The sequence below is a fragment of the Streptomyces sp. NPDC022552 genome (assembly GCF_055561875.1).
Window position 1 is genome coordinate 59,521 of record NZ_JBVHGJ010000005.1, and the last position, 56,160, is coordinate 115,680.

51 protein-coding genes, 8 tRNA genes and 1 other RNA gene (1 of these 60 only partly in view) are annotated in these 56,160 nt (G+C 71.3%); 33 read left to right on the plus strand and 27 right to left on the minus strand.

The genetic code is table 11. The features are described 5' to 3' along the window. The 3 genes from ACZ3OF_RS15785 to ACZ3OF_RS15795 form a co-directional block, all read right to left on the minus strand. Positions 1-1,944: DEAD/DEAH box helicase (locus ACZ3OF_RS15785; protein ID WP_467305042.1), on the minus strand; the 1,944-nt coding region annotated here is incomplete at its 3' end. 200 nt (positions 1,945-2,144) lie between these two features. Beyond that, positions 2,145-2,735, minus strand: a complete 591-nt coding sequence (locus tag ACZ3OF_RS15790) for a hypothetical protein (protein ID WP_361670604.1) — start codon at positions 2,733-2,735, stop codon at positions 2,145-2,147. Between the two features lie 150 nt (positions 2,736-2,885). After that, a complete protein-coding gene (locus tag ACZ3OF_RS15795) occupies positions 2,886-3,236 on the minus strand; it encodes a metallopeptidase family protein (protein ID WP_352189716.1) in 351 nt (116 codons plus the stop codon). A 104-nt stretch (positions 3,237-3,340) separates the two neighbouring features. Between ACZ3OF_RS15795 and ACZ3OF_RS15800 the strand changes: the two genes are divergently transcribed. The 3 genes from ACZ3OF_RS15800 (at position 3,341) to ACZ3OF_RS15810 (ending at position 3,622) form a co-directional block, all read left to right on the plus strand. Next, a tRNA-Glu gene (locus tag ACZ3OF_RS15800) sits at positions 3,341-3,413 on the plus strand. A gap of 39 nt (positions 3,414-3,452) precedes the next feature. Continuing rightward, positions 3,453-3,526: transfer RNA gene (locus tag ACZ3OF_RS15805), tRNA-Asp, on the plus strand. Positions 3,527-3,548: 22 nt separating this feature from the next. Next, positions 3,549-3,622, plus strand: a tRNA-Phe gene (locus tag ACZ3OF_RS15810). Positions 3,623-3,729: 107 nt separating this feature from the next. On the opposite strand, the gene ACZ3OF_RS15815 is transcribed toward ACZ3OF_RS15810, so the two are convergent. From ACZ3OF_RS15815 to ACZ3OF_RS15825, 3 genes are read right to left on the minus strand one after another with little or no spacing between them, the layout of a single operon-like run. Next, entirely contained in the window at positions 3,730-4,560 is an 831-nt protein-coding gene (locus ACZ3OF_RS15815) for a cytochrome c biogenesis CcdA family protein (RefSeq protein ID WP_467305046.1), read from the minus strand. Then, positions 4,557-5,321 carry a DsbA family protein gene (locus ACZ3OF_RS15820; RefSeq protein ID WP_361670598.1) on the minus strand — a complete coding sequence of 255 codons (765 nt, stop codon included), beginning with the start codon at positions 5,319-5,321 and terminating at the stop codon, positions 4,557-4,559. Before ACZ3OF_RS15820 ends, ACZ3OF_RS15815 begins: the two co-directional genes overlap by 4 nt. Positions 5,322-5,380: 59 nt before the next feature. Further along, complete coding sequence (locus tag ACZ3OF_RS15825; protein WP_361670595.1) at positions 5,381-5,737, minus strand: hypothetical protein; 357 nt, start codon at positions 5,735-5,737, stop codon at positions 5,381-5,383. A gap of 188 nt (positions 5,738-5,925) precedes the next feature. On the opposite strand from ACZ3OF_RS15825, the gene hrpA reads away from it, so the two are divergent. The 3 genes from hrpA (at position 5,926) to ACZ3OF_RS15840 (ending at position 10,396) form a co-directional block, all read left to right on the plus strand. After that, complete coding sequence (gene hrpA, locus ACZ3OF_RS15830) at positions 5,926-9,864, plus strand: ATP-dependent RNA helicase HrpA (RefSeq protein ID WP_467305049.1); 3,939 nt, start codon at positions 5,926-5,928, stop codon at positions 9,862-9,864. A 101-nt stretch (positions 9,865-9,965) separates the two neighbouring features. After that, a tRNA-Asp gene (locus tag ACZ3OF_RS15835) sits at positions 9,966-10,039 on the plus strand. A gap of 138 nt (positions 10,040-10,177) precedes the next feature. Next, positions 10,178-10,396, plus strand: coding sequence for a DUF6274 family protein (locus tag ACZ3OF_RS15840; protein WP_467305051.1), 219 nt, complete (start codon positions 10,178-10,180; stop codon positions 10,394-10,396). 323 nt (positions 10,397-10,719) lie between these two features. Here ACZ3OF_RS15840 and bldC read toward each other — a convergent pair whose 3' ends face one another. Both bldC and ACZ3OF_RS15850 read right to left on the minus strand, forming a co-directional pair. After that, positions 10,720-10,926 (minus strand): developmental transcriptional regulator BldC, encoded by a 207-nt coding sequence (gene bldC / locus ACZ3OF_RS15845; protein WP_003949541.1) that lies wholly within the window; start codon positions 10,924-10,926, stop codon positions 10,720-10,722. A gap of 536 nt (positions 10,927-11,462) precedes the next feature. Beyond that, positions 11,463-12,335, minus strand: coding sequence for a DUF8083 family protein (locus ACZ3OF_RS15850; RefSeq protein ID WP_361670589.1), 873 nt, complete (start codon positions 12,333-12,335; stop codon positions 11,463-11,465). A gap of 158 nt (positions 12,336-12,493) precedes the next feature. On the opposite strand from ACZ3OF_RS15850, the gene ACZ3OF_RS15855 reads away from it, so the two are divergent. After that, entirely contained in the window at positions 12,494-13,588 is a 1,095-nt protein-coding gene (locus ACZ3OF_RS15855; RefSeq protein ID WP_361670586.1) for a Leu/Phe/Val dehydrogenase, read from the plus strand. Positions 13,589-13,909: 321 nt separating this feature from the next. Further along, positions 13,910-14,167, plus strand: coding sequence for a DUF3073 domain-containing protein (locus tag ACZ3OF_RS15860; protein ID WP_352189724.1), 258 nt, complete (start codon positions 13,910-13,912; stop codon positions 14,165-14,167). A 151-nt stretch (positions 14,168-14,318) separates the two neighbouring features. Here ACZ3OF_RS15860 and purM read toward each other — a convergent pair whose 3' ends face one another. Then, entirely contained in the window at positions 14,319-15,386 is a 1,068-nt protein-coding gene (gene purM / locus ACZ3OF_RS15865) for a phosphoribosylformylglycinamidine cyclo-ligase (protein WP_361670583.1), read from the minus strand. 42 nt (positions 15,387-15,428) lie between these two features. Beyond that, positions 15,429-16,955: an amidophosphoribosyltransferase gene (gene purF, locus ACZ3OF_RS15870; protein WP_361435749.1), complete on the minus strand. Its 1,527-nt coding sequence runs from the start codon at positions 16,953-16,955 to the stop codon at positions 15,429-15,431. Positions 16,956-17,298: 343 nt separating this feature from the next. Between purF and ACZ3OF_RS15875 the strand changes: the two genes are divergently transcribed. Both ACZ3OF_RS15875 and ACZ3OF_RS15880 read left to right on the plus strand, forming a co-directional pair. After that, positions 17,299-17,391, plus strand: a complete 93-nt coding sequence (locus ACZ3OF_RS15875) for a putative leader peptide (RefSeq protein ID WP_352189727.1) — start codon at positions 17,299-17,301, stop codon at positions 17,389-17,391. Between the two features lie 174 nt (positions 17,392-17,565). Continuing rightward, positions 17,566-18,963: a sulfatase family protein gene (locus tag ACZ3OF_RS15880; RefSeq protein ID WP_467305056.1), complete on the plus strand. Its 1,398-nt coding sequence runs from the start codon at positions 17,566-17,568 to the stop codon at positions 18,961-18,963. 10 nt (positions 18,964-18,973) lie between these two features. Here ACZ3OF_RS15880 and ACZ3OF_RS15885 read toward each other — a convergent pair whose 3' ends face one another. Continuing rightward, a complete protein-coding gene (locus ACZ3OF_RS15885; RefSeq protein ID WP_361670579.1) occupies positions 18,974-19,804 on the minus strand; it encodes an META domain-containing protein in 831 nt (276 codons plus the stop codon). 50 nt (positions 19,805-19,854) lie between these two features. After that, positions 19,855-20,643 carry a maleylpyruvate isomerase family mycothiol-dependent enzyme gene (locus tag ACZ3OF_RS15890; protein WP_467305059.1) on the minus strand — a complete coding sequence of 263 codons (789 nt, stop codon included), beginning with the start codon at positions 20,641-20,643 and terminating at the stop codon, positions 19,855-19,857. A gap of 78 nt (positions 20,644-20,721) precedes the next feature. On the opposite strand from ACZ3OF_RS15890, the gene ACZ3OF_RS15895 reads away from it, so the two are divergent. Then, complete coding sequence (locus tag ACZ3OF_RS15895) at positions 20,722-21,126, plus strand: nuclear transport factor 2 family protein (RefSeq protein WP_361670573.1); 405 nt, start codon at positions 20,722-20,724, stop codon at positions 21,124-21,126. On the opposite strand, the gene ACZ3OF_RS15900 is transcribed toward ACZ3OF_RS15895, so the two are convergent. From ACZ3OF_RS15900 to purS, 5 genes are all read right to left on the minus strand, one after another. Continuing rightward, a complete protein-coding gene (locus ACZ3OF_RS15900; RefSeq protein ID WP_467305061.1) occupies positions 21,114-21,941 on the minus strand; it encodes a M23 family metallopeptidase in 828 nt (275 codons plus the stop codon). The genes ACZ3OF_RS15895 and ACZ3OF_RS15900 overlap by 13 nt on opposite strands. A 26-nt stretch (positions 21,942-21,967) precedes the next feature. After that, positions 21,968-22,474 carry an ArsR/SmtB family transcription factor gene (locus ACZ3OF_RS15905; protein ID WP_361670568.1) on the minus strand — a complete coding sequence of 169 codons (507 nt, stop codon included), beginning with the start codon at positions 22,472-22,474 and terminating at the stop codon, positions 21,968-21,970. 128 nt (positions 22,475-22,602) lie between these two features. Further along, positions 22,603-24,852 carry a phosphoribosylformylglycinamidine synthase subunit PurL gene (purL, locus tag ACZ3OF_RS15910; RefSeq protein WP_361670566.1) on the minus strand — a complete coding sequence of 750 codons (2,250 nt, stop codon included), beginning with the start codon at positions 24,850-24,852 and terminating at the stop codon, positions 22,603-22,605. Then, on the minus strand, positions 24,852-25,532 hold the full coding sequence (purQ, locus tag ACZ3OF_RS15915) for a phosphoribosylformylglycinamidine synthase subunit PurQ (RefSeq protein ID WP_361435730.1): 681 nt from the start codon (positions 25,530-25,532) through the stop codon (positions 24,852-24,854). Before purQ ends, purL begins: the two co-directional genes overlap by 1 nt. Next, positions 25,529-25,798, minus strand: coding sequence for a phosphoribosylformylglycinamidine synthase subunit PurS (gene purS, locus ACZ3OF_RS15920; RefSeq protein WP_260230829.1), 270 nt, complete (start codon positions 25,796-25,798; stop codon positions 25,529-25,531). Before purS ends, purQ begins: the two co-directional genes overlap by 4 nt. Positions 25,799-26,122: 324 nt before the next feature. On the opposite strand from purS, the gene ACZ3OF_RS15925 reads away from it, so the two are divergent. The 8 genes from ACZ3OF_RS15925 (at position 26,123) to ACZ3OF_RS15960 (ending at position 30,617) form a co-directional block, all read left to right on the plus strand. Further along, complete coding sequence (locus tag ACZ3OF_RS15925) at positions 26,123-26,476, plus strand: histone-like nucleoid-structuring protein Lsr2 (RefSeq protein ID WP_361435727.1); 354 nt, start codon at positions 26,123-26,125, stop codon at positions 26,474-26,476. Between the two features lie 112 nt (positions 26,477-26,588). Then, positions 26,589-26,660 (plus strand) — tRNA-Gly (locus ACZ3OF_RS15930). A gap of 79 nt (positions 26,661-26,739) precedes the next feature. After that, positions 26,740-26,812: transfer RNA gene (locus ACZ3OF_RS15935), tRNA-Gly, on the plus strand. A 139-nt stretch (positions 26,813-26,951) separates the two neighbouring features. Beyond that, a complete protein-coding gene (locus ACZ3OF_RS15940; RefSeq protein WP_467305068.1) occupies positions 26,952-27,899 on the plus strand; it encodes an ABC transporter ATP-binding protein in 948 nt (315 codons plus the stop codon). Further along, positions 27,896-28,660 carry an ABC transporter permease gene (locus ACZ3OF_RS15945; RefSeq protein WP_361670560.1) on the plus strand — a complete coding sequence of 255 codons (765 nt, stop codon included), beginning with the start codon at positions 27,896-27,898 and terminating at the stop codon, positions 28,658-28,660. The genes ACZ3OF_RS15940 and ACZ3OF_RS15945 overlap by 4 nt, the downstream gene beginning before the upstream one ends. A gap of 21 nt (positions 28,661-28,681) precedes the next feature. Further along, positions 28,682-29,914, plus strand: coding sequence for a sensor histidine kinase (locus tag ACZ3OF_RS15950; protein ID WP_361670557.1), 1,233 nt, complete (start codon positions 28,682-28,684; stop codon positions 29,912-29,914). Then, complete coding sequence (locus tag ACZ3OF_RS15955; protein WP_361670554.1) at positions 29,911-30,519, plus strand: response regulator transcription factor; 609 nt, start codon at positions 29,911-29,913, stop codon at positions 30,517-30,519. Before ACZ3OF_RS15950 ends, ACZ3OF_RS15955 begins: the two co-directional genes overlap by 4 nt. 22 nt (positions 30,520-30,541) lie before the next feature. Then, positions 30,542-30,617: transfer RNA gene (locus tag ACZ3OF_RS15960), tRNA-Gly, on the plus strand. A gap of 64 nt (positions 30,618-30,681) precedes the next feature. Here the strand turns inward: ACZ3OF_RS15960 and ACZ3OF_RS15965 are convergent. The 6 genes from ACZ3OF_RS15965 to ffs all read right to left on the minus strand — a co-directional run bounded on the left by ACZ3OF_RS15965 (position 30,682) and on the right by ffs (position 39,189). Continuing rightward, on the minus strand, positions 30,682-31,593 hold the full coding sequence (locus ACZ3OF_RS15965) for a phosphoribosylaminoimidazolesuccinocarboxamide synthase (RefSeq protein WP_361670551.1): 912 nt from the start codon (positions 31,591-31,593) through the stop codon (positions 30,682-30,684). Positions 31,594-31,737: 144 nt separating this feature from the next. Beyond that, on the minus strand, positions 31,738-33,198 hold the full coding sequence (locus ACZ3OF_RS15970; protein ID WP_361670548.1) for a N,N-dimethylformamidase beta subunit family domain-containing protein: 1,461 nt from the start codon (positions 33,196-33,198) through the stop codon (positions 31,738-31,740). A 181-nt stretch (positions 33,199-33,379) separates the two neighbouring features. Next, complete coding sequence (locus tag ACZ3OF_RS15975; protein WP_467305071.1) at positions 33,380-35,341, minus strand: M48 family metalloprotease; 1,962 nt, start codon at positions 35,339-35,341, stop codon at positions 33,380-33,382. 217 nt (positions 35,342-35,558) lie between these two features. Continuing rightward, positions 35,559-36,857 (minus strand): phosphoribosylamine--glycine ligase, encoded by a 1,299-nt coding sequence (gene purD, locus ACZ3OF_RS15980; RefSeq protein WP_467305073.1) that lies wholly within the window; start codon positions 36,855-36,857, stop codon positions 35,559-35,561. Between the two features lie 61 nt (positions 36,858-36,918). Next, positions 36,919-39,054 (minus strand): DNA polymerase III subunit gamma and tau, encoded by a 2,136-nt coding sequence (locus ACZ3OF_RS15985; protein ID WP_467305075.1) that lies wholly within the window; start codon positions 39,052-39,054, stop codon positions 36,919-36,921. Between the two features lie 36 nt (positions 39,055-39,090). After that, an RNA gene (gene ffs / locus ACZ3OF_RS15990) (signal recognition particle sRNA small type) lies at positions 39,091-39,189 on the minus strand. Positions 39,190-39,297: 108 nt separating this feature from the next. Between ffs and ACZ3OF_RS15995 the strand changes: the two genes are divergently transcribed. After that, positions 39,298-39,385: transfer RNA gene (locus ACZ3OF_RS15995), tRNA-Ser, on the plus strand. Positions 39,386-39,881: 496 nt separating this feature from the next. Further along, a complete protein-coding gene (locus ACZ3OF_RS16000; protein WP_467305398.1) occupies positions 39,882-40,508 on the plus strand; it encodes an alpha/beta fold hydrolase in 627 nt (208 codons plus the stop codon). Positions 40,509-40,563: 55 nt separating this feature from the next. Here the strand turns inward: ACZ3OF_RS16000 and ACZ3OF_RS16005 are convergent, their stop codons facing one another. Beyond that, positions 40,564-41,121, minus strand: coding sequence for a hypothetical protein (locus tag ACZ3OF_RS16005; RefSeq protein ID WP_361670538.1), 558 nt, complete (start codon positions 41,119-41,121; stop codon positions 40,564-40,566). 229 nt (positions 41,122-41,350) lie between these two features. Here ACZ3OF_RS16005 and ACZ3OF_RS16010 point away from each other — a divergent pair, with 229 nt between their 5' ends. The 4 genes from ACZ3OF_RS16010 to ACZ3OF_RS16025 all read left to right on the plus strand — a co-directional run bounded on the left by ACZ3OF_RS16010 (position 41,351) and on the right by ACZ3OF_RS16025 (position 45,506). Then, positions 41,351-41,857: a hypothetical protein gene (locus tag ACZ3OF_RS16010; RefSeq protein ID WP_467305077.1), complete on the plus strand. Its 507-nt coding sequence runs from the start codon at positions 41,351-41,353 to the stop codon at positions 41,855-41,857. Positions 41,858-42,175: 318 nt separating this feature from the next. Continuing rightward, entirely contained in the window at positions 42,176-42,502 is a 327-nt protein-coding gene (locus tag ACZ3OF_RS16015; RefSeq protein ID WP_467305079.1) for a hypothetical protein, read from the plus strand. Positions 42,503-42,567: 65 nt separating this feature from the next. Next, the gene (locus tag ACZ3OF_RS16020) at positions 42,568-43,227 is read left to right on the plus strand and encodes an ABC transporter ATP-binding protein (protein ID WP_467305081.1); all 660 of its coding nucleotides are present in this window, start codon (positions 42,568-42,570) and stop codon (positions 43,225-43,227) included. Next, complete coding sequence (locus ACZ3OF_RS16025) at positions 43,224-45,506, plus strand: FtsX-like permease family protein (protein WP_467305082.1); 2,283 nt, start codon at positions 43,224-43,226, stop codon at positions 45,504-45,506. Before ACZ3OF_RS16020 ends, ACZ3OF_RS16025 begins: the two co-directional genes overlap by 4 nt. Before the next feature lie 18 nt (positions 45,507-45,524). Here ACZ3OF_RS16025 and ACZ3OF_RS16030 read toward each other — a convergent pair whose 3' ends face one another. Then, a complete protein-coding gene (locus ACZ3OF_RS16030; protein WP_467305083.1) occupies positions 45,525-46,715 on the minus strand; it encodes an MFS transporter in 1,191 nt (396 codons plus the stop codon). Positions 46,716-46,799: 84 nt separating this feature from the next. Between ACZ3OF_RS16030 and ACZ3OF_RS16035 the strand changes: the two genes are divergently transcribed. The 6 genes from ACZ3OF_RS16035 (at position 46,800) to ACZ3OF_RS16060 (ending at position 53,195) form a co-directional block, all read left to right on the plus strand. Beyond that, positions 46,800-47,807, plus strand: a complete 1,008-nt coding sequence (locus tag ACZ3OF_RS16035; protein ID WP_361670527.1) for an ArsR/SmtB family transcription factor — start codon at positions 46,800-46,802, stop codon at positions 47,805-47,807. Next, positions 47,804-48,712 carry an alpha/beta fold hydrolase gene (locus ACZ3OF_RS16040; protein ID WP_467305086.1) on the plus strand — a complete coding sequence of 303 codons (909 nt, stop codon included), beginning with the start codon at positions 47,804-47,806 and terminating at the stop codon, positions 48,710-48,712. The genes ACZ3OF_RS16035 and ACZ3OF_RS16040 overlap by 4 nt, the downstream gene beginning before the upstream one ends. A 63-nt stretch (positions 48,713-48,775) precedes the next feature. Next, a complete protein-coding gene (locus tag ACZ3OF_RS16045; RefSeq protein ID WP_467305088.1) occupies positions 48,776-49,831 on the plus strand; it encodes an aldo/keto reductase in 1,056 nt (351 codons plus the stop codon). A gap of 182 nt (positions 49,832-50,013) precedes the next feature. Further along, the gene (locus ACZ3OF_RS16050) at positions 50,014-51,207 is read left to right on the plus strand and encodes a winged helix DNA-binding domain-containing protein (protein ID WP_467305090.1); all 1,194 of its coding nucleotides are present in this window, start codon (positions 50,014-50,016) and stop codon (positions 51,205-51,207) included. 342 nt (positions 51,208-51,549) lie between these two features. Continuing rightward, positions 51,550-51,975 (plus strand): YciI family protein, encoded by a 426-nt coding sequence (locus tag ACZ3OF_RS16055; protein WP_361670516.1) that lies wholly within the window; start codon positions 51,550-51,552, stop codon positions 51,973-51,975. Between the two features lie 2 nt (positions 51,976-51,977). Continuing rightward, entirely contained in the window at positions 51,978-53,195 is a 1,218-nt protein-coding gene (locus ACZ3OF_RS16060) for an RNA polymerase sigma factor (protein WP_361670514.1), read from the plus strand. A 65-nt stretch (positions 53,196-53,260) separates the two neighbouring features. On the opposite strand, the gene wrbA is transcribed toward ACZ3OF_RS16060, so the two are convergent. Beyond that, a complete protein-coding gene (gene wrbA, locus ACZ3OF_RS16065; RefSeq protein WP_467305093.1) occupies positions 53,261-53,869 on the minus strand; it encodes an NAD(P)H:quinone oxidoreductase in 609 nt (202 codons plus the stop codon). A 174-nt stretch (positions 53,870-54,043) separates the two neighbouring features. Here wrbA and ACZ3OF_RS16070 point away from each other — a divergent pair, with 174 nt between their 5' ends. Beyond that, entirely contained in the window at positions 54,044-54,877 is an 834-nt protein-coding gene (locus ACZ3OF_RS16070) for a TetR/AcrR family transcriptional regulator (RefSeq protein ID WP_467305095.1), read from the plus strand. Here ACZ3OF_RS16070 and ACZ3OF_RS16075 read toward each other — a convergent pair. Beyond that, complete coding sequence (locus ACZ3OF_RS16075; protein ID WP_361670506.1) at positions 54,837-55,637, minus strand: TetR/AcrR family transcriptional regulator; 801 nt, start codon at positions 55,635-55,637, stop codon at positions 54,837-54,839. The genes ACZ3OF_RS16070 and ACZ3OF_RS16075 overlap by 41 nt on opposite strands. Before the next feature lie 110 nt (positions 55,638-55,747). Here ACZ3OF_RS16075 and ACZ3OF_RS16080 point away from each other — a divergent pair, with 110 nt between their 5' ends. Then, positions 55,748-56,160 carry the 5' portion of an excinuclease ABC subunit UvrA gene (locus tag ACZ3OF_RS16080; protein WP_361435651.1) on the plus strand. The gene runs 1,858 nt beyond the window's last position, so 413 of the gene's 2,271 nt are visible here — the first part of the coding sequence; the start codon lies at positions 55,748-55,750; its stop codon lies beyond the right edge, outside the window.

The window sequence follows — 56,160 nt, forward strand, 5'->3', positions numbered from 1 at the left end:
GTTGAAGCCGCCCGACGGACGGTCGTCACGGCGGAAGCCACCGGACGGACGGTCGTTGTCGCGGCGGAAACCACCCGACGGACGGTCGTTGTCACGACGCTCGAAGGAACGGCCGCCACGGTCGTCGCGGTTGAAGCCGCCCGACGGACGGTCGTCACGGCGGAAGCCACCGGACGGACGGTCGTTGTCGCGGCGGAAACCACCCGACGGACGGTCGTTGTCACGGCGGAAGCCGCCACCCCGGTTGTCGTCACGGCGGAAGCCACCACGGTCCCCACCGCGGTCGTCACGACGGTCGTCGCGGCGGAAGCCACCACGGTCGCCACCACGGTCACGGCGCTCGTAGTTGCCCCGCTCGTCACGGAACGCGGGGGTGCGCTCCTCGCGGCGCTCCTGGACCGGCTCGGCGGCGACGACGGCCGCGGCGACCTCGGCCTCGGCGGCCTCCGTCACCTCGGCGACCGCGGCCTCCGGGTCCTCGCCCCGCTCGCGCGCGGAACGGGCGACCAGACGGTCGGCCTCCTCGCGGAGCTCGGCGGCGCGGCGCGTCAGACGCTCCAGCTGCTTGGTGAGGTCGGCGACCTCGCGCTCCGCCTGCTTGGCGGCGTTGTTCGCGGAGTCGGCCTGGACCTCGGTGAGCGAACGCGCACCGGTGATCTCGGCGACCTCCGGGTCGAACGCGCCCGCGCCGCCCACGATGTGACGCGAGGCGTCGACGCCCGCGTCCTCCATCAGACGGAAGATCTGGCGGCGCTGGTGCGGCAGGGCCAGGGAGACCACGACGCCCGAACGGCCGGCACGGGCGGTACGGCCCGAGCGGTGCAGGTAGTCCTTGTGGTCACCGGCCGGGTCCACGTTCAGGACCAGGTCGATGCCGTCGACGTGGATACCGCGGGCGGCGACGTCGGTGGCGACCAGCGCGTTGACGTAGCCGTCCTTGAAGTCGGCGAGCACGCGGGTACGGGCACCCTGCGTCATGCCGCCGTGCAGCGCGTCCGCCTTCACGCCGGCCTCGACGAGCTGCTCGGCGATGCGGTCGGCGCCCAGCTGGGTGCGGACGAAGATGATCGTGCGGCCCTTGCGGGCGGCGATGGCGGCCGTGACCGGCGCCTTGTCCTTCGGCTTCACGACGAGGACGTGGTGGGTCATCGTGGTGACGTTGCCCTGGGCGCTGTCGACCTCGTGGCTGACCGGGTTGTTCAGGTAGCGCTTGACCAGCGTGCCGATCTCGTTCTCCATGGTGGCGGAGAAGAGCATGCGCTGGCCACCCTCGGGGACCTGGTCGAGCAGCTCGGTGACCTCGGGCAGGAAGCCCAGGTCGGACATCTGGTCGGCCTCGTCGAGGACGGCGACCTGGACGTTCTCCAGGGAGCAGGCGCCACGGTTGATGATGTCGCGCAGACGGCCCGGGGTGGCGACGAGGATGTCGACGCCGCGCTCCAGGGCGTAGATCTGGTTGCCCATGGACGTACCGCCGCAGACGACCTTGATCTTCAGGCCGAGCACGTCGCCGTACGGCTGAAGGGCGTCCGCGACCTGCATCGCGAGCTCACGGGTCGGGGTGAGGATGACCGCGCGGGGCTTCTTCTTCTCGGTGTGGCCGCCGGCCAGCTGGGCCAGCGTCGGCAGACCGAAGGAGAGGGTCTTGCCGGAGCCGGTACGGCCGCGACCGAGGATGTCCTTGCCGGCCAGGGCGTCCGGGATGGTCGCCGCCTGGATCGGGAAGGGGGTGGTCACACCGTTCTGCGCGAGCTTGCGCACGACGCCCTCGGGCAGGCCCAGGTCGGCGAAGGTGACGGTGGGCTCGGAGGACTCGGCCTCGGAGGCCTCGACGGCCTCGGTGACGTCGGACGCCTCGGTCTCGACGATCTCGGTGGCCTCTACGGCCTCGACGATCTCGTCGTTCTCGGGCATGACGGCGTGGTCAGAACTGAAAATGGACATGCGAAATGCGAAACCTTCCGGAGTCTCGGCACGCGCCCGTCAACTCCGTGAAATTCGCAATTCGACCGCCTCAATGCGGTCCAGCCACGGCTAGGGAGAGTACGCGCCACGCGGCGCTCTTCTGTGTCGGCGCCGGGCAATGGGATCAAACGATCTACCACCATACGCACCCTCCCCCACCTATGGCAAACCGGACTCCGTCACACCGGCCCGACCTGCGGAGATGCCTCCGGCTCCACCGGCCCTCCCGGCCCGTCCGCCGCCCTCATCGCCCCCATGTGCGTGTCCGCCCCGGGGCTCGCGGTCGGCGAGTCGGACGGGTCGGGCGTGGGCTCCGGACTCGGGGTCGGGCTCGGCTCCTCGGTGGGGGTGGGAGAGGGCTCCGGAGGGTCGACCGGCGGGCTGGGCTCCCCGGCCGGCTCGCTCGGTCCGCCCACGCCACCGTCCGTCCCGCCGGGCACCTGACCGCCCGGCTCGGGCACGCTCCCGCCGGCCCCGCCCGCCGGCGGGTCGGCGGGCGGCTTCCCGGAGGCCGACGGCGACCCGCTCGGCACCGGCGACTCCTCGCCCGCACCGTCCGCGTCAGGACCGCTCACCCCGGCCGCGTCCCGGCCCGTTCCGCCGTGCCTGCCCGAGGAGACGCCGACGCCGCCGCCGGACTCGGCCGCCACGCCGTCCTGCTTCCCCGCGGACTTGCTCGGCGCCGGCTTCGCGCCCTCGTCACTCACACTCATGCAGCCGCTCAGACCGGCACAGGCGGCGACCGCCAACGCGGTGGCGGCCCATCTCACGCGGGAAGGCAATTGGCGCACGGAGGGCACCTCCAGGACACAAAGGGCGGGAAGGACAGGCGGAAGAACGTGTCTGCCTGCCCAACTTCCTTTGCACCGCAAGGGACACGCCCCCACGGCAACCACCTGGGAGCACCCACCCGTCGGCCGTCAGCCGTAGCCCAGTGCGTGCAGCCGCTCGTCGTCGATGCCGAAGTGGTGGGCGATCTCGTGCACGACGGTGATCTCGGTCTCCTCGACCACGTCCTCGCGCGACTCGCACATCCGCAGCGTCGGCCCCCGGTAGATCGTGATCCGGTCCGGCAGCACCCCCGCGTACCACTCACCCCGGTCGGTCAGCGGAGTCCCCTCGTACAGCCCCAGCAGCTCCGGATCGTCCGGCGCGGGCTCGTCCTCGACGAACACCGCGACGTTGTCCATCAGCCGCGTCAGCTCCGGCGGGATCCGGTCCAGGGCCTCGGCGACAAGCTCCTCGAACTCCTCACGCGTCATCTCCAGCACTCGGCCATTGTCCCCCCAGGTGAAACCGTTTTGGCGATAGCGGCCGGTATCCCATATGCTTCTCACGTCCCCGACGCGCTGAGAAGCGCCCAGGTGAGCCCCTAGCCCTCATCGTCTAGTGGCCCAGGACGCCGCCCTTTCAAGGCGGTAGCACGGGTTCGAATCCCGTTGGGGGCACGCAACATCCTGTGCGAGACTAGTGCTCGCACATCGCAAGGTCCTGTGGAGCAGTTGGTTAGCTCGCCACCCTGTCAAGGTGGAGGTCGCGGGTTCAAGTCCCGTCAGGATCGCTGAGGCTGGAAACAGTCTCGTGGCTGGGTAGCTCAGTTGGTACGAGCGATCGCCTGAAAAGCGATAGGTCGCCGGTTCGACCCCGGCCCCAGCCACAAAGAGAAGGCCCCGTTCGAAAGAACGGGGCCTTCTTCGTGTTGCGCGGGGGGGTACGGGGGCGGTGCCGGGTGCCCGGTCCTCATGACCGGGCACCCGGCACTCCTCAGACCGCCCGGCTCCGGCCGCGCCAGCCCCGGACCGCGAGCACCACGGCCACCACGGCGACGACCACCACCAGCAGCGCCCAGTCGGGCACCGAACGGCCCAGCGACGCCACCCGCTCCTCCACCGCGAACGAGTCGTCCACCGAGAGGAGCCCCGGCAGCGCCGTCGTCCCGTCGAAGGCCAGGAAGAGCGTGCCGAGCACCACGAAGAACAGCCCCGACAGCAGCGACGTCGTGTGCAGCTCGAAGCGGCCCGCCCGGACCGTGCGCCCCCGCAGCCAGCGGCGCCGGCCCAGCTCGTACCGCTCCCAGAGCAGCGCCAGCAGGAACAGCGGCACCGCCATCCCCAGCGCGTACACCGCGAGCAGCAGACCGCCGTACGCCGGACTGCCGCTCAGCGCCGCCACCGTCAGGACACTGCCGAGGATCGGGCCCGCGCAGAAACCGGCCAGGCCGTAGACCAGGCCCAGGGCGTAGACGGAGACCGCCGTCGTGGGGCGGATCCGGCCGCTGACCTCGGCCATACGGCGCGAGGCGAAGCCCATCCCCAAGATCTGGAGCACCCCGAGGACGATGATCGTCCAGCCGCCGAGCGCCACGAGCAGATCGCGGTTCCCGTAGAAGAGCCGCCCGGCGAACGACCCGGCCGCGCCGAGCGGGACGAGCGTGGTGGCCAGACCGGCGTAGAAGATGCCGGTACGGGCGAGCAGCCGGCTCGTCGAGTCGATCGAGTACGCGAAGAAGGCCGGGAGCAGCAGAGCGCTGCACGGGCTCAGCAGGGCGAGGAGACCACCGAGGAACGCGGCCAGATAGCCGATGTCGGAGGTCATCGGCTGCCCTTCGAAGCATGCGGCGCCTTCGCCGTCCTCGCCGCCGCGTCGATCGCCTGCGTGAACGCCTCCATCGGCTGCGCGCCCGCGATCGGCCGCCCGTTGACCAGGAACGACGGGGTCGAGGTGGCGCCCAGCGAGTACGCCTGCTCCTGGTCCTTGCTCACCGCCTCCCGGGCCGCCGCGCCCTCCGTGTCCTTCGCGAACCGCGCCAGGTCCGGGACCCCGGCCTCCTTCGCGAGCGCGTTCAGGCGCTCCGCGCCGAAGCCCTTCTCCTTGGCCCCTTCGGCGTACGCCGCCTTGTGGAACTCCCAGAACCGGCCCTGCTGCCCCGCCGCCCACGACGCGCGGGCCGCGGCCTCCGACTCCTCGCCGAAGATCGGGAAGTTCCGCCACTCGATGCGCAGGGTGCCGTTCTCGACGTACTTCTTGATCAGCTCGGGCTCGGTGTCGCGGGCGAACTGCCCGCAGTAGCCGCACTTGAAGTCGGCGTACTCGATCAGCACCACGGGCGCGTCGGCCCGCCCCAGGGCCAGCTTGTCGGAGGCGTCGCGGCGGGCGTAGGCCTCCAGCTCGGGGTAGACGCCGTTGCCCGGGTCGGCGGAGACCTCGGCGACGGCCGACGATCCAGAGGAGCCCTGGGACGCGGGCTTGGTGGCGGTGTACGAGACGACTCCGAGGAGCGCGGCGGCGACGGCCACCCCGGAGACGATCATGATCGGCTTGGCCTTGGACGCGGGCTCGGACGTGGACTTGGGCATGCGGAAACGCTCCTGGACGTGACGAGAGAGGGGACGGACGACGGAGAAGGCCCGGCCCGCTACACGCGCAGGATCGAAAGCTCCACCGGTGAAGGCGGTACGAGGTCCGGTGGCTCGGGCCCCGGCAACAGCTCGCGTATCACCTGGTCGGCGCCGCAGACCCCGCCCGCCGCACGCTCCCCCGCGAGCGTGGGCAGCAGCTCCCCGAAACCGTTCGGGCGCGGAGGCGTGGCCGGCCTTGCGGCGCCGTCGGCCGCGTGCCCCTGGCCGCAGCCCGGCGTCACGCTCCCCGCGACCACGGGCGCGGCCGCCTCCGGCCCGCTCGCCACCGCCGTGCCCGCGCCGCACCCCAGCATCCCGAGCACCACACCCACGAGCGCGGCGAGCGCCGCGAACGCGCGGACGGTGCGGGACATGGGGGTACCTCTCAGCTCGACGTGCCCGAAATATTACGGGCCGCACCTCCCCGGGACCGCGCCCGCACCCCGCCCGGACCCCGCCGCGACCCCGGCCGCGCCCCGCCCGGACCGCGCCCGCACCCGGGGCGCACCTCACAGAAATCGGTTCGCTCGTTCTCGGCCCGGGGTGCGATCCTGGATTCCGTATGTCTACTTCCTTCGCCGCCCTCCAGTCCGTCCTGGCCGAGGTCTCGCTGCGGGACGCCCACCGGCTCGGCCGCCGCCTCGAGGGCGCCCGCCGCATCCGCAAGCCCGAGGCCCGTGAGGCCGTCCTGGACGAGATCGCCGCCGAGGCCGGCAAGGCCAAGGAGCGCGTCGACGGGCGGGCCTCCCGCGTGCCCGCGGTCACGTACCCCGAGCAGCTGCCCGTCTCGCAGAAGAAGGACGCGATCCTGGAGGCGATACGCGACCACCAGGTCGTGATCGTCGCCGGTGAGACCGGCTCCGGCAAGACGACGCAGATCCCCAAGATCTGTCTGGAGCTCGGCCGGGGCGTCCGGGGCATGATCGGCCACACCCAGCCCCGCCGGATCGCCGCCCGCACGGTCGCCGAGCGGGTCGCGGAGGAGCTGAGGACCCCGCTGGGCGAGGCGGTCGGCTGGAAGGTCCGCTTCACCGACCAGGTGAACCCCGACGCGACCTTCGTGAAGCTGATGACCGACGGCATCCTGCTCGCCGAGATCCAGACGGACCGCGAGCTGCGCGCGTACGACACGATCATCATCGACGAGGCCCACGAGCGGTCCCTCAACATCGACTTCCTGCTCGGCTATCTGGCCCAGCTGCTCCCCAAGCGCCCGGACCTCAAGGTCGTCATCACCTCCGCGACCATCGACCCCGAGCGCTTCTCCCGCCACTTCGGCGAGGCGCCGATCGTCGAGGTGAGCGGACGGACGTACCCGGTGGAGGTCCGCTACCGGCCCCTCCTCGAAGAGGACTCGGAGGAGAGCGACCGCGACCAGATCACCGCGATCTGCGACGCCGTCGACGAACTCCAGTCCGAAGGCCCCGGCGACATCCTCGTCTTCCTCTCCGGCGAGCGGGAGATCCGCGACACCGCGGACGCGCTGCTGAAGAAGCAGCTCCGCAACACCGAGGTCCTCCCCCTCTACGCCCGCCTCTCCCACGCCGAGCAGCACCGCGTCTTCCAGGCGCACTCCGGTCGCCGGATCGTCCTCGCCACCAACGTGGCCGAGACCTCGCTGACCGTCCCCGGCATCAAGTACGTGATCGATCCGGGCAACGCCCGGATCTCCCGCTACTCCCACCGGACCAAGGTCCAGCGCCTGCCGATCGAGCGGGTCAGCCAGGCCAGCGCCAACCAGCGCAAGGGCCGCTGCGGCCGTACCTCCGACGGCATCTGCATCCGGCTCTACTCCGAGGACGACTTCCTCACCCGCCCGGAGTTCACGGACGCCGAGATCCTCCGGACGAACCTCGCCTCCGTCATCCTCCAGATGACCGCGGCCGGCCTCGGCGAGATCGAGAAGTTCCCCTTCATCGACCCGCCGGACCACCGCAACATCCGCGACGGCGTACAGCTCCTCCAGGAACTCGGGGCCCTGAACCCCGCGGAGAAGGATCCGAAGAAGCGGCTGACGGAGCAGGGCCGCAAGCTCTCCCAGCTCCCCGTCGACCCCCGTCTGGCCCGGATGGTCCTGGAGGCCGACAAGAACGGCTGCGTACGGGAAGTCATGGTGATCGCGGCCGCGCTCTCCATCCAGGACCCGCGCGAGCGGCCCGCCGAGAAGCAGGCCCAGGCCGATCAGCAGCACGCCCGCTTCAAGGACGAGACCAGCGACTTCCTGGCCTACCTCAACCTCTGGCGCTACATCCGCGAGCAGCAGAAGGAGCGCGGGTCCAGCTCGTTCCGCCGGATGTGCAAGCAGGAGTACCTGAACTTCCTGCGCATCCGCGAGTGGCAGGACATCTACGCGCAGCTGCGGACGGTCGCCAAGCAGATGGGCATCCACCTCAACGAGGAGGACGCGCCCGAGCAGTCCGTGCACACCTCCCTGCTCGCGGGGCTCCTGAGCCACATCGGGATGAAGGACGTGAAGGAAGGCGCCAAGAACGAGTACCTGGGCGCCCGCAGCGCCAAGTTCGCCGTCTTCCCGGGCTCGGCGCTCTTCAAGAAGCCCCCGCGCTTCATCATGTCGGCCGAGCTGGTGGAGACCTCGCGGCTGTGGGCGCGGGTCAACGCGAAGATCGAGCCGGAGTGGATCGAGCCGCTCGCCCAGCACCTGATCAAGAAGACGTACAGCGAGCCGCACTGGGAGAAGGACCAGGCGGCGGTCATGGCGATCGAGAAGGTCACGCTCTACGGCGTGCCGATCGTCACCGACCGCAAGGTGAACTACGGGCGCATCGACCCCGAGGCCTCCCGCGACCTCTTCATCCGCAACGCGCTCGTCGAGGGCGACTGGCGCACGCACCACAAGTTCTTCGCCGACAACCGCAAGCTGCTCACCGAGGTCGAGGAGCTGGAGCACCGCGCCCGGCGCCGGGACATCCTCGTCGACGACGAGACGCTCTTCGACTTCTACGACAAGCGGGTGCCCGAACACGTCGTGTCGGGCGCGCACTTCGACTCGTGGTGGAAGCACAAGCGGCACGAGGAACCGGAGTTCCTCGACTTCGAGCGCGAGATGCTCATCAACGAGAAGGCCGCCGGGGTCACGAAGGACGACTACCCGGACTCCTGGCGCCAGGGGCCGCTGAAGTTCCGGGTGACGTACCAGTTCGAGCCGGGCGCGGACGCCGACGGTGTGACCGTCCACATTCCGCTCCAGGTGCTCAACCAGGTCACGGACGAGGGCTTCGACTGGCAGATCCCGGGCCTGCGCGAGGAGATCGTCACGGAGCTGATCCGTTCGCTCCCGAAGCCGATCCGCCGCAACTACGTGCCGGCGCCGAACTTCGCGACCCGCTTCCTGGACTCTGCGGTCCCCCTCCAGGAGCCGCTGACGGTGACGCTCGCCCGCGAGCTGCACCGGATGGTCGGCGTGCCGGTCTCGCCGGACGACTTCGACCTGTCGCGGATCGCAGACCACCTGAAGATCACCTTCCGGATCGTCGACGAGCGGCGACGCAAGCTGGCCGAGGACAAGGACCTGGAGGCGCTGAAGCTGAAGCTGCGCCCCAAGGCCCGCCAGGCCCTCTCCAAGGCCGCGGCGGCCGCCACGAGCGGCCCTGACGGCTCCGGGCAGTCCCTGGAGCGCACAGGGCTCACCCAGTGGACGATCGGCACGCTCACGAAGGTCTTCGAGACCCGTCGGGCCGGACAGCCGGTCAAGGCGTACCCGGCGCTCGTGGACGCGGGCGACACCGTCTCCGTACGACTCTTCGACACGGAGGCCGAGCAGGCGCAGGCGATGTGGCGGGGCACCAGGAAGCTGATCCTGCTGAACATCCCGGTGAACCCGGCGAAGTTCGCCTCGGACAAGCTGACCAACCAGCAGAAGCTCGCCCTGTCCCGTAATCCGCACGGCTCGATCCAGGCGCTCTTCGACGACTGCGCGACCGCCGCCGCGGACAAGCTGATCGCCGACCACGGCGGGCCGGTCTGGGACGAGGAGTCCTTCCGGAAGCTGTACGACAAGGTCCGCGCCGACCTCGTCGACACGACCGTACGGACGGTGAGCCAGGTCCAGCAGATCCTGGCCGCCTGGCAGGCCTGTGAGCGCCGTCTGAAGGCCACCAACAGCCTCGCGCTCATCAACAACCTGGCGGACGTGCGCGAGCAGCTGGCGTGGCTGATGCCGGCGGGCTTCGTCACCAAGGCGGGCCTGCGGCGGCTGCCGGACCTGATGCGCTACCTGGTGGCCGTGGACCGCCGGCTCCAGCAGATGCCGACGGGCGTCCAGCGGGACACCACCCGCATGGAGAAGGTCCACGAGATGCAGGACGAGTACGCCTGGCTGCTCGAACAGCTCCCCAAGGGGCGGCCCGTGCCGACGGAGGTCACCGACATCCGCTGGATGATCGAGGAGCTCCGGGTCAGCTACTTCGCGCACGCGCTGGGCACGGCGTATCCGGTCTCGGACAAGCGGATCGTGAAGGCGATCGACCAGGCCGCGCCGTAGGCGGACGGGCCGGCCGGGGGTGTCGCCTTGCGCCGGTTCGACCAGACCCTCTGACCTGCTGTACAGTCTTGTTCGCAGCCCCCGCTGAGGGTTGCGAACGAGGTCCTGTGGAGCAGTTGGTTAGCTCGCCACCCTGTCAAGGTGGAGGTCGCGGGTTCAAGTCCCGTCAGGATCGCTTCCAGGAAGGCCCGCACCGATCGGTGCGGGCCTTCTTCGTGTCTCCGTCGTTGCGGTCCGGTGTATTGACGGCGTCCACCGGGCCCCGGTACCCAGACAGCAGGGAATCGGGGGCCCACACCGGAGGTGGTCGCGCATGGCCGCGGCGTCCGAAGCACGACCGGCACGGCCGGCGTCGTCGTCGGCACAGCCGGCACGACAGTCGAGACATGAGATACGGGCGCTGCTGCGCGCCCATCTGGCGGCCGCGTCCCGCTGCGGGCACCTCACGCGGCACTGTTCGGTCTGCCACCGCCTCCTGGCGCTCGCCATCGAGCTGGAGCGCGCGGAGGACGAAAGTCCCACCGGCCCATGACCAACGGCGCGTTGAACGCTCCCGCAGGAGTGGCAGGCTCTTCCTTGGCAAGACTTCGCCAGTGTGACGGGAGTCACCGAACGAGTTTCACAACCCCTCGCTTTTATACCCGCCCTACACCAGCCCCATTTAATATGTGCAATTGCACCACTCTTCGGGGCGTGTGAGCCGGCACATAAAAAAGATCGCGCTGGACCCGGCGGAGTCCAGCGCGATCGATGACGAAGAACCTGTTGGGGCAGGCGCCCGTCGGCAGAGCTTGGGTGGGCGGTCCAGGTTGGGGGACCCGGAATTGCCCGGTGTTACAGGGTGTTGCGCGTACCTCAGGCCTCGCTGCGCTGCTGCGGAATACCCGCCAGCAGAGCGCGGACCTCAGCCTCGCGGTAGCGGCGGTGTCCACCCAGGGTGCGGATGGACGTGAGCTTTCCTGCCTTCGCCCAACGGGTCACCGTCTTCGGGTCCACGCGGAACATCGTGGCAACCTCGGCGGGGGTCAGCAGCGGCTCGGCATCAGGGGTGCGAGCGGTCATGAGCGGCCTCCTCGGGAGAACCGAACCTTCTCGGTTCTTTCCTCTAAATTCTGCACCTTGACCCGCGTTGCCCGAAATGGCAGAAGCGGGCCGAGTCGGTTATAGGACGAACGGCTTGTCCTCGGCACTACAACTACACCATCCGTCCAGCCGCGTCGGCCAAACCGATGGAATTGCCCTCGCAGGTGTTCATCAGCGGCGGAAGTCGATGGACCATGCCATAACGGACAGTCACGCCACTGTGACGATCAGTCACAGAGCGATCAGGAGTCGTCAGACCCCCCATAGAGTGCAATGCTGAGCGTTCCGCCCAAAGTTGGGCGGAAGGAACCCTCCCCGGACTCCTTGTCCTATTTTGGCACGAGGGTGGGTGATGGACGCAAGGGCGCGGTAAGTGCGATCCGTCACGCTTGAGCCAAAGGCCCGGATCGGGACCTACGTCCCGTCGTGAACACACCGACGTCCTCACGCCGGCACACCGAAGCCCCAAGACGCTCAATGATCATTTACATCAGCCGGACGCGTCCTGTCGATGGTCAATTGGCGAACTGCAGGTTGCGGACGGCACGCCATCGCTCGGCGAGCCGCCCGTACGCCTCGCTCGCGCCCTCCCCGTCGCCGTCCCGCAGCGCCGCGACCCCCTCGGCCGCATCTGCCGCCGAGCGGTCCTCCGCGAGCCGCTCCGGCGACAGCACGTGCACCAGACCGCCGTAGTCCAGCTCCACCAGCGCCCGCGGATGGAACTCCTCCAGCCACCGGCCGATCTCGACCAGACCCTCCGTCATCGGCCCCTCGTCGATCGACTCCCGCAGCGCCTTCAGCGCCCGCGCCAGCCGCCGCCGCGCCTGCACCATCGGCGTCCGGTACCGCAGGAGCGGCGCCTCGCCCCGCTCCCGGTCCCCCGGCACGTACTCCCGCTCCTCGTCCGCGAAGAGGGTGAACCAGCGCACCGGGACCTGCCAGACCGCCGTACGGATCCACGGGCGGGCGTCCGGGTTCCGCTCCCGCCAGCGCTCGTGGTCCGCCGCCACCTGGGCGCGCACCACCGGCGGCAGCATCGCGTCGAGCACCGGCCCCGGCAGCGCACGCCCCGGGTCGGCGTCCCGGGCCCGCCCCAGCTCCTCCAGGGCCAGCCAGCCCCGCAGCCTGGTCCGCCACGGACAGACCACGACCACGCCGTCGACATCCGCCACGAAGGCGTCCCCGCTCTCGTGGACCGGCACGGGCACCGGCGGGGTCGGCAGCAAGTCCGCCAGAGACCGTCGCAGTTCGTCCTGAGCCGTCGGGACCTCCGCCCGCCGCACGTACCGCGCCCAGTGCCCCCGCTCCGGCTCCGGAAAGGCCCCCAGCGGCTCGTAGACCCGCAGATAGGAGGCGTACGGAACGAGGACCGAAGAGGCGACCGACATGTCGCGATCCTTCCACGGCAGTACTCCGGGAGGGGGTGATCCTGAGCACTGCGGCTGATCTACGCACGCGTAGGACTTACTCTCTTGCCGAACCGGTCCCGCCACCACCCGCAGGGGGGACCGGGATAACCGCCGCTTCGTACTTGGGAGTCACCACCGTGACCGATGTGACCGGCGTTCCTGCTGCTGACGTACTGCACACTCTGTTCCACTCGGAGCAGGGTGGCCACGAGCAAGTCGTGCTCTGCCAGGACCGCGCCTCCGGCCTCAAGGCCGTCATCGCCCTCCACTCCACCGCCCTGGGCCCCGCCCTCGGCGGTACCCGGTTCTACCCGTACGCCTCCGAGGCCGACGCCGTCGCCGACGCGCTGAACCTCTCGCGGGGCATGTCGTACAAGAACGCCATGGCCGGCCTCGACCACGGCGGCGGCAAGGCCGTGATCATCGGCGACCCCGACAAGATCAAGACGGAAGAGCTGCTCCTCGCCTACGGCCGTATGGTCGCCTCGCTCGGCGGCCGGTACGTGACGGCCTGCGACGTCGGCACCTACGTCGCCGACATGGACGTCGTGGCCCGCACCAACCGGTGGACCACCGGCCGCTCCCCCGAGAACGGCGGCGCCGGCGACTCCTCGGTCCTCACCGCCTTCGGCGTCTTCCAGGGCATGCGCGCCTCCGCGCAGACCCTGTGGGGCGACCCCACGCTGCGCGACCGCAAGGTCGGCGTCGCGGGCGTCGGCAAGGTCGGCCACTACCTCGTCGAGCACCTCCTGAAGGACGGCGCCGAGGTCTGGATCACCGATGTGCGCGAAGAGTCGGTACGCCGGATCACGGAGAAGTTCCCGCAGGTCAAGGTCGTCGCCGACACCGACGCCCTGATCCGCGTCGAGGGCCTCGACATCTACGCCCCGTGCGCCCTCGGCGGCGCCCTGAACGACGAGACCGTGCCGGTCCTCACGGCCAAGATCGTCTGCGGCGCGGCCAACAACCAGCTCGCGCACCCCGGTGTCGAGAAGGACCTCGCGGACCGCGGCATCCTCTACGCGCCCGACTACGTGGTCAACGCCGGTGGCGTGATCCAGGTCGCCGACGAGCTGCATGGCTTCGACTTCGACCGCTGCAAGGCGAAGGCCACGAAGATCTTCGACACCACTCTCGAAATCTTCGCGCGTGCGAAGGCGGACGGCATTCCGCCGGCCGCGGCCGCCGACCGGATCGCCGAGCAGCGGATGGCGGACGCCCGCCGCGGCTGAACCGGCCGATTCTTGACGGGGCCGGCCCATCGGGGCGCTCTTCGGGTGAACTTTGTAGGTTCACCCCAATCGAGAGATGACTCACCCCGGTCGGCGGGTCGGCCCTCAAGAAGAGGTTAAAATCGCGATTGACCAGCGAGGACAGGGCACCTCGATGGTTCTGTACCGAGGCATGTGATGCGTGCGGCGTACCGTATGGCCACGGAAGCAGGTACCGTTGAAGCCCTACGGACCGGTCTCTCCACCGAGAGCCCGTTCCGAATCATGAACGCGTGTCAAGACTCTGGGGCCGCCGAGCCCCGTCACCGAGGGGGTCGAGCCATGGGGCGCGGCCGGGCAAAGGCCAAGCAGACCAAGGTCGCCCGCCAGCTGAAGTACAGCAGCGGCGGGACTGACCTGTCGCGTCTGGCCAACGAGCTGGGCGCTTCGACTTCGAGCCAGCCGCCGAATGGCGAGCCGTTCGAGGACGACGACGAGGAAGACGACCCGTACGCGCAGTACGCGGATCTCTACAACACGGACGACGAGGACGAGGACGACGAGTCCGGTCCCGACGCGTCGTCCCAGCGTCGCGCTTGACCTCATAAAAGAGCGCTGCTCAACACCGAACCCGGTCCGGGTACCCCGGACCGGGTTTCTGTGCGTCCGTATGACGGCCTGATGCCGCAGCATCACATCGCGGCCGCGCGCTTCGGTGGGCGGGGCGGTGCCCACCCACCGAAGCGCCGTGTCAGACCGCGTAGTCGCCGACCAGCTCCGCGCCCGTCGCGTGCTCGCCGCGCTCGGTGATCTCGCCCGCGACCCAGGCCTCGACGCCCCGGTCCTCCAGGGTGGCCAGGGCCACCTCCACGGACTCCGCCGGGACGACGGCCATCATGCCGACACCCATGTTCAGTGTCTTCTCCAGCTCCAGGCGCTCGACCTTGCCGGCCTTGCCGACCAGGTCGAAGATCGCGCCGGGCGCCCAGGTCGAACGGTCGACCGTGGCGTGCAGCCCGTCCGGGATCACCCGCGCCAGGTTGGCGGCCAGGCCACCACCCGTGATGTGGCTGAAGGCGTGCACCTCGGCGGTCCGGGTGAGCGCCAGGCAGTCCAGCGAGTAGATCTTCGTCGGCTCCAGGAGCTCCTCGCCCAGGGTCCGGCCGAGCTCCTCGACGTGCTGGTCGAGGGTCATGCCGGCGCGGTCGAAGACCACGTGCCGGACGAGCGAGTACCCGTTGGAGTGAAGGCCGGAGGACTCCATCGCGATGACGGCGTCACCCGTACGGATGCGATCGGGGCCGAGCAGCCGGTCGGCCTCCACCACTCCCGTACCGGCGCCGGCGACGTCGAAGTCGTCCGGGCCGAGCAGACCGGGGTGCTCGGCGGTCTCGCCGCCGACGAGGGCGGTGCCGGCCAGGACACAGCCCTCGGCGATGCCCTTGACGATCGCGGCGACCCGTTCGGGGTGGACCTTGCCGACGCAGATGTAGTCGGTCATGAAGAGCGGCTCGGCGCCGCAGACGACGATGTCGTCCATGACCATCGCGACCAGGTCGTGGCCGATCGTGTCGTACACGCCCATCTGCCGGGCGATGTCGACCTTCGTGCCGACACCGTCGGTGGCGGAGGCGAGCAGCGGCCGCTCGTAGCGCTTGAGGGCGGAGGCGTCGAAGAGGCCGGCGAAGCCGCCGAGGCCACCGAGGACCTCGGGGCGCTGCGTCTTCTTCACCCATTCCTTCATGAGCTCGACGGCGCGGTCACCCGCCTCGATGTCGACGCCCGCGGACGCGTAGGAGGCACCGGTGGTCTCAGACATAGGTGAGAGCTTTCGTGTCGTTACTGCGGTACTGCGGGGGTCTTACGGCCGGCGGAGCGCGTCGGCGGCCGCGGTGGCGGCGGGGCCGGCGGCCAGTTCGTTCTCCAGCAGCTGCTTGCCGAGCAGCTCCGGGTCCGGAAGCTCCATCGGGTACTCGCCGTCGAAGCAGGCGCGGCAGAGGTTCGGCTTCTGGATCGTGGTCGCCTCGATCATCCCGTCGATGGAGATGTACGAGAGCGAGTCCGCGCCGAGCGACGTGCCGATCTCCTCGATCGTCATGCCGTTGGCGATCAGCTCCGCGCGCGTGGCGAAGTCGATGCCGAAGAAGCAGGGCCACTTCACCGGCGGGGAGGAGATCCGGATGTGGATCTCGGCCGCGCCGGCCTCACGGAGCATCTTGACCAGGGCGCGCTGGGTGTTGCCGCGGACGATCGAGTCGTCGACGACCACCAGGCGCTTGCCCTTGATGACGTCCCTGAGGGGGTTCAGCTTGAGGCGGATGCCCAGCTGGCGGATGGTCTGGGAGGGCTGGATGAAGGTGCGGCCCACGTAGGCGTTCTTCACCAGGCCCGCGCCGAAGGGGATGCCGCTGGCCTCGGCGTAGCCGATCGCGGCCGGGGTGCCGGACTCCGGCGTCGCTATGACGAGGTCCGCCTCGACCGGGGCCTCCTTGGCGAGGCGACGGCCCATCTCCACCCGGGAGAGGTAGACGTTGCGGCCGGCGATGTCCGTGTCCGGGCGGGCCAGGTACACGTACTCGAAGACACAGCCCTTGGGCTTCGCTTCCGCGAATCGCGAGGTGCGGATGCCGTTCTCGTCGATCGCGATCATCTCGCCCGGCTCGACCTCGCGGACGAAGCTGGCGCCGCAGATGTCGAGGGCGGCGGACTCGGAGGCGACGACCCAGCCGCGCTCGAGACGGCCGAGGACCAGCGGGCGGATGCCCTGCGGGTCACGGGCCGCGTAGAGCGTGTGCTCGTCCATGAAGACGAGGGAGAAGGCGCCACGGACATCGGGAAGGACCTTGGCGGCGCCCTCCTCGATGGTGAGCGGCTTGCCCTCGTCGTCGACCTGGGCGGCGAGCAGCGCCGTCAGCAGGTCGGTGTCGTTGGTGGCCGCGACACGGGTGGTGCGGCCTTCCTGCTTCGGCAGGTCGGCGACCATCTCGGCGAGCTGCGCCGTGTTCACCAGGTTGCCGTTGTGGCCGAGCGCGATGGAGCCGTGGGCGGTCGCCCGGAACGTCGGCTGCGCGTTCTCCCACACGGAGGCACCGGTGGTCGAGTAGCGGGCGTGACCGACCGCGATATGACCCTGGAGGGAACCGAGAGAGGTCTCGTCGAAGACCTGGGACACGAGGCCCATGTCCTTGAAGACGAGGATCTGGGAGCCGTTGCTGACCGCGATACCCGCGGATTCCTGGCCCCGATGCTGGAGGGCGTAGAGCCCGAAGTACGTGAGCTTTGCGACCTCTTCACCCGGAGCCCAGACACCGAAGACGCCACAAGCGTCCTGGGGGCCTTTCTCGCCGGGAAGCAGATCGTGATTGAGTCGACCGTCACCACGTGGCACGCCTCCGAGTGTAGGGGAGGTCGACCACTGGTCCGAATTGGGGAAATCCGAGGGGCAACGAAGTGGTGGGATCGCACGAAGTGATCCATTGACGTGCGTAGACACCTTCCCGCCTAGGCGGGAAGGGGCTCCCGCCCGGTCGGACGCTCACAAGCGGACGCTCGTACGGTGCCCCTGGCGGGCTCGGAGTGTGACGGGAGTCGCACGAGGGATGCCGCTTCCCGGCCGCCGGGCGCCCGAGGAGCAGGAAGCTGCCGAGGCGTCGACGCAGAGGCCCGGGCTGCGTCCCGGGGACTGGGACGGTCGTTGACAGGTGCACGCGCTCTGGGACAGGCTCCCCGCCATGCAGCCTGTGCGTGACCGTGCGGTCACCCTCGTCGCGCGCCGACACGTGGACCTCGTCCGTGTCGCCAGCGCCATCTGTCGCTGCGCCTGATCACACCCCCGCGCCCGTGATCCCGGGTGTCCGCACGGACCCTCGCGGCCCCCGCCTGCCCGGCGTCCCGGGCGCCCTGTTCTGAGCCACGGCCCGCGCCCTGGCCGCACCGTCGCGCGCCGTCCCGCGCCCGCCCCGGACCTTCCCGCACCCCGCACCTTCCAAGGAGCCTCCATGCCCACGCCCAAGATCCCCCTGTCCAGGCGCGCCTTCGGCGGGGCGGCCGTCGGGGCCGCCGCCGTCGGCGCGCTGGGCGCCGGAGCCGGCCCCGCACAGGCCGCGGAGCGGCCCTTCCGTGCCGCTCGCGGCCGGCACTCCCGCCGGCCGAACATCCTCTTCATCCTCGGCGACGACCTCGGCTGGGCCGACCTGTCCTCCTACGGATCCCCGCACATCCGGACCCCGAACCTGGACCGCCTCGCCCGCCAGGGCGTCCGGTTCACGAACGCCTACTCCGGCTCCGCGACCTGCTCCCCGACCCGCTTCAGCCTCTACACGGGCCGCTTCCCCGGCCGTACGAAGGGCGGGCTCGCCGAGCCGATCGCCGACAAGTCGGTCGGCCTCGAGCCGACCCACCCCACCCTGGCCTCCCGGCTGCGCGAGGCCGGATACGCCACCGCCCTCATCGGCAAGTGGCACTGCGGCTACCTCCCCGACTACTCCCCCACCCGCTCGGGCTGGGACGAGTTCTTCGGCAACTTCGGCGGCGCCCTGGAGTACTACTCCAAGCTCGGTCTCGGCGGCGAGTACGACCTCTACGAGGGCGACGCGCAGTACAAGGACCTGCGCTACTACACCCGGATCCTGACCGAGCGGGCGAGCGAGTACGTGGCCCGCGACCACGAGAAGCCCTGGCTGCTCAACCTGAACTTCACCACCCCCCACTGGCCGTGGATCGCCGACGGCGACGAGGAGGCGAGCGCCGAGATCGTCCGGCGCATCAAGGCGGGCGACCGCTCCGCCCTCTGGCACCAGGACGGCGGCTCGATCGAGAAGTACAAGGAGATGGTCGAGGACCTCGACCGGTCGGTGGGCGAGGTGCTGCGCGCGCTGAAGCGCTCGGGCCAGGAGGAGGACACTCTCGTCTTCTTCGCCAGCGACAACGGCGGCGAGCGGTTCTCCTACAACTGGCCGCTCGCCGGGAACAAGGGCTCGCTCCAGGAAGGCGGCATCCGTGTGCCGTCCGTCCTGCGCTGGCCCGCCCGGATAGACGGCGGGCAGGTCAGCGACCTGCCGGTGTACACCCCGGACTGGACCGCGACCCTGCTCGAACTGGGCGGCGCCCGCCCCCACCCCGCCTACCCGCTGGACGGCACCAGCCTCGCCGGGCACCTGCTGCGCGGCGAGGAGGTGCCCGAGCGCGACCTGTTCTGGCGGGTGCGGGGCGAGCGGGCGCTGCGCCGCGGGGACTGGAAGTACTACCGGGGCAAGAGCGGCCGTGACCAGCTCTTCCATCTGACCGAGGACGCCCGCGAACAGGCGGACCGTGCCCCGTACGAGCAGGAGCGGCTGGCCGCGCTGCGGGCGGCGTGGGAACGGACGGACGCCGGCCTGCTGCCCTACGGGTCCTGAGACCCCGGCGCTACGGAGTCGGGCTCGCCGCCGGCTTCGCGGTCGCGGCGAAGCCCTCGCCGTCGGCACCCGTGAGGGTCAGGGTGCGGTGGCGCAGCTCGTACGAGAGGGGTCCGTCGAGGAGCTCGTACAGCTTCGTCTCCAGCTCCATCTGCGGGCCCGAGCAGATCATGCGCGTGGTCGCGACCGGCCCGGTGACGGTGAGCGTCTCCGCGGTGACCTTCGCCGTGGCCGTGAACCGGTTGCAGCCCAGGTTGCCGCGGACCCGTCCGTCCTCGTCGATGACGAACGTGGCCTTGCCCTCGCTGCCCTTGGGCAGTGAGGAGGCCGTCTCGCCGGAGACCAGGGAGTCGACGGCCCAGGTGGTGCCGTTGAGCCGGGCGGCCGGCTCGGACGTCAGCGCGACGACGTTCTTGCCGTCGTCCGAGGTGAGGGTGAGCCGGTCACCGTCCACCCGGGCCTTCAGCGAGCCGGCGAAGACCTTCTGGAGCACGGCCTCGAAGGCGCCCCGCTCACCGGGACACGCCATCTCGGTGCCTTGGCCCTGCTTCACGGTGACGGTGTCCCCCTGGACCGACACCTCGGCACCGAAGCCGTTGCAGCCGCTGTTCCCCGACGCCTTGCCGTTCGCGGCGATCTCGATGTGGGCGCCGTCGGGCGCCCGGGTCTCCTTGCCTGCCACGGTCACGGTGTCGAAGGCCCAGTGGACTCCGGCGACGGGCACGTCGGGGGCGACGGAGCCCGCGCCGGGGTCGGAGCCGGCCTTTTCGGTGCCGCACGCCGAGAGCACGACGAGCGAGGCCAGGACTGCGGTGGCTGCGATGGGACGTGTCTTCAGCATGGGGATGGGACGGGCGGGCGGCGCGGACGGTTCCGTACGACTCCGGGGAGTCACCCCATGAGCGGAAGCAGGGCGCCGAGGTCGGCCCGCTCCCCGCTCGCGCCGACCCGCGCCGCGTGCAGCTCCTCGGCCCACCCGGCCCGGCCGGTCGCCAGCCGGATCCAGGTGAGCGGATCGGTCTCGACGACGTTGGGCGGGGTGCCGCGGGTGTGCCGGGGTCCCTCCACGCACTGGACGACCGCGAAGGGCGGGACCCGTACCTCGACCGAGCCGCCCGGCGCCTTCACCGCCAGCGCGTCCGCGAGGAGACGGGTACAGGCGGCGAGGGCCTGCCGGTCGTACGGGATGTCCAGTCCCGTCGCCGCGTTGAGGTCGTCGGTGTGGACGACGAGTTCGACGGTCCGGGTCACCAGGAAGTCGGCGAGGCGCATGGCGCCGAAGCGCATCGGGACGAGCCGGTCGTCGGGGACGCCCTCGATCCGCTCCTCGTACTGCGCGGCAGTCCGCTCGTACAGTCCGGCCAGGTCGGCCGTGTCGATCGCCCGGGTGTCCTCGTCGATCCGCGCTGCGGCCGTCGCCGTCGCCGACGGCCAGTCCAGCAGGGCGACTTCCTGCTCGGCCGGTTCGGGCTCGGCGAGCGCGCGGGCGACGGCGCCGACCGCCATCGTCAGGTGCCCGGCCAGCTCCCGTACGGTCCACTCCCCCAGCCGGGTCGGCCCGTCGAGCTGCTCCGGCGACAGCGCGCGCACCCCCTCCCGTACGTTCCTGAACTGGGCGAGCACGGCGGCCCGGGTCTTCGCGGAGTCGTAGCTGCGAGTGCGCTTCTTGGCCGGTGGCATGGGGGCGAGGGTAGTCGGAGACTGGAGGGGGAGGGCTTCCAGCACAGCGCCTATTCGCCTGAGAGGGGTCGATCAGCGATGGCTGAGCACCCTGACACCGCCCTGGTCCGCCGGGGCTACGACGCGTTCTCCAAGGGAGACATGGACACGATCCGGTCCCTGATGACCTCGGACTGCACGCACCACTCGCCGGGCGACAACCGGATATCCGGGCACCACAAGGGTGTGGAGAACTGCGTCCACTACTACGAGCAGCTCGGCGCGCTCACCGACGGCACCATGCGGGTCGCCCTCGAAAGCATCACCGTCGACGGCCGCGGGCATGCCATAGCGGCCCACAAGTTCCACGCCGACCGCGGCGACCGCGGCATCGAGATGCACGGCGCGCTCTTCTTCACCATCGTCGGCGGCAAGATCACCGATGTCGACGAGTGCGTCGAGAACATGGACGAGAACGACGCCTTCTGGGGTCAGGCCGAGTAGGCCGAGCGGCCCGCGAGGAACGTCTCGCCGTTCTTCGGTACGCCGACACCGCGCCAGGTGAACGGCACGCCCCGCGCCGTGTCCAGGTCCGGGCCGTCCATCAGCTGGAAGTGGACGTGCGGCTCGGTGGAGTTGCCGGAGTTGCCGCACCGGGCGAGTTCCTGACCGGCGGCCACCCGGTCGCCGGGCCGGACGGTCAGCGAGCCGCGCTTCAGGTGCGCGTACATCGCGTACGTCCCGTCGCCGAGGTCGAGGACGAGGTGGTTGCCGGTGACGCGACGGGCACCGGCGAGGCTGCGGACGGTGGATTCGATCAGCAGCAGATAGACCAGGGCGGGCAGCGAATTGCGGCTGAGGTGGTCACGCTGTCCGTCCTCGGCGTGCACGACGGTCGCGTCGGCGACGGCGAGCAGCGGCGCGTCGAAGGCCGGGAAGTCCTCGCCCGGCCGGGCCACCGGCCACAGCCGGGCGAAGGGCGGACGGGGTCGCGCCTCGTCCTCCTCCACGATGTCGATGGCGTACGTCTGGCCGAACTGGTGGGTGCCGTGGCTGGGCGTCCGGTCCGCCGGGCTGTTGAGCGCCGACCAGCGGCCGGTGACCGGCGGGTCCACCTCGACCGGGTCCCGCGGTGCCGCCGCCATCCGCCTGCGGGCGGTCACGGAGAGCGTGATCCCGAGGGCCGCGGCGGCGATCGCCGGCAGCCAGCCCGCCCAGTACGGATACGGCGGGTCGACGAGGACCGAGCCGAGCGCCTGGACGACGAACACCAGCCAGAGTGTGCGGTGGAGCACCACCGCGGACTTGCGCGAGGACATGGACGTTCCCCCCTGAACGATCGCGGTTACGGACGGGCGGCGGTGAGGACCACCAGGAGCGGCACGACCCGGGCTCCCGGCACCTCGTAGCGGCCCCGTCCCGTGGTGTGGAGCCAGCCCGCGCCGGTCAGCTGGCGCAGGTGGTGGTAGATCTGGCCGGTCGTGCCGATCTCCTCCAGGTCCGCCAGTTCGGCCGCCGTGCGCCGGCCGCCGAGGATCTCCCGCAGCAGCCGGAGCCGTACGGGATGGCCGAGCGCGGCGAAGGAGTCGGCGGTCTCGGTCCAGTCCTCCTCGAGCAGCCGCTCGGTGAGGGCGCCGAACTGCCACTCGTACCGCTCCTGGGTCGGCAGGCGGACCGAGCCCGTGAACAGCACCCCGCCGTCCTCGCCCCGCGGGCCCGCCTCGGCGAGCTGCGCCTTCAGCCCTTCCAGGGCCCAGAAGGTGGCGTCGACGACCTCGGGCGCGGGGCGCTCCGCGCCTTCCAGGGCCGCCATACGGCGTTCCAGCTCGGCCACCCGCTCTTCCAGCTCCATGATGTCGAGATTACGTAATTACGTAATCTCACGCAAGTGTCGTGAGGGAGAGAGTGCCGTGGGGAGAGAACGAGAAAGCCCCCGCCCGGACCCGAAGGTCCGGACGGGGGCTCCCGTGATGCGCCGTGTCAGGCCAGCAGGCCCGGAATGGTCGCCTCGTGCGCCGTGCGCAGCTCCTCCAGAGAAACGCTGAACTCGCCCTGCACGTCGACCTCGTCGCCGTCCACGACACCGATCCGCGTCGCCGGGAGACCCCGTGCGCCGCACATGTCGGTGAAGCGGAGCTCCTCGCTGCGCGGGACGGCGACGACCGCGCGGCCGGCCGACTCGCTGAAGAGGAAGGTGAAGGCGTCCAGGCCGTCCGGGACGACCAGGCGCGCGCCGGTGCCGCCGCGCAGGCAGGACTCGACGACCGCCTGGACCAGACCGCCGTCGGACAGGTCGTGCGCCGCGTCGATCATGCCGTCGCGCGAGGCCGAGATCAGGATCTCGCCGAGCAGCTTCTCCCGGTCGAGGTCCACGGCCGGCGGCAGACCGCCGAGGTGCTGGTGGATGACCTCGGACCAGGCCGAGCCACCGAACTCCTCACGCGTGTCGCCGAGCAGGTAGAGGAGCTGGCCCTCTTCCGCGAAGGCGATCGGCGTACGGCGGTTGACGTCGTCGATCACACCGAGCACGGCCACGACCGGCGTCGGGTGGATGGCGACCTCGCCCGTCTGGTTGTACAGCGAGACGTTGCCGCCGGTCACCGGGGTGCCGAGCTGCAGGCAGCCGTCCGCGAGACCACGGGTGGCCTCGGCGAACTGCCACATCACGGCCGGGTCCTCGGGCGAACCGAAGTTCAGACAGTCCGAGATCGCCAGCGGCTTCGCACCGGAGGCGGCGACATTGCGGTACGCCTCAGCCAGCGCGAGCTGCGCACCCGTGTACGGGTCGAGCTTCGCGTACCGGCCGTTGCCGTCGGTGGCCATGGCCACACCGAGGTTGGTCTCCTCGTCGATACGGACCATGCCCGCGTCCTCGGGCTGCGCCAGGACGGTGTTGCCCTGCACGAACCGGTCGTACTGGTCCGTGATCCAGGACTTCGACGCCTGGTTCGGGGAGGAGACCAGCTTCAGGACCTGGTCCTTCAGCTCCTCGCCGTTCTGCGGCCGGGGCAGCCTGCCGGCGTCGTCGGCCTGGAGCGCGTCCTGCCACTCCGGGCGGGCGTACGGTCGGTGGTAGACCGGGCCCTCGTGGGCGACCGTGCGCGGCGGGACGTCGACGATCTGCTCGCCGTGCCAGAAGATCTCCAGCCGCTCGCCGTCCGTCACCTCACCGATGACGACCGCGATGACGTCCCACTTCTCGCAGATCTCCAGGAAGCGGTCGACGTGCTGGGGCTCCACGATCGCGCACATGCGCTCCTGCGACTCGCTCATGAGGATCTCCTCGGGCGAGAGCGTCGCGTCGCGCAGGTGGACCCGGTCGAGGTCGACCCGCATACCGCCGGAGCCGGCGGAGGCCAGCTCGGAGGTCGCGCAGGAGAGTCCGGCGCCACCCAGGTCCTGGATGCCCGCGACCAGCTTCTCCTTGAAGATCTCCAGGGTGCACTCGATGAGGAGCTTCTCCTGGAACGGGTCGCCGACCTGGACCGCGGGGCGCTTCGTCGGCTTCGTGTCGTCGAAGGTCTCCGAGGCGAGGACCGAGACACCGCCGATGCCGTCGCCGCCGGTGCGGGCGCCGTAGAGGATCACCTTGTTGCCGGGGCCCGAGGCCTTGGCGAGGTGGATGTCCTCGTGCTTCATGACACCGATGCAGCCGGCGTTGACCAGCGGGTTGCCCTGGTAGCACTCGTCGAAGACGACCTCGCCGCCGATGTTCGGCAGGCCCAGGCAGTTGCCGTAGCCGCCGATGCCCGCGACGACTCCGGGGAGCACGCGCTTGGTGTCGGGGTGGTCGGCCGCGCCGAAGCGCAGCGGGTCGACGACCGCGACCGGGCGGGCGCCCATGGCGAGGATGTCGCGGACGATGCCGCCGACGCCGGTGGCCGCGCCCTGGTAGGGCTCGATGTACGAGGGGTGGTTGTGCGACTCGACCTTGAAGGTGACCGCGTAACCCTGGCCGACGTCGACGACGCCCGCGTTCTCGCCGATGCCGACGAGCATGGCGTCGTTGACCGGGACCTTCTCGCCGAACTGCTTCAGATGGACCTTGCTGCTCTTGTACGAGCAGTGCTCGGACCACATGACGGAGTACATGGCCAGCTCGGCACCGGTGGGACGGCGGCCGAGGATCTCGCGGATGCGCGCGTACTCGTCCTCCTTGAGGCCGAGCTCCTTCCACGGCTGCTCGCTGTCCGGGGTCTCGGTGGCGTGCTTGACGGTGTCGAGGCTCATCAGGCGTTGACCAGCTTCTTGAGGATCGAGGTGAAGAAACCGAGGCCGTCGGTACGGCCCGTACCGATCAGCGGCTCGACGGCGTGCTCGGGGTGCGGCATGAGCCCGACGACGTTCCCGGCGGCGTTGGTGATGCCGGCGATGTCACGGAGCGAGCCGTTGGGGTTCATGTCCACGTAGCGGAAGGCCACGCGCCCCTCGGCCTCCAGCTCGTCGAGCGTCCGCTCGTCGGCGACGTACCGGCCGTCCATGTTCTTGAGCGGGACCTGGATCTCCTGGCCCTGCTCGTAGTCGGACGTCCAGGCGGTCTCCGCGTTCTCCACCCGCAGCTTCTGGTCGCGGCAGATGAAGTGCAGGTGGTTGTTGCGCAGCATTGCGCCCGGCAGCAGATGGGCCTCGGTGAGGATCTGGAAGCCGTTGCAGATGCCGAGGACGGGCATGCCCGCCTTCGCCTGCTCGATGAGCGGCTCCATCACCGGCGAGAAGCGGGAGATGGCCCCGGCGCGCAGGTAGTCGCCGTAGGAGAAGCCGCCGGCCAGGACCACGGCGTCGACCTGCTTGAGGTCCTTGTCGCGGTGCCAGAGCGAGACGGGCTCGGCGCCGGCGAGACGGACGGCGCGCAGCGCGTCCTGGTCGTCGAGCGTTCCGGGGAAGGTGACAACGCCGATGCGTGCGGTCACGACGAGGCCCCGGCGGTCTCCGTGGACTCGACCTTGACGGTGAAGTCCTCGATCACGGTGTTGGCGAGGAAGGTTTCGGCCATCTCATGGATGCGGGCGAGGGCGGCCTCGTCGACCGGTCCTTCCACCTCCAGCTCGAAGCGCTTTCCCTGGCGGACGTCGGCGATTCCCTCGAATCCGAGGCGGGGCAGTGCGCGCTGCACGGCCTGGCCCTGGGGGTCGAGAATCTCCGGCTTGAGCATGACGTCGACTACGACGCGTGCCACTGGCACTCCCGGTGGTGTGTTGCGTGGGCGGTTCCCTCAGCGTACCTGCCTCCAAATTCTACGCGGGTAGAGGACTGGAGGACCCTACAAACGCCCCCGAAGATCCCCACGGAAAATTCAAGTGAAATATTGCGCGGCCCATTGCGGCGGGACACGCGGATGCAATTGGCTGGGCTTCACAATGCGACGCCTACCGCTGTACAAAGGAATACAGAGGAAAGCAGCATTGCCCCGGGGTAGCCGCAAAGCCGGTGTCGCCGCACGTCAGAGGCGCTCGACGCGCCGAACTGGACACGGTGGGACCGCAGGAAAGGACCGATATCCGTGGCTCAGCGAGTAGTGGTCACTCTCTTCGACGACATCGATGGGGGAGAAGCGGCGGAAACGGTGGCGTTCGGCCTGGACGGGAAGATGTACGAGATCGACCTGAATCCCGCCAATGCAAAGAAACTGCGCAAGGCGCTGGCGCCCTACCTCGCGGCCGGCCGGAAGCTGACCGGCAAGGCCGCCGCCGCCCGGGCCGGCGGATCACCCGCCTCCGTGGCTTCGTACAAGCACACCGCTCTCGCCCCCGACCCGGCGGCGGTCCGCGCCTGGGCGCAGTCCAACAAGATGGACGTGCCGGCCCGCGGCCGCATCCCGAAGCGGGTCTACGAGGCCTTCCGCGAGGCCAGTTGATCCCGCCGTCCGACGTGCCGACGGGAACGGAGTTGCACTGCACCCCTGCTGATCGGCTAGAGTCTGGATCACGCCGAGGGGCGAGGCCGCAGGGCCGGACCTCACGCAGCGTGCGGGTGTAGTTCAGTAGTAGAACATCCCCCTTCCAGGGGGAAGGCGCAGTGTGCAATTCCTGTCACCCGCTCTGCATCGCATTACCGACCACTCTTGTGGATCAGGTAGAGTGGTGCTCGCACCGCCCGGTGAAAGCCGGTCGGAGGCATGCGGACGTGGCTCAGTTGGTAGAGCATCACCTTGCCAAGGTGAGGGTCGCGAGTTCGAATCTCGTCGTCCGCTCAGGAATGAAGGCCCCGGTTCTCAGGAACCGGGGCCTTCGCCGTGTCCGCTCATCTCCCGGCGCCGCACTGACATTTGTCATGCGCAGTGATGACAGCGCGCACTGCCGACCGGCTCCGGCCGCCGCGAGGCTGAGGTCATGACCAACGTGATCGAGGCCGACGACCTCCGCCGGACCTACTCCGGCGGCTTCGCGGCCGTCAACGGGATCTCCCTCGCCGTCCGCCAGGGCGAGATCTTCGCGCTCCTCGGGACCAACGGAGCCGGGAAGACCTCCACCGTCGAACTCCTGGAGGGCCTCGCCGCGCCCAGCGGCGGCACGGTCCACGTCCTCGGCCACGACCCGTACCGCGAACGGGCCGCCGTCCGGCCCCGGATCGGCGTGATGCTCCAGGAGGGCGGCTTCCCCTCCGACCTGACGGTCACCGAGACCGTACGGATGTGGGCCGGCTGCACCAGCGGCGCCCGGCCCATCGGCGAGGCCCTGGAGATGGTCGGCCTCGCCGACCGCCGCGACGTACGGATCAAGCAGCTCTCCGGCGGCGAGCGGCGGCGTCTCGACCTGGCGCTCGCGCTCCTCGGCCGCCCCGAGGTCCTCTTCCTCGACGAGCCGACCACCGGCCTCGACGCCGAGGGCCGGCGCGACACCTGGGCGCTGGTGCGGGCGCTGCGGGACGGAGGCACGACCGTCGTCCTCACCACGCACTACCTGGAGGAGGCCGAGTCCCTGGCCGACCGGCTGGCGATCATGCACCAGGGGCGGATCGTGCTCTCCGGCACCCCCGCCGAGGTCACCGCCGCCCGGCCCGCCCGCATCCGCTTCACCCTCCCCGAGGGCATCGCGCCCGGCCGGCTCCCACTCACCCTGAAGGCCGCCGCGGAGGGACGGCGCGTGGAGATCCGTACGCACGAACTGCAGCACGCGCTCGGCGAACTCCTCGACTGGGCCCGCGAGGCCGGCGTACGGCTCGACGGGCTCGACGCCCGCTCGGCCTCCCTCGAAGAGGCGTTCCTGGAGATCGCCTCCCTGACGGACGACTCCCGTACCGACGGCCCCCGCAACGACGCCCTGGAGACCGCCCGATGAACGCGACCGCACGCCGGATGACCTCGCTCGGACGGGCCGAACTCACCCTCCTCGGGCGGAACAAGAACAACCTCTTCATCGCCCTCCTCATGCCGCTGTTGATGATCTTCGTGCTGCGGTCCACGCTCTCGCAGATGGGCCAGGAGGAGCTGCCGATGGGCATGGCGGGAGCCACCCTCATCGGCGGGACCGGCCTGGTCCTCATCCTCGTCGTCTACATGGGCCTCGTCTCCGCCCTCGTCGCCCGCCGCGAGGAACTGGTCCTCAAGCGTCTCCGTACGGGAGAGGCGACCGACCTGGAGATCCTCGGCGGGGCCGCGCTCCCCTCCGCCGCCATCGCGCTCCTCCAGTGCGCCGTCCTCACCGTCGGCGGCACCCTCGTCCTCGACGTACCCGCGCCGCGCAGGCCCGACCTGCTCGTGCTCGGGCTGCTCGCCGCGATCCTGCTGCTCGCGGGACTGGCCGCCGCGACCACCGCCATCACGCGGAACGTCGAGAGCGCCGGCCTCACCACCCTGCCGTTCTTCCTGATCTCGGCCATGGGCTCCGGCCTGATGGTGCCCCGCGACCTCCTTCCGGACCTGGCCGCGAGCATCACCGAACTGCTGCCGTTCACCGGAGTCATGGAGTTCGTCCGGGCCGGCTGGACCGGCGTCGGCGACACCCAGGACCTGGTCACCGCCACACTCACCACGCTGGTCTGGGGCGTCCTCACCGTGTTTGCTGTCCAGAAGTGGTTCCGCTGGGAACCGCGACGCTAGAAAAAAGGGGGGGCCGGACGCGTGTCCAGGCTGACGGGGTGGTGGAGCCGGCGCGGCAGTGCGGCCAAGGTCGAGCTGTACACCCGGTGGAGCTTCCACTTCTTCATGCTGATCGAGATCGGCGCCATCGGTCTCGTGCCGATCTCGGACTCCGGGTACAACCCGCTCGCCACTCCCCTCGGCCTCACGCTGACCCTGCTGGTCTGCGCGCACGCCGTACTGAACGCCGTGCTCTCCTCGCGCGCCCTGGACTGGGCCCTGGACCGGCGCGACCGGCCGGTCCGGCTCGCGACCGCGATGATCGTCCTGACGGCGGGCGCTTCGCTGGCCGTGATCGCGCTGCGGGCCACGGGCGTGCTGCGCGACCCCGCCGTGGCCGCCGCCGTCGTCACCGGCATGGTCACCTTCGCCATGGGCAGCCTCGTGCTCTGCGTCCGCAGACCCCGCCGCATGCTGTACGTCGTCCCTGCCGGCGCGCTCGCGACCGGCGTCGCCGTCGTGGCGATGGGGCTCCACCCGGGCGAGGGCCTCGGCTACGCCGTCGCGATCACCATGGGCGGCGGCGGCCTCGCCGCCGCCTGCGGGTTCTCCGGCTGGCTGATGAAGATCGTCTGGGAGCTGGAGCTCTCCCGCGACCTGAAGGCCCGGCTCGCGGTCGCCGAGGAACGGCTCCGCTTCGGCCGCGACCTCCACGACGTCATGGGCCGCAACCTGTCGGTGATCGCCCTCAAGAGCGAACTCGCCGTCCAGCTCGCGCGACGCGAACGGCCCGAGGCCGTCGACCAGATGATCGAGGTGCAGCGGATCGCGCAGGAGTCCCAGCGAGAGGTACGGGACGTGGTGCGCGGCTACCGGGAGGCGGACCTGCGCGTCGAACTCGAGGGCGCGCGCGGGGTGCTGGGGGCCGCAGGCATCGACTGCGCGATCGACCCGGTGACCATGGAACTCCCGGCCGGCGTCCAGTCGGCGCTCGGCTGGGTGGTACGGGAGACGACGACCAACGTGCTGCGGCACGGGGACGCGCGGAAGTGCGCGATCTCGCTGCGGGAGAAGGACGGTTCGGTGCTGCTGACGGTCCGGAACGACGGTGTACGGGAAGGGGCGGTGATGGGACACGGCTCGGGCCTCGCGGGGCTGCGGGAACGGCTCGCGGCCGTCGACGGGACCCTGGAGGCGGGCCCGGACGACAGCGGTACGTTCCAGGTGACGGCGCTGGTGCCGGTCCCCGCACCGAGGCGGGGAGGGGAGTCGTGACCGTACGCGTGCTGCTCGCCGACGACGAGCATCTGATCCGGGGCGCGCTCGCCGCGCTGCTCGCCCTGGAGGACGATCTCGTGGTCGTCGCCGAGGCCGCCACCGGGCCCGAGGCGCTCGCCATGGCCCGCGCCCACCGGCCCGATGTCGCCGTCCTCGATCTACAGATGCCGGGCCTCGACGGTGTGAGGGTCGCCACATCCCTGCGGGACGAACTGCCCGACTGCCGCACCATGATCGTGACCAGTCACGGTCGCCCCGGACACCTCAAGCGGGCGCTCGCGGCCGGGGTGCGGGGCTTCGTGCCGAAGACGGTCAGCGCCCAGCGGCTGGCCGAACTCATCCGTTCCGTACACGCCGGAAACCGTTACGTGGACCCGGAGTTGGCGGCCGACGCGATCGCCGCCGGGGACTCCCCGCTGACCGCCCGCGAGGCCGAGGTGCTCGAACTCGCGGCCGACGGCGCACCGGTCGCGGAGATCGCCGAGCGGGCCTCGCTCTCACCGGGGACGGTCCGGAACTACCTCTCCTCGGCCGCCGCGAAGCTGGGCGCCGAGAACCGTCACACGGCGGTACGTCTCGCGCGGGAGAAAGGTTGGGTATAGTTGGCTCCGCGCTACGGCGCATGCGGACGTGGCTCAGTTGGTAGAGCATCACCTTGCCAAGGTGAGGGTCGCGAGTTCGAATCTCGTCGTCCGCTCCATCGAAGAAGCCCCCGGTCCTCTCGGACCGGGGGCTTCTTCGTGTTCCGGGACGGGGCCCAGGGGTCACTCCCAGGCGTTGCCGGTCAGCAGCTCGTACGCCTCGATGTACTTGGCGCGCGTCGCGTCCACGATCTCCTGCGGGAGCGCGGGCGGCGGCTGCTCGCTCCTGCGGTCCCAGCCGGAGGCCGCGGAGGTCAGCCAGTCACGGACGAATTGCTTGTCGTACGAGGGCTGGGCGCGGCCCGGCTCCCACTGGTCGGCCGGCCAGAAGCGGGACGAGTCCGGGGTGAGCACCTCGTCGGCGAGGACCAGCGTCTCGCCCGCCTCGGTCGACGCGAAGCCGAACTCGAACTTGGTGTCGGCGAGGATGATGCCCCGCTCGCGGGCGATGTCCCGGGCCCGGCTGTAGACCGCGAGGGTCGTCCGGCGCAGCAGGGCGGCCGTCTCCGCGCCGACCTGGCGGGCGACCTCCTCGTACGACACGTTCTCGTCGTGGTCGCCGACCGCGGCCTTGGTGGCCGGGGTGAAGATCGGCGCGGGCAGCTCGGAGCCGTCGCTGAGGCCCTCGGGGAGCGCGAGGCCGCAGACCGTACGCGACTCGTCGTACTCGAGGAGGCCGGAGCCGGTCAGATAGCCGCGGGCCACACACTCGACCGGCACCATGGCCAGCGACGTGCAGATGAGGGTGCGGCCTTCCCAGTCGGCGGGGGCGCCGGGCGGGAGCTCGGTCGAGATGACGTGGTTGGGGACGAGGTCCGCGAGCCGGTCGAACCACCACAGGGACAGCTTGGTGAGCACCCGCCCCTTGTCGGGGATCTCGGTCGGCAGGACCCAGTCGTACGCGGACATACGGTCGCTGGCCACCATCACGAGGTCGCCGGCCTCGTTCTGGTAGAGGTCACGCACCTTGCCCGTGTGGAGGTGGGTCAGGCCCGGGACCTGGACGGGCTCGGGCTTTTCTACGAATCCGGACACGGTTCCTCCGCGTAGGTTGATCCAGGAGCAGTTCGATTCTCTCGCACTCCGCGGGTCTCTCGGCGCGCGGCCCCTCGAAGCCCTGGTCAGACCCGCTTGTCGATCACTTCCGCTCGATCAGGCGCGCTTGATCAGTCCCGCTCGTCAGTCCCGCTTGCAGATGCGGTCGAGGAGGTTGGCCGTGGCGCGCTGGATCCGCTCGTCGACATGGCCCGGCCGGTCGAGGGCGGGCGACCAGGCGAAGGTTCCCGAGGCGAAGACCCAGGCACCGGACGGGGCGCGGTAGAGCGAGGTCTCCTGGTGGCGCAGGGCGCCGTCGCCGTCCCGGTAGGGCGAGTGGGCGAGCAGGATGCGGCCCTGGTGCTCGGGGAGGGCGGTGCGCGGGAAGTAGCGGTCCGCCTCGCCCGCGACCAGGCCGGGGATCTCGGTCCCGTCCCCGGCGCCGGTGGCCTCCCAGAGCCAGTGGTCCGCGTTCCGTACGACCAGGGGGTGCGGCTCCGGAACCCTCCCCGCGTACTGGATGCCGAGCAGCTGCTGCTCCGGGCGGTCGATCTCGCGCCAGAGCGCGGAGCGGCCGGGGCCGCGGCGCTTGCGGCAGGTGAGGAGCCGGTCGGGGACACCGGACGGCGACGGGCCCAGCTCCACCTGCCAGTACATGGTGTTGGCGGAGAGGAAGACGAGAGAGGTGCCCTGGTCACGGGCGAGTTCGACGGTCCGGCGCATGGGGACTGACCAGTACTCGTCGTGGCCCGGGAAGACCAGGCCGCGGTAGCGGCTGGGGTCGACGCGACCGGCGTGCAGATCGCGGGTCTCGGCGTAGGCGAGGTCGTAGCCGTACCGCTCGGCCCAGCGGATGAAGTCGTAGGCGTGGCCGACGTGGAGGGGGAGACCGGCGCCCGCGTAGGGGCGGTCGAAGGAGACGGTGATCGCCGCGTCCCGCTCGCCGAGGAGCCGGCCCTCCTCGTCCCACGCGTGGTAGAGACTGGCGCCCGTCCGGCCGTCCTCGGGGTAGAGGTTGTACGCCTGCCAGGTGATGTCCGGGAGGACGAGGAGCAGGTCGGCGGGGTGGTTGTCGCGGACGGTGAAGGGGATGTGCGAGCGGTAGCCGCCGACGGTGGTGAGCACGGCGACGTACGCGCCGATCGACCAGTGGGCCGGGATCTGCAGTCGCCAGGACTGCCACCAGTGGTGGCAGGAGACGGTGCGGTCGGCGGCGAGCGGGGTGGGCTGGACGATGCCGGAGAGGCGGGGGCTGGTGGTGACCTTGGTGGCGCCCTCGCCCGCGTAGTGACCGATCCGGTAGATGTCGACCGAGAACTGCTGCGGCGGGTCCACCGTGATGTGGAAATCGATCGCCTCACCGGGGGCCACGGCCCCGTTCGACGCGAACCCCTTGATCTGGCTCCGTACGTCGTCGGCCGTGCGCGGACCGCCGCTGCCGCCGCGGGCCAGTGTCTCGTCGGCGTACCACGGGACGACCTGGCCCGTGTCGTCGAAATAGTTCTCCGAACCGCGCAGCCAGGGCAGAGGCCCCTGACCGAAGGGGTCCGTGACGGCGTGGGCGAGCGCGCCCGATTCCCACCGCCTGATCTGCTCCGCCCCCATAACGCGCCCCTCCCTCGACTCCCCCGCGTGCTGTCTGCCGTCGTGTCGCACATGCGCTGTCATGGGCTGTCATGTGCTGCTGTCAGTGCCGGTCTCCAGCACATCACATAACGCACGCACTCCGTCACCGTTCGTCGCGAATTGACGTGAACGGAAGGCGAGCTTCCGGTGACTGGTGCCCTCAGACCAGTCGGACGGGCTTCTCGGGGCGGACGCCCGTCTCGGTGAGCCAGGCGCTCAGAGGCTCGGGGTCGCCCTCCTCGACGAGGGCGAGGACGCGGGCGGTGAGGTCGGTGTTCCGCACGCCACCGACGAGGAGCGCGGGGCCGTCGAGCCAGTCGAGGCCGGGGGCGGCGCCGGCGGTGTCGACGGCGGCGCAGCAGACCATCGCCGTCACATGGTCGGCGAGGAGGTCGCGCCCGGTCCGGGGCGGCTGGAGCGGGAAGAGCGGCAGCATGTCGCCGCCGAGGGCTCCCGCCGCGGTGTGCGGCGCGAGGGCGGGCGCGGCGGGCATGGCGGCCTCCTCGCGCGCGACGCGTGCGGTGAGCGCGGCGGCGAGGGTGTCGGCGGTGGGGTTGGCCACGGGGAGCTCGACGGGGTCGAGATCGCCGGAGGCGCCGGAGGCGTCGAGGTCGACTGAGGGGGCGGGGGCGTCGGAGGGGGCGGGTGCGACGGAGGGGGCGACGGAGGAGCCGGGGGCGAGGTCGTCGGAGGGGGCGGAAGCGTCGGAGGGGGCGAGGTCGCCGGAAGAGGCGGGGTCGCCGGCGGGGGCGGGCGTGGGACGGGTCGGCTGGGGCCTGGGGGCGCCGTCCTGCCGCGCCTCGGCCTCGGGTGCCAGGTCCGCGTCCGCCTCGGGGCGGGACGACAGGTGGGCCATCACGCGGGTCAGCGTCGGACCGCCGACGGTCGCGCGCGCCGGGCCGGTACGGGTGCCCGGCCCTGGCGGGAGGACGCCCAGTTCGTCGAGGACCTGGTGGAGGCGGGCCGCGTCGCTGCGCCACTTCCGGTCCACGACCTCCTCCGGGTACTGGCTCCAGTCCACCGGGGCCCAGTCCGGGCCGGCCTCCGCCGGGCCGCCGTGGAAGAGCCGGGCCGCGAGCAGCGAGGCGGCCTCGTCGACCGCACCGGGCTCTTCCAGCAGGTCACAGGCCGGGCGCTCGCCGAGCCGGGAGGCGAAGCCCTCGGCGAGGCGGTCGCGGCGGGACAGCTCGGTGAGCGCGGCGACCACGCCCACGTCGAGGCTCGACGGCCAGCGACCCATCCGCCAGGCGGGCAGCGCGACGCGGGTGAGCAGCCGGTCCCAGCCCGCGTAGGCGAGGCCGACCTGCTCCTGGGCGACGATCCGGATGCCGTAGTCCACAGCCTGTGCACGCTCGGAGCCGGCCACGGCGACGCCCCGCTCCATCTCGGCGGCGTGCCCGCGACACAGACGCAGCAGGACCCGGGCGGCCCACGCGATCGCGTGCGCGCCGAGCCTGCCGACCGGGTCGAGCCCGGGCGTACGGGGAGCGGCGACGGCGGCGTCGAGGCCTTGGACGAAGCGGCGGGCCGCGGATATGTCGGGGTGCGCCGACGGGGCCGTACCGGCGACGACGGGGGCGAGGACCGCGCGCAGCTCACCGACCCGCATCCACCAGAGGAACGGCGAGCCTATGACCAGGACCGGCGCGTCGGTGGAGCGCCGCAGTCCGGCCGTACGCCCGGAGCCGTGCGCCGGGTGCGTACGGTCCTCGAGCCAGCTGTCGCAGTCGGGGGTGAGGGCTATCGCGGAGGGCGCGGGGACGCCGAGCCGGTCGGCCAGGTCCCGCACCATCCGGTAGAGGTCGGGGGCCGAGGTCTCGGCGAGCTCGACGGTGGGGGTGACGGCGGGCCGGGAGCGCGCGATCACCAGGGCCACGGCCGCCGCGGCGAGCAGGACGACCAGCGCGAGCACCGTGGTGAGCCAGCGGGCGGTGTCCCAGCCGGCCCCGGTCATATGGCCGGTGACCCCGCCCGCGTACAGGACCACGGCCGCGGCGGCCGGGAGGACGGCGACACCCAGGGCCCTGCCGCGGACCCGGAGCACGGCGAGGGCCCGGAGGCGCGCGGCGCGCGCACCCATCTCCTCGCCGACAACGGAACCGGTACCGGACACGCCGTACATCACCCCCTCCTGCCCTCGTCGGGACTGCCTGTGGCGGTGTTGCTCACTCCCCCACTGTGGCACCCGCCACTGACATCGCAATGCCGGTGGGCCAAGTGCCGGAACGCCTGCGCCGCACCCTAGTTGGGGCGTCGGCAGGCGTCATCCGGATGGCTCAGCCGTCACTCGATGGAATGGCTTTGGGCAAAGGTGATGACGGTTCGGGGCGGTTAGAGGTTCACTCCCCCGCGGCCTTGCGCGCGATGTCCGTACGGTGCTGCGAGCCGTCCAGCCGGATGCGGCCGACCGCCTTGTACGCCCGCTCGCGGGCCTGCGCCAGGTCCTTTCCGGTCGCGGTGACCGACAGGACGCGGCCGCCGGCGCTCACGATCGCGTCGCCGTCCCGCTTCGTCCCGGCGTGCAGGACGTACGCGTGCGGTGCATCCTGCGCCGCGACCTCGTCCAGACCGTCGATCGGGTCGCCCGTACGCGGGGTCGCCGGGTAGTTGTGCGAGGCGACGACCACGGTCACGGCCGCGTCCTCGCGCCAGGTCAGCGGCGGCTCGTTGTCGAGGGTGCCGTTGGCCGCGTTCAGCAGGACGCTCGCGAGCGGGGTCCGCAGCCGGGCCAGGACGACCTGGGTCTCCGGGTCGCCGAAGCGGGCGTTGAACTCGATGACCCGTACGCCACGGCTGGTGATCGCCAGACCCGCGTACAGCAGGCCCTGGAACGGGGTGCCGCGGCGGCGCAGCTCGTCGACCGTCGGCTGGAGGACGGTGTCCATGACCTCGTCGACCAGCTTGGGGTCGGCCCACGGCAGCGGGGAGTACGCGCCCATGCCACCGGTGTTCGGGCCCTCGTCCCCGTCTAGCGCGCGCTTGAAGTCCTGCGCCGGGGTGAGCGGGAGGACGGTGACGCCGTCGGTGATCGCGAAGAGGGAGACCTCGGGGCCGTCCAGGAACTCCTCGATGACCGCCCGCCCGTCGCCCGCCACCGCCCCGGAACGAGTCGCTTCGCGACGCTGTGACACACAGGCGAGCGCGTGGGCGCGGGCCTCGGCGAGGTCGGAGGTGACCACGACGCCCTTGCCGGCCGCGAGGCCGTCGTCCTTCACCACGTACGGAGCGCCGAAGGCGTCGAGCGCCTCGTCGATCTCCTCCGCGGTGGTGCAGACGTAGCTGCGGGCGGTCGGGACGTTGGCCCCGGCCATGACGTCCTTGGCGAACGCCTTGGAGCCCTCCAGCTGCGCCGCCTGCTCGGACGGGCCGAAGCAGTAGATGCCGGCCGCGCGGACGGCGTCGGCGACACCCGCGACGAGCGGGGCCTCCGGGCCGACGACGACCAGGCCGGCCTGGAGGTCGACGGCGAGCCGCGCGACGGCGTCGCCGTCCAGCTGGTCGACGGGGTGCAGCTCGGCGACCTCCGCGATTCCGGCGTTGCCGGGCGCGCAGTGCAGAGCGGTGACGTCGGGATCGAGGGAGAGAGAGCGGCACAGGGCGTGTTCGCGGGCGCCGCCGCCGATGACGAGGACCTTCACGCCAGCCAGGGTAGCCCGCGCGGCGGGATGCCCCTTGTGCGGGCCACCGAGCGAGACGTCCCTACTCGTTCGTGTATTCCTCCACAACGGTGGCTCCGAGCTCCCGCACGATCAGGTCGTGGCCGGAGAGGGCGGAGTCGACGAGGTCCGGATCGTCCTCCTCCGGCACGTCGTCCTCGGGCGCGACGGGCGCCGGCGCGTGATGGACGGGCGGCGCGGCCTGCGGCTGGTTCCGGGCTGCGGCGCCGGACGCGGACGCCTGCTGGGCCGGCGGAGCGGGGGGCGCCTGCGGGGGCTGGTGCGCCGACTGGGCCTGATGGTTCTGCTGGGTCTGCTGTGGGGAAGACCACTGCTGTTGCGGGGCGGAGGCCTGGGCCGGGCGTCCGCCGCCGAAGCCGGTCGCGGCGGGCGGCGGGGTGGCACCGCCCGAGGGGTCGATGATCGCCTCGATCTTCCACTGCACGTTGAACTGGTCGGAAAGAACCTGGCGCAGGACGTCCTCGCTGCCGCTGCTCGCGAAGTTGTCGCGGGCACCGGCGTTGAGGAAGCCGAGCTGGACGGTGGTTCCGTCGAACCCGGCCACCTGGGCGTTCTGGCTGAGCAGGATCCAGGTGAAGCGGCGCTTGTTCTTGACCGCGTCGAGGATCGACGGCCACATGTTCCGCACCTGGGCGGCGCCTTGGGCCATGTCGCCCGTGGGGGCGGGTGCGGCCGCGGCTACCGGCGCGGCCTGCGGCGCGGGGGCCTGCGGCGCCGGAGTCGAGGCACCCGGCCAGGCTCCGGGCGCGGGCGCGGCGGGGGGCGCGGCTCCGGGCCAGGCACCGGGCCTGGGTCCTTCCGCGGCCGGCTGCGGCTGTGCGGGCTGCACGGGTGCGGGCTGCGGCTGTACGGGCGTGGGCGCCGGGGCCTGCGGGGCGGGGGCCTGCTGGACCGGGGCGGGCGGGGGCGGGGCCATCGGCGTATGGGCGTCGGGCCCGGGGACGTACCCCATGGCGGGCGCGGGCGAACCGGCTGTGAAGACGGCGGGGGGCGCGGCGGCGGCGCCGCGCTCGAGCCGGTCGATCCGGGCCTGGAGCGACCGCTCGTCGTCGAAGGCGGCGGGCAGCAGCACGCGCGCGCAGATCAGCTCCAGCTGGAGCCGGGGCGAGGTGGCCCCGCGCATCTCGGTCAGTCCGGTGTTGACCAGGTCGGCCGCACGGCTCAGCTCGGCGGCGCCGAACACGGACGCCTGCGCCTGCATCCGCTCCACGACGTCCACGGGAGCGTCGATGAGCCCCTTCTCGGCGGCGTCCGGCACGGCGGCGAGGATCACCAGGTCGCGCAGCCGCTCCAGGAGGTCGGCGACGAAGCGGCGGGGGTCGTTGCCGCCCTCGATGACGCGGTCCACGACCTCGAAGGCCGCCGCGCCGTCACCGGCGGCGAAGGCGTCCACGACCGAGTCGAGCAGGGACCCGTCCGTGTAGCCGAGAAGAGAGGTCGCCATGGCGTACGTCACACCGTCGTCGGCGGCGCCGGCGAGCAGCTGGTCCATCACGGACATCGAGTCACGCACGGATCCGGCACCGGCGCGGACGACGAGCGGCAGCACACCGTCCGCGACGGGGATGCCCTCGCGCCCGCAGACCTCGCCCAGGTACTCCCGCAGGGTGCCGGGCGGCACGAGCCGGAACGGGTAGTGGTGCGTACGGGACCGGATCGTCCCGATCACCTTCTCCGGCTCGGTGGTGGCGAAGATGAACTTGAGGTGCTCCGGCGGCTCCTCGACCACCTTCAGCAGGGCGTTGAAGCCCGCCGAGGTGACCATGTGCGCCTCGTCGATGATGTAGATCTTGTACCGGCTGGAGGCGGGGCCGAAGAAGGCCTTCTCCCGCAGGTCACGGGCGTCGTCCACACCACCGTGGGAGGCTGCGTCGATCTCGATGACGTCGATCGATCCCGGCCCGTTCCGCGCCAGGTCACGGCAGGACTGGCACTCCCCGCAGGGCGTGGGAGTGGGACCCTGCTCACAGTTCAGACAGCGCGCGAGGATCCGCGCACTGGTCGTCTTGCCGCAGCCGCGGGGCCCGCTGAACAGGTACGCGTGATTGACCCGGTTGTTCCGCAGGGCCTGCTGCAACGGGTCGGTGACATGCTCCTGCCCGATGACCTCGGCGAAGGACTCGGGGCGGTAGCGGCGGTACAGCGCGAGAGACGACACGTATACGAGGTTATAGGCGCCCACCGACAACCCGGGAACGCAAGCGCCCCTCACGCACCCGCCAGAGCCGACCTACCCTTGCTGCCTTCCGGCCCTGGGGGAGTTCAGTCAGATAGCGCCACGTGAGGGGCTCCGCCAAGGGTACCCGATCCCGGAGGTCCCGCGGTCCCCCGATCCCGGCCGCGGGAACCTCTTCTGGATCACGTTCGCGAGCACCCCTCAGCGTCTTGTATTGTTTGCGGCGGAGGATTCGCCTAGTGGCCTAGGGCGCACGCTTGGAAAGCGTGTTGGGGGCAACCCCTCACGAGTTCGAATCTCGTATCCTCCGCCAGTGCCTCACCGGGCACGATGTCGAAGGCCCCACCGCTCGCGGTGGGGCCTTCGACGTTTGCGGACCTCGTTGCGCTTGATGCTTGCCTGTCCACAGCGGGCCTGTGCGCGGGCGGTCCCGCGCGCCTGAGCCGTCATCGGCCCCTCAGGGGTCGACGCCACGGACGCGTTCCACCAGTCGACGATCATGGCGTGACCTCTGCGAAGCAGACCCTGTTGATTGATCATGAACGTTGATCAGGTGCATCGCTTCGTCTGGGGCGGATTCACCTACACCTGCCGTGTCGTCGAGAACCCCGCCCCCGTCACCCAGCCTGTGGTGGTGGTCGGCGGCGCGTTCCAGGACATGCACTCCTACCGTCGACTGGAGGGCACCTGGGCCGCGGCCGCGACCGTGATCAGCGTCGACCTGCCGGGGTCGGGCGCCGCCGACGAACTGCCCGGCTCCTACGGTTTCGACTTCCTGTCCTGCGCCCTGGCCCGATCTCCTGGACCGCCTGGGACTGGACCGGGTCAACATCTTCGGGGCGTCCTACGGTGTACCGGCCGTCTACGGCCTGGCCCAGGAGCGCCCCGAGCGGGTGGCCCGCATGGCATTGGCGGGCGCTGCCCCGATCTACCCGGCCGCCGGACTGCGTGCGCTACGGGCCATGGTGCAGGGACTGGAAGCCGGCGACACCGAGGTCTACGCACGCATGAGCATCGCGGCGTTGCTGTCACCCGCCGACCGGGCCGTCCGCAACCGCGCGGTCGCCACCCGGCTCCTGTCCCGGGACATGCGTTCGGTTGCCGCGGCCGACATCCCCCGGCACATCGCGTCGACGCGTCGCGTCATCGACTGGGGAGGGCTGCGGCCGGGCGGCATCGAGGGCGTGCCGGCCTTGTGCTTCACCGGCGAACACGACTCGCTCACCCTGCCCGACCTCGGCCGCGCAGTGGCGGCCACGATCTCCGGCAGCACCTTCACGCAGATCCGCGAGGCCGACCACCTGATCCTGCTCGAACGGCCGCGGGAGATGTCCGACCTCATCGCCCGCTTCTTCACCGACCAGCCCCTGCACGACCTGCCCTATCTCACCCCGCTCGAACATCCCTCGGTCCCCGACCTGGCCGTGGTCCGCTGAGGGGGCTGCTCGGGACCCCGGCCAGGTGGGGCGTACACGACACCGCCGACGGGTCCTACACGGGGCAGGGGCGGTACTCGAGGCTCAGTTCGCGGTCGACGGCGTAACTGGTGCGCATCGACGCGTCGATGACCTGCTGCCAGGTGCCGTACTTGGCGTAGAGCTGGTCCGCCGTGGGGCCGAGGGGGTTGCCGTACTTGGCGATGTTCCGGGCCTCCAGGACGCGGACCTCCTCCGGGGTCATGCCCGCGCGGGTGATCGCCTTGGCCTGGTTGCGCATGTCGACCAGTTCGCGGGCGATCTCCTCGTCCGAGGCTCCCGCTTCACGCATGTTGGCCTCCGTACGGTGCATGTCCTCCAGGAGCTCGTGGTACTGCATCCGCGTCCGCTGGGCCTCCACCTTCTCGTCCATCGGCAGGACGCGGATCCGGCAGACGACGGGGTCGGTGCTGGGACAGGGGTCGTCGGCCGCGACGGGGCGGGCGAGCGGCGCCGTGATGATCGAACCGCAGGCCTCCTCCGCGGCGACGGAGGAGGCGGCCGTGGTCAGCAACGCGACGGCGGCCACGAACGGGACGAGGGCGCGGCGGGGCAGGGATGTGGGAATGCGCATGCGCGCATCCTTGAGCGCCGAGCCGCGCCGGCTCACGCCGCCACACCGATGATCACTCCTACGGGGCGGGCGGTGCGGGAGCGGTCTCGATCATCGGGGGAGGCGTGGGGCCGGGATCACTGCGCGCCAGGCCGTCCAGGACCACCTCCAGCCCGTACGTGAACTTCGTGTCGCGGATCTCGACCGGATCGAGCGCCAGGGACGCCTCGTACTCCTCGGCCAGGTGGTCGTGGTCGGCCGCAGCCCGCTTGGCGCACTCGGCCTGCTCGGCCTCGGCGCCGGCCTCGCGATGCCGGCGGCGGTCGGCGCGCTGATGAGCACGATCCCGGCGGAGAAGGCGGGCGTCGGCTCGGCCCTGAACGACACGATCCAGCACGCCGGCACGGCGCTCGGCATCGCGATCCTCGGCTCGCTCCTGTCGAGCCGCTTCGCCACGGAGGGGCCGGCGGACGCCCCGGAGCAGGCGAAGCACTCGATCGGCGGCGCGCTGGCGACAGCGGGCGAGAACGGCGCCCTGGCGAACGCGGCGCGGGAGGCGTTCATGACGTCGATGTCGGCGACGTTCACGATCAGCGCGATCGGCGTCCTGGCGGCGGTGGCGATGCGGGACGGGAAGGCGGGGACGCCGGAGGCGACGCAGGTGCCGGAGGTGCCGGAGGTGCCGGAGGCGGAGTCGGGCGCCGTGGGCGGGAGCGTGGACGGCGCCGTGGACGCCAAGTCGGAGCTCGTCGGCTGACCCCGGCTGGTCAGGAAGCGCACGGAGGGCTCCGCCCGGGAAACCGGCCGGGGCTTCGGCGTTTCGGGGCGGCGGCAGGCCGGGGTCGATGGTCGGACTCGTGTGGTGATGTCACCGGATCGAGGGGTTCGGAGCGGCAGAGACGTTACGCCGAGTGATGCTCTCCGTAATCGCTGCAACACTTTCCGCAATGCCCGAGCGGGGCGCTCTCAAGCTGGAGGAAACGTGCGCAAGTTGATGACGGCGGCGGTTGCGGCGGGGTTGTTCTTGGGTGGGGCGGGGGTTGCTGTGGCGGACGGATGGCAGAGCCTTCCGCGTATGGACGACCGAGGCGTGGTCGCCGTTGGCAAGTACAAGTGGGAGCCCAGGGGACAGAACCACGGCGGATTCCACTTCGACGTGAAGCTCACGGACGACGAAGACAATGACGGTCACAACGTCTACGTGGAGTCGAAGGTCGAGGGGTACGACTGGAGCCGCCTCTACGGAGCGCAGAGGAAGACCGTCACGCTGAAGAAGGTCATCTACGACGGCGCCGCCCAGGTCACGAGCGAGGCGTGGATCCGTGCCTGCCGTGACCGCGGATCCCTGCGCCCGGACAACTGTTCAGACACCGTGCACCGCGAGCGCCCGAGGCAGCGGTAGTCACACGTACGACGTTCCGGAGGCCGCGGACGGGCGGCCTCCACAGCAAGGGAGTTCGCACCACGATGGACGCCATTCTCCACGCCGACAGCGTGGATCTCTTCTACGGAACGCAGAAGGCCGTCGACGGCGCGGCCTTCTCTCTCAGGCGTGGGGAGGTGGCGACCATCATGGGAAGCAGCGGTTCAGGGAAGTCGTCGCTGCTGTACTGCCTGGCCGGGGTGTTGGCACCGACGAGCGGTTCCGTCTCTTTCGACGGAGTCGCCTTGTCTACGCTCTCCGACGACGATCTGAGCACGCTACGGCGGGAGCGGTTCGGATTCGTCTTCCAGTACGGGGAGTTGCTGCCCGAGCTGACGGTCGAGGAAAACACCGCCCTGCCGCTGCGGCTCTCCGGCCAGCGCAAAGCGCCCGCGCACGCGGCCGCCGGGGAGTTCCTCGGGCGGCTCGGAATGACCGAGCTGCTGCAACGCAGGACCTCCCAGCTCTCCGGCGGTCAGAGCCAGCGGGTCGCCGTCGCCCGGGCTCTCGTCCACCGGCCCGACGTGGTGTTCGCCGACGAGCCGACCGGCGCGCTCGACAGCATCAACGCCTCTGCCGTACTGGATGAGTTCCTGCGGCTCGCACGGGACCAGGGCACGGCTGTCGTCATCGTCACGCACGACGCGACGGTGGCCGAGCACGCGGACAGCCGGTACACGATGACCGACGGGATCCTGAAGTGAACCCTTTCCTGCTCGGCATGCTGCTGGTGTGGCGTGGCGGACGCAGGGGCCGGGCCCGGTTTCTGCTGATGACGTTCGGCTGCTCACTCGGCGTGGCCTGCCTCGCCGCCGTTCTCACCATTCCGGCGATCCTCGCCGCCCACGACGCCAGATCAGCCGCCCGTGAGCCACGAGCGGAGTACGAGCTGAATGGTGGATGGTCGACCACCGACACGATCGCATTCAGCCGCAAGGACGCGTACGGATCCCAGCCGCTCCGCCGGGTGTTCGTCGCCCGTTCGCTGTCCGGCCGAGCGCCGGTTCCTCCTGGCATCGACCAGCTGCCCACCGCTGGCGAAGTCATTGTCTCGCCGCAGCTGCGCGAGATTCTGGCCGAGGCCCCTGGAGTGGCTGGACTCCTGCCCGGCAAGGTAACCGGCACGATTGGGCCGCAGGGGCTCACCGGCCCCGACGAGCTTTACGCCTACATCGGTACAACCCATGCCCAAATGCCGAAAGACGGCGTCCGGCGCGTCGACCACTTCGGCGCTCGCTACCCCGTCGCCGAGGTTGTCGAAGAATCCACCCTCGACATTCTGCGATTCACCCTGGCCTGCGTGGTACTGCTCCCACTCGCCGTGTTCCTCTCGGTGTGCGCCCGGCTCTCGGCCGAGTCTCGCGCCCGCAGACTTGCAGCGCTACGGCTCGTCGGACTGAGCGTCAAGGACACGTTGCGGATCAGCGCGGGCGAAACCGTGGCTGCAGCGTTCCTGGGGGCGCTGCTCGGCGTCGGCGGGTACCTCGTCGTGAACGAGATCATGGCAAAAATCGGCCTGCCCGGTCTCCATTGGTACCCCGCCGACGGCCGCCCCGAGACCAGCACATACGCCGTGTGCCTGATCCTCTGCCCGGCCCTCGCCTGGTTCGTCGGCCAACGCAGCGCCCGCGCAGCCGCACTGACCCCACTCAACGTCCGCCGTACTGCAGGGCACAAACCGCCCAACGCATACGGGACGCTGCTGCTTGTTCCGGGGCTCGGCGTCATCGGCGGATACTGCGTCCTCAGCGCGCTGGGGAGAGATCCGTCCGGCGGCTCCGCCAGCACGATCCTTGTCCCCGCCGCGGTGCTGCTGACCGGAGCCGGGCTGGTCTTCGGCCTGCCACCGATCACGGCGTGGCTCGCCCGTCGGTTGGCAGGCACCACACGATCTCTACCACTGGCGCTCGCGATGCGCCGCGCCGAGGTTGAGCCCGGCGCCTCCCTTCGCGTCGTCACCGGACTGGTGTTGCTCATCTACGCCACGGCCCTCACCCAGGGCGTCCTCGTAGAACTCAGCCAGGTCAGCCGCAACACCTCGCCCGTCCAGGAGTACAGGGTCGGAATCAGCGAACTGACCCCTCAACAGCGGGAGAGCATGACCAAGGTAAAGGGGATCAGGGCACATGGCATCAGTGCTCCGACCTGGTACGACGCTAACGGGACCAGCAACACGACCATCGACGTGACCGTCGCAACCTGCGCGCACCTCATGGCCTTCAGCAAGTCGTCCCATGGCTGCGTCGACGGGAAGATCGTCCGCATCCGACGCCCCGCCAATCCGGTGTCTGAGGATGCCAAGCCGGGGAAGAGGTTCCCCATCCTTCTGGACAACGGCCAGCAGTTCACGTTTGACGTCCCTCAGAAACTGCTGACCGTGCGCGCCTACGAGTCGTACGACCTGAGCGCCGCAGACGTGCTCATCCCGCCCTCGCTACTCCCGGCCGGCACACTTCCGGCAGACGGCCAGCTCGTTCTCGCTACTGATTCTGAGCCCCAGACGGTCCGAGCCACCCTCGACGCACTGGGCGCTATCGCCCCCACCGCCGAAATCCAACCCGTCGGCATCGTCATCACCTCCCTCGCCCAACTCACCGTAATCCGCAGCCTCCTAGCCGCCGGTATGGTCCTCGGCCTCGTCATCAGCGTCGCCGCCTTCGTCGTGTCCGTTGCCGATCGGGCCATGGAGCGGCGGGGGCAGGTTGCCGCGCTCGCCCTGCTCGGGGCGCGGGCTGCGACTCTGCGGGTGGTGCAGTGTGCTCAGGTCGTGCTGCCGCTTGCCCTGGGGCTTGGGGCGGCCGTGGTCACCGGGTGGCTTGCCGAGTCGAGTTATCTGATCACCGGGGGTGGGGCCGTTCACTGGGACTGGAGTGGTTTGCCGTTGTTGCTCGTCTGCTGCCTCGGCGTGCTGATCGCCGCCGCCGTCGCCTCCTTGCCGCTCGTGCAGCGCCACGTCGATCCCGAGCACATCCGGCGCGACTGACCCACCAGGGCCGCCCCCTCACGCCGCCAGCGCGTGCGCCGTGCGCGTCTCCACTCGGGCCGTCAGGGCCAGCGTCGCCGCCGCCGCTGCCAGGCCTCCCGCCAGGGCCGTCCACCAGAGGGTCGACGGGCCCAGGCCCGTGTAGAGCGTGACGCCCAGGGTGAGGGCCGTGAAGCGGGCCATGCCCCAGGTCCAGCTGAAGGCGCCCTGGTAGCGGCCGCGGGCGTGGGGCGGGGCCAGGTTGGCGACGACCGTCGCCGCGATGCCCGCGACCACGACCTCGCCCAGGGACCAGACGACCACCGACACCGTGAAGCCCACGATCCCGTCCGCCAGGCCCGTCAGCGCCACGCCCACCGCGATCAGGACGCTGCCCGCGCACTGGACCCGCAGCTGGGGGAGGCGGGCCAGCCTCGCCGTGACGAAGGGCTGGAGCGCGACCACCAGGATCGCGTTGACCGCCGCCATCGCCCCGTACACCGCCGGCGACAGACCGCTGTCCTGGACGGCCAGCGGCAGCGCCACCTCCGTCAGGGAGTAGACGAAGAGCTGGATCCCGAAGAGCGGGAGCAGCGCCAGGGCCAGGCGGTCCCTCAGGACCACTCCGTAGCCGATGCCGTCCCCGGCGACGGCTGCCGCCTTCTTACGGTGTGGGTCCCTCACGCGCGTCGCCACCACCGCCGCGTAGATCAGCATCGTCCCCGCGTCCACCGCGAACAGCAGCCAGTAGCCCCGCGCCGCCAGGAAACCGCCCAGGACGCCCGCCACCGCCGTACCGATGTTCACGCCCCAGCCGAACAGGGCGTACGCGCGCTGCCTGCGCTCCGCGTCGACCGCGTCCGCCATGAGCGCGTACGCCGCCGGGCCCACCAGCGCGCCCATCGCGCTGATCAGCAGCGCCGCGACCGCCATCGTCCACACGCCCGGCGCCACGAACAGCGCGCCCTGCGCCGCCGCCGAGCCGACGAGACCGAGCAGCATCGTCGGGCGGCGGCCCACGCGGTCGGCGAGGACGCCGCCAACCGCCGGGCCGAGGAGGTTGCCCGCGCCCAGGGCGCCGAGGACGTACGTCGTCTCGGGCCCCGTGACATCGCGCGCGGCGAGGAAGAAGACGAGGAAGGGCGTGACCATGAAGCCGAGCCGGTTGATGACCGTACCGGCGAAGAGGGTCCACACGGTGGGCGGAAGCCCGCGGAAGGAGGAGAGCATGCGAGGACCATGCGCCCGGGACACCTCCCCCATCCATTGATTAAGCTCAGGCCGAATCCATCAGACGGGACACCAGGGGGCCTCATGGAATCCGGGCTCAGCTTCTCGGCCGCCGATCTGGCGCAGACCCGGTTCGCCGTCTCCCCCATGTGGGAGGTCGTCACCAGCTTTCGACTGCTCAGGGACCCCAACGACCCGCCCCTGCATCGCCGTTGGGCCGCGCAGGTACGGCCCCGGGTCAGCGGTGCCGGGCTCGACCGAGGCTGGCTCGCCGAGCTGATCCCCGGCCACGGCTATCTCGCCGACTTCCTCAACCCGACCCCCGCCACCCCCTTCCCCACCCTCACCGCCGAACTCGACGCCATCCGCGCCTCCACGCCCGCCCAGGTGCGCAGGGACCTGGACATCCTCCACAGCAAGGAACCGGGAGCCGGGCACCGGCCCTCGCCCCGGCTGCGGCTGCTGTACGAGGCCCCCGAGGAGGCCCTGGAGAAGGTCGTCGCCGAGATCGAGGCGTACTGGGAACTCGCCCTCGCCCCCTACTGGGCCCGCGTCCGCCAGCTCCTCGAAGCCGATGTCTTCCACCGCGCCCGGCAGGTCGCCGAACACGGCTCGGCGCGCGTCCTGAGCGAACTGCACGAGACCGTACGGTGGGACGACGGCACCCTGCACCTGGTCCGCCGCCACTGCGCACTGACCCGCGACCAGGCCGGCTCCGGGCTGCTGCTCGTCCCCTCGGCGTTCGCCTGGCCCCGCGTCCTGACCCGTGCGGTGGCGCCCGAACCGCCCCAACTCGCCTATCCCGCGCGGGGCATCGGTAACCTCTGGGCCCCGCGTACGTCAGCCGCGGCCGATGCCGTCGCCGCCGTACTCGGCCGCTCCCGGACCCTGCTCCTCAGCGAACTCGACACCCCGGCCTCCACCACCCAACTCGCAGCCCACTGCGGCCTGTCCGCCGCCGCCGTCTCCCAGCACCTCACCGCGCTGCGCGGTGCCGGCCTCGTCACCGCGCACCGCAGCGGCCGCTCCGTCCTCTACGCCCGCACCTCGGTCGCGGACGCTCTGCTCTCCCCATCGGAGGAACTCGTATGACCGGGTCCTGGTCCGAGCGTGTCGTCATACGCGACGGTGTACGGCTCTCCTGCCGGGACCGGGGTGGCGGTGGCGGCGGGTCCGAGCCCGCCGTCGTCCTGCTGCACGGGCTCGCCGGGCACGCCGGAGAGTGGGACGCGACCGCCGTACGGCTCCGGGCCGAGGGCCACCGCGTCGTCGCCGTCGACCAGCGCGGGCACGGCCACAGCGAGCGCCTCCCGCAGGACACCTCGCGGGCCGCGTACGTCGCCGACACCGTCGCCGTGATCGAGGAACTGGGCCTGGAACGGCCCTTGCTGGTCGGGCAGTCGCTCGGCGGGCACACCGCCATGCTCACCGCCGCCGCCCACCCCGGCCTGCTGAGCGGCGTGGTCCTCGTCGAGGCCGGCCCCGCGCAGGCGGAGCCGGGCGTCGCCGACGAGATCGGCGCGTGGCTGAAGTCCTGGCCGGTGCCCTTCCCCTCGCGGGAGGCGGCCGAGCGCTTCCTGGGCGGCGGGCCCGTCGGGGAAGGATGGGCGGCCGGCCTGGAGGAACGGGACGGCGGCGGGCTGTTGCCCCGGTTCGACCCCGAGATCATGGTGCGCTCGCTCGCCGAGAACCCCACCCGGGCCTGGTGGGAGGAGTGGGCGGCGATCGACTGCCCGAAGCTCGCGGTCGTCGCCCAGAACGGGATCATCACCGCGGACGAGTTCGACGGCATGGTCCGGGGACGCCCCGATCTGTGGGCCGCGAGTGTCCCGGGCACGGGGCACGACGTGCATCTGGAGCGCCCCGACGCACTCCACGGGCTGCTCATGGGATTCCTGGGCGGCCTCGGCGGCCTCGGCGGCCTGGAACTCCCGGGCGGGCCGTCGCCGGCTCGGGGCGGAATCGACCCTTGCGCTGGAGCCCACTCCAACTCCTAGAGTGCGTCGCGCGAAGCGGCCGCGTGCGAGAGCGGCCGAAGGCCCAACGGGGAGATGTGAAGCATGCGTTATCGCGTACTCGGCGGTACCGGGATCGAAGTCAGCACGTACTGCCTCGGCACGATGATGTTCGGCGCCGTCGGCAATCCCGACCACGCGGACTCCGTACGGGCCATCCACGCCGCGCTCGACCAGGGCATCAACTTCGTGGACACCGCCGACATGTACTCGGCCGGCGAGTCCGAGGAGATCGTCGGCAAGGCGCTGCGGGACCCGCGCCGCCGTGCGGAGACCGTCCTCGCCACCAAGGGGTACTTCCCGATGGGCGACGGGCCGGCCCGCGGCGGCCTCTCCCGGCGCTGGCTCACCCGCGCGGTCGAGGACAGTCTGACGCGGCTCGGCACCGACTGGATCGACCTCTACCAGCTCCACCGGCCCGACCATCGTACGGACATAGAGGAGACGCTCTCCGTCCTCGGCGACCTCCAGGCCCAGGGCAAGATCCGGGCGTTCGGCTGCTCCACCTTCCCCGCCGAGGAGATCGTCGAGTCGCACGCCGTCGCCGAGCGGCGCGGCCTGCGCCGCTTCCGCACCGAGCAGCCGCCGTACTCGCTGCTCGCGCGGGGCGTGGAGGCGTCGGTGCTGCCGGTGGCGCAGCGGTACGGGATGGGCGTGCTGACCTGGAGCCCGCTGGCGTCCGGGTTCCTCACCGGGAAGTACCGCAAGGACCGGCCGGTCGACCTGACCGGCGGCCGTCCCGCGCTCACCCCGCACCGCTTCGACCCGGAGCTGCCGGGCAACGCCGCCAAGTACGACGCCGTCGAGCAACTGATCGCCCTGGCCGAGGAGATCGGCTGCTCGCTGCCCGAGCTGGCCCTCGCGTTCGTGACCGCGCACCCGGCGGTGACGTCCGTGATCATCGGGCCCCGGACGGGGGAGCAGCTGGAGGGGCTGCTGAAGGGCGCCTCGCTCGTGCTCGACGACGGGGTCCTCGACCGGATCGACGAGATCGTCCCGCCGGGGACGAACCTCTACCAGGCGGACGGCGCCTGGCGCCCGGAGGTCCTGACGGACGCGTCGCTGCGGCGGCGTCCGGTGACGGAACGCGCGGCGGGCTGACGAGGGCGTACGGCGGGGTCACGGCTCGGCCCGGTGACGGCGGGGCGGGACGGCTCGGCGGGCTTACGGCTCCCGGGCCGGCGCCCCCGGCTCGGCGCCCGTCCTCCTAAACCCCACCCCCCGCTCTGCGTCCGTCCTCCCAAAGCCCGCCCCCGACCCGCCCCTGGTCCATGCTTGCCCGTATGGGGACGCACACACGCCGCCGTATCGACGCCGACGAGCGCCGGGCCCGCCTCGCCGTACGCCACCGGCTGGCCCGGTCCGCGCGGGCGTCGAGCGCGGAGGAGGTCGCCGGGTCCCTCGTGGCCCTGCACGCGACCGACCCGGCGAGCGTGTTCCTCGCCGTGGCGGCGCGGCTGGCCGGGGAGCAGGGTGCCGTGGGCCCGGTGGCCGGGCTCGAGCGGGCCCTGTACGAGGACCGGACAATGACCCGGATGCACGGCATGCGGCACACGCTCTTCGTCTTCCCGACCGCCCTCGTCCCAGCCGTCCACGCCTCGACGACCCGCGATGTCGCCGCCCGCGAGCGCACGATGCTGCTGAAGGACCTGCGCAAGGGCAGCGAGTACGACGAGGCCTGGCTCACCGAGACCGAGCGGCAGGTCCTGGCCGAGCTGACGGTACGGGGCGAGGCCACCGGGGCCGAGCTTGGCCGGGCCGTGCCTCGGCTGCGCGCGCAGTACCTGTACGGGGTCGGCACCCGGCAGGAAGGGCCCCAGTCGCTCTCCAGCCGACTGCTGCGGGTCCTCGGCATGGAGGGCCGGATCGCGCGCGGGCGCCCGCTGGGGGCGTGGACCTCCAGCCAGTTCCGCTGGGCGCCGACGCCCCGGCAGCCCGATCCGAGCGACGAGGACGCCCACGCCGAACTCGTACGGCGGTGGCTGGCGGCCTGCGGTCCCGCGACGGAGGCGGACCTGAAGTGGTGGACGGGGTGGAAGGTCACCGACGTCCGCAAGGCGCTCGCGGCGATCGGCGCGGAACCGGTGGAGGTGGCGGAGGGCACCGGCCTTGTCCTGCCCGACGACCTCGACCCCGTACCGGCCGATGCCGAGCCGTGGGCGGCGCTGCTCCCGGCCCTGGACCCGACGGCGATGGGCTGGCAGTACCGCGACTGGTACACCGATCCCGCGCACAAGGCCGCGCTCTTCGACCGCAGCGGCAACATCGGCCCGACGGTGTGGTGGGACGGCCGTGTCGTGGGCGGCTGGGCGCAGCGTCCGGACGGGGAGATCGCGATCCGCTTCCTGAGCGAGGTGGGCGGCGCGGAGGCGAGGGCGGCCGTCGAGGCGGAGGCGGCGCGGCTGCGCGGCTGGCTCGGGGATGTACGGGTGACGCCCCGTTTCCGCACGCCGCTGGAGCGGGAGCTCGCGGCCTAGCCGTCCGGGGACTCGCGGGCGGGCCGACGGGCGGGCTCGTGGCCCAGCCGTCCGGGGAGCTCGCGGCCAGCCGTCCGGGGGAGCCCGCGGGCGGGCTCGCGGGTCCTCGTGAACGACGGCGCGCGCTACGACCACGTGCTCTGACGCGGTCGCCCACGCCCTGCTCGGCGCCCGGCACCTGTGCCGGGCGCCGCTCCTCGTGTCGTGCTCTGGTTCCCCCGGGTGGAATCCCGAGGAAAACCCCTCCGGCTCCCGGCGAGGTGTCGAGAATCGGCACGCGGCTCCGACGTCCCCTGTGAAGGCATCCGGGAACGGGTGAAGCCACCACCGAAGGAGAACGTCATGAAGTACCTCGTCATGGTGCAGGGGTCCCAGGCCGACTACGACACGATGAGCGGCAAGAGCTCCGGGCAGGGCCCCGCGTGGAGCGAGCAGGACATGAAGGCGATGTTCGAGCACATGGGGTCGATCAACAACGACCTCGCGGAGTCGGGCGAGCTGGTCGACGCGCAGGGACTCGTCGAGCCGGCCAGGACCCGGTTCGTGTCCGTGGACAAGGCCGGGCAGCCGGTGATCACCGACGGGCCGTACAGCGAGACGAAGGAGCTGCTCGCCGGCTACTGGGTGCTCGACTGCGCGAGCCTGGAGCGGGTCACGGAGATCGCGGCGCGCGTCGCCCGGTGCCCGCAGCCCGAGGGGGCGCCGGAGTACCCGGTGGTGATCCGCCAGATCGACGAGCGGTCCGAGTCCGAGTTTCTCGCCGGCTGAGCGTGGACAGGGAGGAGACCGTCGAGGACCTGCTGCGCCGGCACGCGCCGCAGGTCCTCGGCGCGCTCGTACGCCGGTACGGGCACTTCGACGCCGCCGAGGACGCCGTGCAGGAGGCCCTGCTGGCCGCGGCCCGGCAGTGGCCCGAGTCGGGGACACCGGCGAATCCGCGCGGCTGGCTCATCCGCGTCGCGTCGCGGCGGCTCACGGACCAGCTGCGGGCGGACGAGGCGAGGGCCCGGCGGGAGGAGACCGCGGCGCGCCTGGAACCCCGCGAGACCCGGGCGGCGCCGTCCGACGACGACACCCTGACGCTGCTCTTCCTCTGCTGCGACCCGGCGCTCGCGCCGGCCGCCCGGGTCGCGCTGACGCTGCGCGCGGTCGGCGGCCTGACCACGGCGGAGATCGCGCGGGCCCATCTCGTACCGGAGGCGACGATCGCGCAGCGGATCAGCCGGGCGAAGGCGAGGCTGCGCGACCACCCCTTCCATCCGCCCGGCCCCGACGACCGGGACGCGCGCCTGGCCACGGTGCTCCAGGTGCTGTACCTGATCTTCAACGAGGGCTACACCGCCACCTCCGGCGCGGCCCTCCACCGGGCCGACCTGGCTCAGGAGGCGATCCGGCTGACCCGGGCCGTCCGCAGGCTGCTCCCCCGCGAGGCCACGGTGACCGGGCTCCTCGCCCTGATGCTGCTCACGGAGGCCCGCAGCGCCGCCCGCACCGGCCCGCACGGCGAGCTGATCCCGCTCGACGAGCAGGAACGCACCCGCTGGGACCGGGCCGCGATCGCCGAGGGCACGGCGCTGGTGGAGGAGGCCCTGACCGAGGGCCCGCCGGGGCCGTACCAGCTCCAGGCGGCGATCTCCGCGCTCCACGACGAGGCGCGCGCGCCCGAGGACACGGACTGGCCGCAGATCCTCGCGCTGTACGACGTCCTGGTCGCCGACTGGCCCGACCCGATGGCGGAACTCGGCCGCGTGGTCGCCGTCGCGATGGCGCGCGGCCCGGAGGCGGGCCTCACCGAACTGACCGCCCTGGAACCCCGCCTGAAGGACCACCACCGCCTCTGGGCGGTCCGCGCCCACCTCCTGGAACGCACCGGCGCGCCCGAAGCCGCCCGCGCCGCCTACGAGGAGGCGGCCCGCCTCACCCTCAGCCTCCCGGAACGCCACTACCTCAATACGAAGGCCGCCCGCCTGGGCCCCGACCCGACCTGAACGCGGGCGTGCCCCAGGGGTGGGGTCCCCGGGGGGCACGTGTGCGTGGTGCGGTCGGACGGCGGTCAGTCCGTCGCCAGGCCCTTCAGGCGCTTGGCGATCTTCGTGAGGCGGGCGCCCTGGTAGCGGGCGGCCTGGAGGGTGTTCTCGTCCGGGGCGCCGTTCGCGGCGGGGTGCGAGGTGCCGTAGGGGTTGCCGCCCGCGGCGTAGACGGACGCGTCCGTGTAGCCGGGGGAGACGATGACCGAGCCCCAGTGGTGGAAGGTGTTGTAGAGCGCCAGCAGCGTCAACTCGTTGCCGCCGTGCACGTTGTGGGCGCTGGTGAAGGCGGTCGCGGGCTTGTCCACGAAGGCGCCGCTCGACCACAGGCCGCCGGTCGTGTCGATGAACTGCTTCAGCTGTGCGGCGATGTTGCCGTACCGCGTCGGCGAACCCAGTGCGTACGCGTCGGCCCACTCCAGGTCGTCGAGCGTGGCGATCTCCACATCACCGGTGGCGTCCACATGCGCGCGCCACGCCGGGTTGCCGTCGATGGCGGCGTCGGGGGCGAGCTCGGTCACGCGCCGCAGCCGGACCTCCGCGCCGGCCTTCTCGGCACCTTCGGCGACGGCCTGGGCGAGCTGGTGCACGCTGCCGGTGGACGAGTAGTAGATGACAGCGACCTTGACGGACATGACGTACCCCTTAACCGGATTCACTTCCGCTTCAACTGCTCTCCGAGCGTAAACGGATAGTCATCCACTTTGCAAGGAGAACCCCGCGAGAACCGGATAGCGCTCCGTTATGCTCGGGGCAAGGGCGGCCGACCGAAAGGGATCGATCGGAGCGACTGGCAGGTGGAGGCGGAGATGGTGAGCGCGAAGGACCCCCGGGCGACCGACGCCCACGACGCCGGTGCCGCACCGGTGAACCCGGCGCCCCGGAGGTCCGGGGCGACCCCGGAGACCCCCTCGCCGCAGAAGACCCGGGCGACCCCGGAGACCCCGGCATCCCCGGAGACCCCCACGCCTCCGACGGCCGAGGCGAGGTCCGCGTCCGCGGTCGGCGCCGGGGCCCGGCCCCTCGTCGCCATACCCCCCGCCCTCACCCTGCTTCCCGGCGCCGGGGGGCCGGGCGTGCCCGAGCGGGCCGATGCCGCGCGGAACCGGCGCAAGATCCTCGACGCCGCCGCCCGGATCGTCGCCGAGGTGGGGCCCGAGGCCGTCACCATGAACCAGGTCGCCCACGCCAGCGGCATCGGCGTCGGCACCGTCTACCGCCGCTTCGGCGATGTCGCCACGCTCCTGTGGGCGCTCCTCGACGACCGGGAGCGCCAGTTCCAGGAGGCGTACATGAGCGGCCCGGCGCCGCTCGGCCCCGGCGCCCCCGACGACGAGCGGCTGCACGCCTTCTTCGACGCCCTCGTCGACCGGGTCATCGAGCAGCGCGAGCTCCTGCTCGCCGCCCAGGCCGCCGCCCCCAGCGCGACCTTCACCAGCGGCGCGTACCTCGCCATGCACACCCACGTCACGATGCTGCTCACCCGGCTCCGGCCCCAGGCCCAGGCCCAGCCCGCACTCCTCGCGCATCTGCTGCTCGCCCCGTTCTCGCCGAGCCTGATGCACCACCTCACCGTCGAGCGCGCGCTCTCCGCCGAGGAGCTCAAGGCCGGGGTGGACGAGCTGCTGAACCTGGGGGGATGAGCGCCGCGAGCCCGTCGAGGACGCGCGCCAGACCGAAGGCGTAGGCGTGCTCGGGGCTGTACATGCCCTGGTACGCGACGGCCGCCGCCTCCCCCACCCGCGACGCCAGCGGGAACCGTTCCGCGTCGAACATCCGGGCCAGCAGCGGCGCGTGGGCGTCCCACCACTCGTGGTCGGACATCGCGCTCTCCCGGTCCACGGCCCGCGCGTCCAGCTCCGTACGGGCGGCGGACTGCACGAACCCGAGCAGGTGCGTCAGCGCCGAGTCCATGGCCACGTCGTCGAGCCCGAGCCCCTCGAAGGCGCCGAGTTCGTGCTCGTACTTCGTCATCACCCCCGGGCCGAGCGGCGGCCGGTGGACCCGCAGCTCCGCCAGCCAGGGGTGGCCCAGATACAGGGCGCGGTTCTCGTCGGCGACCGACGTCACCCGCTCCCGCCAGGACTCCTCCGGTACGAAGGGGGCCCGGGGCATCCGCTGGAAGACCAGGTCCAGCATCAGGTCGAGCAGCTCGGCCTTGCCGGGGACGTACGTGTAGAGCGTCATCGGCGTCACGCCGAGGCGCTGCGCGACCGCGCGCATGGTGAGCGCGTCCAGGCCGCCCTCGTCGGCCAGACCGATCGCCGCCTCCACGACCGCGTCGACGGTCAGCCCCTGCCGAGGGCCGCGCCGGCCCTCCGGGAGCGGCGTGGCACCGTCCCGCCACAGCAGTTCGAGGGTCCGCGCCGGATCCCCCGCGCCGCTGCTCCGCTCCTTCGCCATGTCATCCATTCTCGACCCGTCGTCGCAGGTCAAACCATATTTCCATTACTTTGTACGCTGTATAGAGTAACGTGGCTCCGGTACTGGGACCACCATCGGAGGGCGCAGCCATGACCACCCCCGCCGCAGCGGACAACCACCACGTCATCCAGGTCCGCGGGGCCCGCGAGAACAACCTCAGGAACGTCGACGTCGACCTCCCCAAGCGCCGTCTCACCGTCTTCACCGGCGTCTCCGGCTCCGGCAAGTCCTCGCTCGTCTTCGGCACCATCGCCGCCGAGTCGCAGCGCCTGATCAACGAGACCTACAGCGCCTTCCTCCAGTCCTTCATGCCGGCCCTCGGCCGGCCGGACGTGGACGGACTGCACAACCTCAGCGCCGCGATCGTCGTCGACCAGGAGCGGATGGGCGCCAACTCCCGCTCCACGGTCGGCACGGCGACCGACGCGTACACGATGCTGCGGATCGTCTTCAGCCGCCTCGGCACCCCGCACGTCGGCACCTCGGGCGCCTTCAGCTTCAA

Coding starts and splice junctions, on each gene's coding strand:
- ACZ3OF_RS16075 (WP_361670506.1), bottom strand. CDS start 55,637: ATGGCGAAGGAGCGGAGCAGCGGCGCGGGGGATCCGGCGCGGACCCTC.
- ACZ3OF_RS15860 (WP_352189724.1), top strand. CDS start 13,910: ATGGGGCGCGGCCGGGCAAAGGCCAAGCAGACCAAGGTCGCCCGCCAG.
- ACZ3OF_RS16055 (WP_361670516.1), top strand. CDS start 51,550: ATGAAGTACCTCGTCATGGTGCAGGGGTCCCAGGCCGACTACGACACG.
- ACZ3OF_RS16070 (WP_467305095.1), top strand. CDS start 54,044: ATGGTGAGCGCGAAGGACCCCCGGGCGACCGACGCCCACGACGCCGGT.
- purM (WP_361670583.1), bottom strand. CDS start 15,386: ATGTCTGAGACCACCGGTGCCTCCTACGCGTCCGCGGGCGTCGACATC.
- ACZ3OF_RS15825 (WP_361670595.1), bottom strand. CDS start 5,737: ATGTCCCGCACCGTCCGCGCGTTCGCGGCGCTCGCCGCGCTCGTGGGT.
- bldC (WP_003949541.1), bottom strand. CDS start 10,926: ATGACCGCTCGCACCCCTGATGCCGAGCCGCTGCTGACCCCCGCCGAG.
- wrbA (WP_467305093.1), bottom strand. CDS start 53,869: ATGTCCGTCAAGGTCGCTGTCATCTACTACTCGTCCACCGGCAGCGTG.
- ACZ3OF_RS15840 (WP_467305051.1), top strand. CDS start 10,178: ATGGCCGCGGCGTCCGAAGCACGACCGGCACGGCCGGCGTCGTCGTCG.
- ACZ3OF_RS15880 (WP_467305056.1), top strand. CDS start 17,566: ATGCCCACGCCCAAGATCCCCCTGTCCAGGCGCGCCTTCGGCGGGGCG.
- ACZ3OF_RS15875 (WP_352189727.1), top strand. CDS start 17,299: ATGCAGCCTGTGCGTGACCGTGCGGTCACCCTCGTCGCGCGCCGACAC.
- ACZ3OF_RS16040 (WP_467305086.1), top strand. CDS start 47,804: ATGACCGGGTCCTGGTCCGAGCGTGTCGTCATACGCGACGGTGTACGG.
- ACZ3OF_RS16020 (WP_467305081.1), top strand. CDS start 42,568: ATGGACGCCATTCTCCACGCCGACAGCGTGGATCTCTTCTACGGAACG.
- ACZ3OF_RS16050 (WP_467305090.1), top strand. CDS start 50,014: ATGGGGACGCACACACGCCGCCGTATCGACGCCGACGAGCGCCGGGCC.
- ACZ3OF_RS15895 (WP_361670573.1), top strand. CDS start 20,722: ATGGCTGAGCACCCTGACACCGCCCTGGTCCGCCGGGGCTACGACGCG.
- ACZ3OF_RS16030 (WP_467305083.1), bottom strand. CDS start 46,715: ATGCTCTCCTCCTTCCGCGGGCTTCCGCCCACCGTGTGGACCCTCTTC.
- ACZ3OF_RS16045 (WP_467305088.1), top strand. CDS start 48,776: ATGCGTTATCGCGTACTCGGCGGTACCGGGATCGAAGTCAGCACGTAC.
- purL (WP_361670566.1), bottom strand. CDS start 24,852: ATGAGCCTCGACACCGTCAAGCACGCCACCGAGACCCCGGACAGCGAG.
- ACZ3OF_RS15850 (WP_361670589.1), bottom strand. CDS start 12,335: ATGTCGGTCGCCTCTTCGGTCCTCGTTCCGTACGCCTCCTATCTGCGG.
- ACZ3OF_RS15890 (WP_467305059.1), bottom strand. CDS start 20,643: ATGCCACCGGCCAAGAAGCGCACTCGCAGCTACGACTCCGCGAAGACC.
- hrpA (WP_467305049.1), top strand. CDS start 5,926: ATGTCTACTTCCTTCGCCGCCCTCCAGTCCGTCCTGGCCGAGGTCTCG.
- ACZ3OF_RS16035 (WP_361670527.1), top strand. CDS start 46,800: ATGGAATCCGGGCTCAGCTTCTCGGCCGCCGATCTGGCGCAGACCCGG.
- ACZ3OF_RS16005 (WP_361670538.1), bottom strand. CDS start 41,121: ATGCGCATTCCCACATCCCTGCCCCGCCGCGCCCTCGTCCCGTTCGTG.
- ACZ3OF_RS15815 (WP_467305046.1), bottom strand. CDS start 4,560: ATGACCTCCGACATCGGCTATCTGGCCGCGTTCCTCGGTGGTCTCCTC.
- ACZ3OF_RS15905 (WP_361670568.1), bottom strand. CDS start 22,474: ATGGAGCTGGAAGAGCGGGTGGCCGAGCTGGAACGCCGTATGGCGGCC.
- ACZ3OF_RS15885 (WP_361670579.1), bottom strand. CDS start 19,804: ATGCTGAAGACACGTCCCATCGCAGCCACCGCAGTCCTGGCCTCGCTC.
- ACZ3OF_RS15940 (WP_467305068.1), top strand. CDS start 26,952: ATGACCAACGTGATCGAGGCCGACGACCTCCGCCGGACCTACTCCGGC.
- ACZ3OF_RS15900 (WP_467305061.1), bottom strand. CDS start 21,941: ATGTCCTCGCGCAAGTCCGCGGTGGTGCTCCACCGCACACTCTGGCTG.
- ACZ3OF_RS15945 (WP_361670560.1), top strand. CDS start 27,896: ATGAACGCGACCGCACGCCGGATGACCTCGCTCGGACGGGCCGAACTC.
- ACZ3OF_RS15970 (WP_361670548.1), bottom strand. CDS start 33,198: ATGGGGGCGGAGCAGATCAGGCGGTGGGAATCGGGCGCGCTCGCCCAC.
- ACZ3OF_RS15820 (WP_361670598.1), bottom strand. CDS start 5,321: ATGCCCAAGTCCACGTCCGAGCCCGCGTCCAAGGCCAAGCCGATCATG.
- ACZ3OF_RS15975 (WP_467305071.1), bottom strand. CDS start 35,341: ATGTACGGCGTGTCCGGTACCGGTTCCGTTGTCGGCGAGGAGATGGGT.
- ACZ3OF_RS16015 (WP_467305079.1), top strand. CDS start 42,176: ATGGACGACCGAGGCGTGGTCGCCGTTGGCAAGTACAAGTGGGAGCCC.